50 protein-coding genes and 4 pseudogenes (1 of these 54 running past the window's edge) are annotated in these 57,671 nt (G+C 58.8%); 33 read left to right on the top strand and 21 right to left on the bottom strand.

Features of this window, described 5'->3' with window-relative positions:
• Positions 1 to 19: 19 nt before the first annotated feature.
• From trbB to V1279_RS32310, 11 genes and pseudogenes are all read left to right on the top strand, one after another.
• A complete protein-coding gene (gene trbB / locus V1279_RS32355) occupies positions 20 to 988 on the top strand; it encodes a P-type conjugative transfer ATPase TrbB (protein WP_334444446.1) in 969 nt (322 codons plus the stop codon).
• Positions 989 to 1,011: 23 nt separating this feature from the next.
• Positions 1,012 to 1,308 carry a TrbC/VirB2 family protein gene (locus tag V1279_RS32350; RefSeq protein WP_247786674.1) on the top strand — a complete coding sequence of 99 codons (297 nt, stop codon included), beginning with the start codon at positions 1,012 to 1,014 and terminating at the stop codon, positions 1,306 to 1,308.
• Positions 1,308 to 1,571 carry a VirB3 family type IV secretion system protein gene (locus tag V1279_RS32345; protein ID WP_247779094.1) on the top strand — a complete coding sequence of 88 codons (264 nt, stop codon included), beginning with the start codon at positions 1,308 to 1,310 and terminating at the stop codon, positions 1,569 to 1,571. Before V1279_RS32350 ends, V1279_RS32345 begins: the two co-directional genes overlap by 1 nt.
• A gap of 7 nt (positions 1,572 to 1,578) precedes the next feature.
• Positions 1,579 to 4,019 (top strand): annotated as a pseudogene (trbE, locus tag V1279_RS32340) (conjugal transfer protein TrbE).
• Complete coding sequence (gene trbJ, locus V1279_RS32335) at positions 4,016 to 4,753, top strand: P-type conjugative transfer protein TrbJ (protein WP_334444442.1); 738 nt, start codon at positions 4,016 to 4,018, stop codon at positions 4,751 to 4,753. The pseudogene trbE and the gene trbJ overlap by 4 nt, the downstream one beginning before the upstream one ends.
• Positions 4,750 to 5,133 carry a putative entry exclusion protein TrbK-alt gene (trbK-alt, locus tag V1279_RS38045; RefSeq protein ID WP_442894847.1) on the top strand — a complete coding sequence of 128 codons (384 nt, stop codon included), beginning with the start codon at positions 4,750 to 4,752 and terminating at the stop codon, positions 5,131 to 5,133. Before trbJ ends, trbK-alt begins: the two co-directional genes overlap by 4 nt.
• Before the next feature lie 4 nt (positions 5,134 to 5,137).
• On the top strand, positions 5,138 to 6,385 hold the full coding sequence (gene trbL / locus V1279_RS32330; RefSeq protein ID WP_334444440.1) for a P-type conjugative transfer protein TrbL: 1,248 nt from the start codon (positions 5,138 to 5,140) through the stop codon (positions 6,383 to 6,385).
• Positions 6,385 to 7,068 carry a conjugal transfer protein TrbF gene (trbF, locus tag V1279_RS32325; protein WP_334444438.1) on the top strand — a complete coding sequence of 228 codons (684 nt, stop codon included), beginning with the start codon at positions 6,385 to 6,387 and terminating at the stop codon, positions 7,066 to 7,068. The genes trbL and trbF overlap by 1 nt, the downstream gene beginning before the upstream one ends.
• Positions 7,069 to 7,112: 44 nt before the next feature.
• Positions 7,113 to 8,048, top strand: a complete 936-nt coding sequence (gene trbG / locus V1279_RS32320; protein ID WP_334446666.1) for a P-type conjugative transfer protein TrbG — start codon at positions 7,113 to 7,115, stop codon at positions 8,046 to 8,048.
• Complete coding sequence (locus tag V1279_RS32315) at positions 8,045 to 9,241, top strand: TrbI/VirB10 family protein (RefSeq protein WP_442894846.1); 1,197 nt, start codon at positions 8,045 to 8,047, stop codon at positions 9,239 to 9,241. The genes trbG and V1279_RS32315 overlap by 4 nt, the downstream gene beginning before the upstream one ends.
• A gap of 4 nt (positions 9,242 to 9,245) precedes the next feature.
• Positions 9,246 to 9,485, top strand: coding sequence for a DUF2274 domain-containing protein (locus V1279_RS32310; RefSeq protein ID WP_334444436.1), 240 nt, complete (start codon positions 9,246 to 9,248; stop codon positions 9,483 to 9,485).
• Here the strand turns inward: V1279_RS32310 and V1279_RS32305 are convergent.
• Together V1279_RS32305 and V1279_RS32300 are read right to left on the bottom strand one after the other, a co-directional pair.
• Complete coding sequence (locus V1279_RS32305) at positions 9,461 to 10,417, bottom strand: LysR family transcriptional regulator (RefSeq protein ID WP_334444434.1); 957 nt, start codon at positions 10,415 to 10,417, stop codon at positions 9,461 to 9,463. The genes V1279_RS32310 and V1279_RS32305 overlap by 25 nt on opposite strands.
• A 502-nt stretch (positions 10,418 to 10,919) precedes the next feature.
• Positions 10,920 to 13,799: a cation-translocating P-type ATPase gene (locus V1279_RS32300; RefSeq protein ID WP_334444432.1), complete on the bottom strand. Its 2,880-nt coding sequence runs from the start codon at positions 13,797 to 13,799 to the stop codon at positions 10,920 to 10,922.
• 253 nt (positions 13,800 to 14,052) lie between these two features.
• On the opposite strand from V1279_RS32300, the gene V1279_RS32295 reads away from it, so the two are divergent.
• The 5 genes and pseudogenes from V1279_RS32295 (at position 14,053) to V1279_RS32280 (ending at position 21,471) form a co-directional block, all read left to right on the top strand.
• A complete protein-coding gene (locus tag V1279_RS32295; RefSeq protein WP_334446662.1) occupies positions 14,053 to 14,679 on the top strand; it encodes a trimeric intracellular cation channel family protein in 627 nt (208 codons plus the stop codon).
• Positions 14,680 to 15,194: 515 nt separating this feature from the next.
• Positions 15,195 to 15,787 (top strand): annotated as a pseudogene (locus V1279_RS32290) (NADPH-dependent FMN reductase).
• A 757-nt stretch (positions 15,788 to 16,544) separates the two neighbouring features.
• The gene (locus V1279_RS38040; RefSeq protein WP_442894845.1) at positions 16,545 to 16,925 is read left to right on the top strand and encodes a GreA/GreB family elongation factor; all 381 of its coding nucleotides are present in this window, start codon (positions 16,545 to 16,547) and stop codon (positions 16,923 to 16,925) included.
• A gap of 147 nt (positions 16,926 to 17,072) precedes the next feature.
• Positions 17,073 to 20,015, top strand: coding sequence for an aconitate hydratase AcnA (gene acnA / locus V1279_RS32285; RefSeq protein WP_334444430.1), 2,943 nt, complete (start codon positions 17,073 to 17,075; stop codon positions 20,013 to 20,015).
• Between the two features lie 277 nt (positions 20,016 to 20,292).
• Complete coding sequence (locus V1279_RS32280) at positions 20,293 to 21,471, top strand: OpgC domain-containing protein (RefSeq protein ID WP_334444428.1); 1,179 nt, start codon at positions 20,293 to 20,295, stop codon at positions 21,469 to 21,471.
• 702 nt (positions 21,472 to 22,173) lie between these two features.
• On the opposite strand, the gene V1279_RS32275 is transcribed toward V1279_RS32280, so the two are convergent.
• The 7 genes from V1279_RS32275 to V1279_RS32245 form a co-directional block, all read right to left on the bottom strand.
• Positions 22,174 to 23,352, bottom strand: a complete 1,179-nt coding sequence (locus V1279_RS32275; protein WP_334444426.1) for an acetate/propionate family kinase — start codon at positions 23,350 to 23,352, stop codon at positions 22,174 to 22,176.
• A 44-nt stretch (positions 23,353 to 23,396) separates the two neighbouring features.
• Positions 23,397 to 25,808: a phosphoketolase family protein gene (locus tag V1279_RS32270; RefSeq protein WP_334444424.1), complete on the bottom strand. Its 2,412-nt coding sequence runs from the start codon at positions 25,806 to 25,808 to the stop codon at positions 23,397 to 23,399.
• Positions 25,809 to 25,957: 149 nt separating this feature from the next.
• A complete protein-coding gene (locus V1279_RS32265; protein ID WP_334444422.1) occupies positions 25,958 to 26,794 on the bottom strand; it encodes a Cof-type HAD-IIB family hydrolase in 837 nt (278 codons plus the stop codon).
• A 135-nt stretch (positions 26,795 to 26,929) separates the two neighbouring features.
• Positions 26,930 to 28,036 (bottom strand): ABC-type transport auxiliary lipoprotein family protein, encoded by a 1,107-nt coding sequence (locus V1279_RS32260; protein WP_334444420.1) that lies wholly within the window; start codon positions 28,034 to 28,036, stop codon positions 26,930 to 26,932.
• Between the two features lie 5 nt (positions 28,037 to 28,041).
• Positions 28,042 to 28,818: an ABC transporter ATP-binding protein gene (locus V1279_RS32255; protein WP_334444418.1), complete on the bottom strand. Its 777-nt coding sequence runs from the start codon at positions 28,816 to 28,818 to the stop codon at positions 28,042 to 28,044.
• 2 nt (positions 28,819 to 28,820) lie between these two features.
• Positions 28,821 to 29,990, bottom strand: coding sequence for an ABC transporter permease (locus tag V1279_RS32250; RefSeq protein WP_334444416.1), 1,170 nt, complete (start codon positions 29,988 to 29,990; stop codon positions 28,821 to 28,823).
• A 17-nt stretch (positions 29,991 to 30,007) separates the two neighbouring features.
• Entirely contained in the window at positions 30,008 to 30,493 is a 486-nt protein-coding gene (locus V1279_RS32245) for a PaaI family thioesterase (protein WP_334444414.1), read from the bottom strand.
• A 1,500-nt stretch (positions 30,494 to 31,993) separates the two neighbouring features.
• Between V1279_RS32245 and rnk the strand changes: the two genes are divergently transcribed.
• From rnk to V1279_RS32225, 4 genes are all read left to right on the top strand, one after another.
• Positions 31,994 to 32,386, top strand: coding sequence for a nucleoside diphosphate kinase regulator (gene rnk / locus V1279_RS32240; RefSeq protein WP_334444412.1), 393 nt, complete (start codon positions 31,994 to 31,996; stop codon positions 32,384 to 32,386).
• A gap of 256 nt (positions 32,387 to 32,642) precedes the next feature.
• Positions 32,643 to 33,284: a TfuA-like protein gene (locus V1279_RS32235; protein ID WP_334444410.1), complete on the top strand. Its 642-nt coding sequence runs from the start codon at positions 32,643 to 32,645 to the stop codon at positions 33,282 to 33,284.
• 321 nt (positions 33,285 to 33,605) lie between these two features.
• On the top strand, positions 33,606 to 34,148 hold the full coding sequence (locus V1279_RS32230) for a uracil-DNA glycosylase family protein (RefSeq protein WP_334444408.1): 543 nt from the start codon (positions 33,606 to 33,608) through the stop codon (positions 34,146 to 34,148).
• 207 nt (positions 34,149 to 34,355) lie between these two features.
• A complete protein-coding gene (locus V1279_RS32225) occupies positions 34,356 to 34,835 on the top strand; it encodes a hypothetical protein (RefSeq protein ID WP_334444406.1) in 480 nt (159 codons plus the stop codon).
• Positions 34,836 to 34,923: 88 nt separating this feature from the next.
• On the opposite strand, the gene V1279_RS32220 is transcribed toward V1279_RS32225, so the two are convergent.
• The gene (locus tag V1279_RS32220; RefSeq protein WP_442894844.1) at positions 34,924 to 36,957 is read right to left on the bottom strand and encodes a 4Fe-4S binding protein; all 2,034 of its coding nucleotides are present in this window, start codon (positions 36,955 to 36,957) and stop codon (positions 34,924 to 34,926) included.
• Between the two features lie 610 nt (positions 36,958 to 37,567).
• On the opposite strand from V1279_RS32220, the gene V1279_RS32215 reads away from it, so the two are divergent.
• From V1279_RS32215 to V1279_RS32180, 8 genes are all read left to right on the top strand, one after another.
• Entirely contained in the window at positions 37,568 to 37,915 is a 348-nt protein-coding gene (locus V1279_RS32215; protein WP_334444404.1) for a carboxymuconolactone decarboxylase family protein, read from the top strand.
• 311 nt (positions 37,916 to 38,226) lie between these two features.
• Entirely contained in the window at positions 38,227 to 38,748 is a 522-nt protein-coding gene (locus V1279_RS32210) for a DUF3305 domain-containing protein (RefSeq protein ID WP_334444402.1), read from the top strand.
• Entirely contained in the window at positions 38,738 to 39,451 is a 714-nt protein-coding gene (locus V1279_RS32205) for a DUF3306 domain-containing protein (RefSeq protein ID WP_334444400.1), read from the top strand. Before V1279_RS32210 ends, V1279_RS32205 begins: the two co-directional genes overlap by 11 nt.
• 456 nt (positions 39,452 to 39,907) lie before the next feature.
• Positions 39,908 to 40,735, top strand: coding sequence for a TorD/DmsD family molecular chaperone (locus V1279_RS32200; RefSeq protein ID WP_442894843.1), 828 nt, complete (start codon positions 39,908 to 39,910; stop codon positions 40,733 to 40,735).
• The gene (locus tag V1279_RS32195) at positions 40,735 to 40,935 is read left to right on the top strand and encodes a twin-arginine translocation signal domain-containing protein (protein WP_334444398.1); all 201 of its coding nucleotides are present in this window, start codon (positions 40,735 to 40,737) and stop codon (positions 40,933 to 40,935) included. Before V1279_RS32200 ends, V1279_RS32195 begins: the two co-directional genes overlap by 1 nt.
• Before the next feature lie 11 nt (positions 40,936 to 40,946).
• Entirely contained in the window at positions 40,947 to 43,865 is a 2,919-nt protein-coding gene (locus V1279_RS32190; protein ID WP_334444396.1) for a formate dehydrogenase subunit alpha, read from the top strand.
• Between the two features lie 12 nt (positions 43,866 to 43,877).
• Complete coding sequence (gene fdh3B / locus V1279_RS32185) at positions 43,878 to 44,474, top strand: formate dehydrogenase FDH3 subunit beta (RefSeq protein ID WP_334444394.1); 597 nt, start codon at positions 43,878 to 43,880, stop codon at positions 44,472 to 44,474.
• 85 nt (positions 44,475 to 44,559) lie between these two features.
• Positions 44,560 to 45,573 (top strand): formate dehydrogenase subunit gamma, encoded by a 1,014-nt coding sequence (locus V1279_RS32180; protein WP_334444392.1) that lies wholly within the window; start codon positions 44,560 to 44,562, stop codon positions 45,571 to 45,573.
• A 765-nt stretch (positions 45,574 to 46,338) separates the two neighbouring features.
• Here the strand turns inward: V1279_RS32180 and V1279_RS32175 are convergent.
• The 3 genes from V1279_RS32175 to V1279_RS32165 all read right to left on the bottom strand — a co-directional run bounded on the left by V1279_RS32175 (position 46,339) and on the right by V1279_RS32165 (position 49,015).
• The gene (locus V1279_RS32175; protein WP_334444390.1) at positions 46,339 to 47,913 is read right to left on the bottom strand and encodes an FAD-dependent oxidoreductase; all 1,575 of its coding nucleotides are present in this window, start codon (positions 47,911 to 47,913) and stop codon (positions 46,339 to 46,341) included.
• Between the two features lie 71 nt (positions 47,914 to 47,984).
• Complete coding sequence (locus V1279_RS32170; RefSeq protein WP_334444388.1) at positions 47,985 to 48,605, bottom strand: hypothetical protein; 621 nt, start codon at positions 48,603 to 48,605, stop codon at positions 47,985 to 47,987.
• Positions 48,602 to 49,015, bottom strand: a complete 414-nt coding sequence (locus tag V1279_RS32165) for a cytochrome c family protein (RefSeq protein WP_334444386.1) — start codon at positions 49,013 to 49,015, stop codon at positions 48,602 to 48,604. The genes V1279_RS32170 and V1279_RS32165 overlap by 4 nt, the downstream gene beginning before the upstream one ends.
• Before the next feature lie 206 nt (positions 49,016 to 49,221).
• Between V1279_RS32165 and V1279_RS32160 the strand changes: the two genes are divergently transcribed.
• Positions 49,222 to 50,070, top strand: coding sequence for a LysR family transcriptional regulator (locus V1279_RS32160; protein WP_334444384.1), 849 nt, complete (start codon positions 49,222 to 49,224; stop codon positions 50,068 to 50,070).
• Positions 50,071 to 50,264: 194 nt separating this feature from the next.
• Here the strand turns inward: V1279_RS32160 and V1279_RS32155 are convergent, their stop codons facing one another.
• Positions 50,265 to 50,480, bottom strand: coding sequence for a DUF2945 domain-containing protein (locus V1279_RS32155; RefSeq protein WP_334444382.1), 216 nt, complete (start codon positions 50,478 to 50,480; stop codon positions 50,265 to 50,267).
• Between the two features lie 234 nt (positions 50,481 to 50,714).
• Here V1279_RS32155 and V1279_RS38035 point away from each other — a divergent pair.
• From V1279_RS38035 to V1279_RS32140, 4 genes and pseudogenes are all read left to right on the top strand, one after another.
• Positions 50,715 to 50,870, top strand: a pseudogene (locus V1279_RS38035) (GTP cyclohydrolase I); the annotation flags it as partial.
• Positions 50,871 to 50,890: 20 nt separating this feature from the next.
• A complete protein-coding gene (locus tag V1279_RS32150; RefSeq protein WP_334444380.1) occupies positions 50,891 to 52,417 on the top strand; it encodes an FAD-dependent oxidoreductase in 1,527 nt (508 codons plus the stop codon).
• A gap of 173 nt (positions 52,418 to 52,590) precedes the next feature.
• Positions 52,591 to 52,833 carry a patatin-like phospholipase family protein gene (locus V1279_RS32145; RefSeq protein WP_334444378.1) on the top strand — a complete coding sequence of 81 codons (243 nt, stop codon included), beginning with the start codon at positions 52,591 to 52,593 and terminating at the stop codon, positions 52,831 to 52,833.
• A 14-nt stretch (positions 52,834 to 52,847) separates the two neighbouring features.
• Entirely contained in the window at positions 52,848 to 53,462 is a 615-nt protein-coding gene (locus tag V1279_RS32140) for a patatin-like phospholipase family protein (RefSeq protein WP_334444376.1), read from the top strand.
• Between the two features lie 277 nt (positions 53,463 to 53,739).
• Here V1279_RS32140 and V1279_RS32135 read toward each other — a convergent pair.
• The 7 genes and pseudogenes from V1279_RS32135 to V1279_RS32105 form a co-directional block, all read right to left on the bottom strand.
• Positions 53,740 to 54,394, bottom strand: a pseudogene (locus tag V1279_RS32135) (TerC family protein).
• A gap of 87 nt (positions 54,395 to 54,481) precedes the next feature.
• Positions 54,482 to 54,763, bottom strand: a complete 282-nt coding sequence (locus V1279_RS32130; RefSeq protein WP_334444374.1) for a hypothetical protein — start codon at positions 54,761 to 54,763, stop codon at positions 54,482 to 54,484.
• 94 nt (positions 54,764 to 54,857) lie between these two features.
• Entirely contained in the window at positions 54,858 to 55,430 is a 573-nt protein-coding gene (locus tag V1279_RS32125) for a DUF488 domain-containing protein (RefSeq protein WP_334444372.1), read from the bottom strand.
• 4 nt (positions 55,431 to 55,434) lie between these two features.
• Positions 55,435 to 55,929, bottom strand: a complete 495-nt coding sequence (locus V1279_RS32120; RefSeq protein ID WP_334444370.1) for a GreA/GreB family elongation factor — start codon at positions 55,927 to 55,929, stop codon at positions 55,435 to 55,437.
• Between the two features lie 150 nt (positions 55,930 to 56,079).
• Positions 56,080 to 56,511 carry a DUF488 domain-containing protein gene (locus tag V1279_RS32115; protein WP_334444368.1) on the bottom strand — a complete coding sequence of 144 codons (432 nt, stop codon included), beginning with the start codon at positions 56,509 to 56,511 and terminating at the stop codon, positions 56,080 to 56,082.
• A 22-nt stretch (positions 56,512 to 56,533) separates the two neighbouring features.
• Positions 56,534 to 57,016 (bottom strand): hypothetical protein, encoded by a 483-nt coding sequence (locus V1279_RS32110; RefSeq protein ID WP_334444366.1) that lies wholly within the window; start codon positions 57,014 to 57,016, stop codon positions 56,534 to 56,536.
• A gap of 449 nt (positions 57,017 to 57,465) precedes the next feature.
• On the bottom strand, positions 57,466 to 57,671 hold the 3' end of the coding sequence (locus tag V1279_RS32105) for a hypothetical protein (protein WP_334444364.1). Its footprint extends 307 nt past the window's final position; the window shows 206 of its 513 coding nt (coding positions 308–513); its start codon lies beyond the right edge, outside the window; its stop codon occupies positions 57,466 to 57,468.

The raw sequence follows: 57,671 nt of genomic DNA, 5'->3' as shown, positions 1-57,671 counted from the left end.
GGCGACCTTGGGGGCAAGCGTGGCAGTTCATTCCTTTCAGTCCGAGGCGGTCTCGCGTGGTGCACGCATGTTGCGCACGGCGCTCGGACCGGCGATAGCGGCCTGGCTCGAAGACGCTGGGATCGTCGAGGTCATGCTCAATCCCGATGGCCGGCTCTGGGTCGATCGGTTGTCGGGGGGCATGACAGATACCGGCGAGCGTCTCGCCGCAGCCGACGGCGAGCGCATCGTGCGGCTCGTTGCCCATCACGTCGGCGCTGAGGTTCATCCGGAAAGTCCCCGCGTCTCGGCCGAGTTGCCCGAGACGGGAGAGCGTTTTGAGGGGTTGCTGCCGCCCGTGGTGACCGCTCCAGCCTTTGCCATTCGCAAGCCGGCGGTGGCCGTCTTCACGCTCGACGACTATGTCGCCGCCGGCATCCTGACAGTCGCTCAGGCTGAAGGGCTGCGGAACGCTGTCCGGGACCGTCAAAACATCCTCGTGGCCGGCGGTACTTCGACCGGCAAGACCACGCTGACTAATGCGCTGCTGGCCGAGATTGCAAAAACTGCAGATCGTGTCGTGCTGATCGAGGATACGCGCGAACTCCAATGCAAGTCGGCTAACCTCGTGGCGCTGCGCACCAAGGATGGTGTCGCCTCGCTGTCCGACCTCGTGCGCTCCTCGCTCCGGCTACGCCCCGACCGAATCCCGATCGGTGAGGTGCGAGGGGCCGAGGCGCTCGACCTTCTCAAGGCCTGGGGCACCGGCCATCCCGGTGGCGTCGGCACCATTCACGCCGGCACGGCGCTTGGCGCGCTGCGCCGGCTTGAGCAGCTCATCCAGGAAGCCGTCGTCACCGTGCCGCGCGCGCTGATCGCGGAGACCATCGACGTGATTACGGTTCTCTCCGGCCGCGGCGCAGACCGTCGGCTGACAGAACTCGCGCGTGTCGATGGCCTGACGACCGAGGGCGACTACCTCATTTCACACGCAGGAGACCCATCATGAACGGCGTCACATTGAGAAGCGGGATGATAGCTGTTGCGGTAGCTCTCAGCTCCGTGGCGATCTCGCCCACTGCAGAGGCCGCTGGCTCCAACATGCCGTGGGAGCAGCCGCTTAACCAGATCCTGCAGTCGGTCGAGGGGCCCGTCGCCAAGATTCTGGCCGTGATCATCATCATCGTCACGGGCCTTACGCTCGCCTTCGGCGACACTTCGGGCGGTTTTCGGCGCCTGATCCAGATCGTTTTCGGTCTGTCGATCGCGTTCGCAGCCTCGAGCTTCTTCCTGGCATTTTTCTCATTCGGCGGCGGAGTGCTGATCTGATGGACGGGCCGGTTGAAGGTTTTGCAATTCCGGTGCACCGCGCGCTGACCGAACCGATCCTGCTCGGCGGCGCGCCGCGTGCGATCGCCATCGTCAACGGCACCGTTGCCGCTGCGCTCGGCCTCGGCCTGCGGCTGTGGATCGCGGGCCTCCTGATCTGGGCAATTGGTCATGCCGCTGCCGTCTGGGCCGCGAAGCGCGATCCGCTCTTTGTCGAGACTGCAAGACGCCATCTGCGCATCCCAACCCATCTGAATGTGTGAGCAACCAATGATGAACCTTGCCGAATACCGCCGCTCCACTACACATCTCGCGGATTTCCTGCCATGGGCCGCACTGGTCGATAAAGGCATCGTCCTCAACAAGGACGGATCGTTTCAGAGGTCCGCGCGCTTTCGCGGGCCCGATCTTGATTCCTCTGTTCCAGCAGAACTTGTTGCGGTTGTCGGGCGCCTCAATAACGCCTTGAGGCGCCTCGGATCCGGCTGGGCGGTGTTTGTTGAAGCGCAGAGGTATTCATCGAACGCCTATCCACCGAGCAGTTGTCCGGACGTGGCATCGGCCCTGGTCGATGCCGAGCGCCGGGCCCAATTCGAGGAAGAGGGAGCTCACTACGAGTCAGCCTATTTCCTCACCTTCCTGTATCTGCCGCCGGCCGAGGATGCGGCGCGCGCCGAGCGTCTCCTCTATGAGGGAAGGGAGCGCGGGGAAGCTGCCGGCGCTCACGAAGCGTTGCGCGGCTTTGTCGACCGGACCGACCGCGTGCTGCAACTGGTCGAAGGGTTTATGCCGGAGTGCCGATGGCTCGATGACGGCGAGACCCTGACGTACCTGCATGCTTGCGTGTCGACCAAGATACATCGCGTCCGCGTTCCCGAGATTCCCATGTATCTCGATGCCCTGTTGGCGGACGAGCCCCTGACGGGTGGGCTCGAGCCGATGCTGGGCGGCCAACACCTGCGGGTGCTCACGGTTGTTGGGTTCCCGACGGCAACCACGCCGGGGATCCTGGACGATCTCAATCGGTTTGCCTTCCCCTATCGTTGGTCGACCGGGCGATCATGCTCGATAAGGGAGACGCGACGAAGCTCCTGACCAGGATCAGGCGGCACTGGTTCGCCAAGCGGAAATCCGTCGCCGCAATCCTGAAGGAGGTAATGACCAACGAGGCTTCGTCGCTGATCGACACTGACGCAGCCAACAAGGCCATCGACGCCGATGCAGCGTTACAGGAACTCGGCTCCGATCTGATCGGAGAGGCCTTCGTCACCGCCACGATCACGGTCTGGGACGAGAATCCGCGCATCGCGGACGAACGGTTGCGCCTGGTCGAGAAAGTCATTCAGGGACGCGACTTCACTTGCATGGTGGAGACCATCAATGCCGTCGATGCCTGGCTGGGCTCGTTGCCCGGCCACGTCTATGCCAACGTCCGCCAGCCGCCGGTTTCGACCCTGAACATCGCCCATATGATCCCACTGTCCGCGGTTTGGGCGGGGCCGGTCAGGGACGCGCATCTCGGCGCGCCGCCGCTGTTCTTCGCCCGGACGGAAGGATCAACGCCGTTCCGCTTCTCCCTCCATGTCGGGGACGTCGGACATACGCTGGTGGTCGGTCCGACAGGAGCAGGCAAATCCGTATTGCTCGCGCTGATGGCGCTGCAGTTCCGCCGCTATCCAAGCTCCCAGATCTTTGCCTTCGATTTCGGCGGGTCGATCAGGGCCGCGGCGCTCGCCATGAAGGGCGATTGGCACGATCTTGGCGGTGCGCTGTCCAATGACGCGTCTGAGGCGGTCGCCCTGCAGCCGCTAGCCAGGATCGACGATGCGGCCGAGCGCGGCTGGGCGGCGGAATGGATTGTAGCCATTCTCGCCAGCGAAAAGATCGACATGACGCCTGAAGCCAAGGAGCATCTTTGGTCGGCGTTGTCTTCGTTGGCGTCGGCACCTATTGGCGAACGGACGCTGACCGGTTTGTCCGTGCTGCTGCAGTCCCAGGGCCTGAAAAGGGCCCTTCAACCCTACTGCCTCGGTGGCCCCTTCGGGCGCTTGCTCGATGCCGAGACCGAGCGGCTTGGAACAAGTTCGGTCCAGGTGTTCGAAACAGAGGGGTTGATCGGCACTGGCGCCGCACCGGCGGTCCTGTCCTATCTGTTTCATCGGATTGAGGGGCAGCTCGATGGGAGGCCAACGCTGCTCATTATCGACGAAGGTTGGCTCGCGCTCGATGACGAAGGGTTTGCCGGCCAGATCCGCGAATGGCTGAAGACGCTGCGCAAGAAGAATGCCTCCGTCGTCTTCGCCACGCAGTCGCTCTCGGATATCGACGGCTCCGCGATTGCGCCTGCCATCATCGAGAGTTGCCCGACGCGGCTGTTCCTTCCGAACGAGCGGGCGATCGAGCCACAGATCACGGCTATCTATCGGCGCTTCGGTCTCAACGATCGGCAGATCGAGATCCTGGCGCGCGCTACCCCCAAACGCGACTACTACTGCCAGTCCCGGCGCGGCAATCGCCTGTTCGAACTGGGCCTTGAGGAATTCGCGCTCGCCTTCACCGCGGCTTCATCAAAGTCCGATCAGGCCATGATCGAGCACGTGCTCGCCGAACACGGCCGCGATGGTTTTGTGACCGAATGGCTCGCCGCGCGTGGACTGGCTTGGGCCGCCGATCTCATTCCCGGTCTCGTCAGGCAGGAAGGTTTGTCATGATGCGTCGCCGCCACCTCTCAGCAGTGAGTGCGCTCGCCATTGCGATCGCAAGTGCCGCCTCACCAACAGCCGCGCAATTGATCGTGTTCGATCCCAACAACTATGCGCAGAACGTGCTCACGGCCGCACGTGAGCTGCAGCAGATCAACAACCAGATCACCTCGCTGCAGAACCAGGCGCAGATGTTGATCAACCAGGCCAAACATCTCACCAGCCTGCCGTATTCCTCGTTGCAGCAGCTCGATCAATCGATTCAACGAACCCAGCAGCTTCTCGGCCAGGCGCAGCGCATTGCCTACGACATCAAGCAGATCGATCGGGCCTTCTTGACGACCTATGCGCCGGCCTCGACCAACGAGTCAAATCAAGTGCTGATCGCGAATGCGCAAACACGCTGGCAGAATTCTGTGGCGGGCTTGCAAGATGCTTTACGCATCCAGGCGACCGTGGTTGGGAATCTCGACTCCCACCGCAAGGAGATGTCGGCCCTCGTCGGCTCAAGCCAAGGTGCGACCGGCGCGCTGCAGGCCAGTCAGGCCGGCAATCAGCTCCTTGGTTTGCAGGCGCAGCAGCTCGCCGACCTTACGGCAGCAGTTGCAGCACAGGGACGGGCACAAAATCTCGAAACCGCCCAGCGTACCACCGCCCAGGACCAGGGCAGGGAGCAGCTTCGTCGCTTCCTCGCGCCCGGTCGTGGCTATCAGCCTTCGATAGTTCGGATGTTTCACCAATGAGCGGACGTGGTGGACTTAAGCGGGTGATGCTTGTGACGACAGCGGCTGCCGTCCCCATCCTTGTCGCAGCATGCACAATCCAGCTCCGCGGCGACAGCGACGCTCCACCGGCTAGATCGTCGGCATCCCGGGCAACCAGTCCGGTTCGCGGCGAACTCGAACGCTGCCGGAAGGTCACCTCCGAGCAGGTTGCAGAACTCCAGGAGTGCCGGCTGATTTGGGCGGAGAACCGCCGTCGCTTCCTTGGCTCAAAGAAAACACCGGGCGTTACTTCCGCCGATGCTCAACCAGGCAGCTCGACACCGTCGTCGGCGCAGCCCAAGCATCCCGATCGTCTCCCCCAGGGCTGGGCGCCCGTTGCAACTCCCGAACGCGAGTGATTCCATGGGTGGCACCGGCGTCATCGACCGATTCCTGGAAACGTTTACCCGCTATATCGACTCTGGCTTTGGGTTGCTTGGCAACGAAGTCGCCTTTCTCGCAACCACGCTTGCCGCGATCGATGTCACGCTGGCCGCTCTGTTCTGGGCCTGGGGTACCGACGAGGACATCATCGCTCGCCTCGTGAGGAAGACGCTCTTTGTCGGCGTGTTCGCTTACCTGATCGGCAACTGGAACAACCTCGCCCGCATCGTTTTCGAGAGCTTTGCCGGTCTCGGCCTCAAGGCCTCTGGCACAGGACTGTCCTCGGCTGAATTCCTGCGCCCGGGGCGGATTGCACAGGTCGGTATCGATGCGGGGAGGCCGATCCTGGACTCGATCTCGGGCTTGATGGGCTATGTCAGTTTCTTCGAAAACTTCATCCAGATCGTGGTGTTGCTGTTCGCCTGGGTGATCGTGCTGCTCGCCTTCTTCATCCTGGCAATCCAGCTCTTTGTCACCCTGATTGAATTCAAGCTGACGACCCTCGCGGGCTTCGTCCTGATCCCCTTTGGGCTGTTCGGCAAGACGGCCTTCGCCGCCGAACGCGTGCTCGGCAACGTCATCTCGTCAGGCGTCAAAGTCATGGTGCTCGCCGTGATCGTCGGCATCGGCTCGTCGTTATTCTCACAGTTTACCGTTAGCTCGGCCGGCGCACAGGTCGGCATTGAAGATGCCATGGCCCTGGTGCTCGCCGCGTTAGCGCTGCTGGGCCTGGGAATCTTTGGGCCCGGCATCGCCAATGGCATCGTGTCCGGCGGTCCGCAACTTGGCGCCGGAGCCGCCGCGGGCACGGGGTTAGCTGCCGGCGGGGTCGTGGCGGCTGGAGCGGGCCTCGCTGCCGGAAGCGTCGGTGCACTCGCCGGCGCGGCGCGCGGGACTGCGGCGCTAGCGGGTAGCGCGAGCGGGGCGTTCAGGGCTGGTGGTTTGTCCGGCGTCGCGGATGCCGCCACGTCCGCGATGACGAGCCCGCTTCGTCGCGCCGCGGCTGCAAGCGGCTCGGCTTCAACTGGTGGCACTGCTGCCGGTGAAGCCGGCGCAGCTCAGCCGCCGGCAAGTTCCTCACCTCCGGACAGTCAGTCCAGCTCGGCCAGACGCATGAAGCGGATGCAGATCATGAGTCAGGGGGCGTCGGCCGCTACCAACGTCGTTCGCACTGCCGACCATGGTGGAGGAGGCGCCTCCGTCGATCTCTCCGAAGGAGGGAAGTGATGTTCAAACGACCATCCGTTCATTATGGCCGCACGCCCGCGCCCGTAACGCCCTATCAGAAAGCGGCGCAAGTGTGGGACGAGCGCATCGGCTCGGCGCGGGTGCAGGCCAAAAACTGGCGACTTATAGCCTTCGGTTCTCTGATCCTGTCGGCAGGACTTGCATCAGGTCTCGTCTGGCAATCCACACAGGGAAGCATTACGCCCTGGGTGATTGAGGTCGATCGTCTCGGCCAGGCAGAGGCGGTTAGCCCAGCCAATCCCTTCTATCAGCCAACCGATCCGCAAATTGCCTTTCATTTGGCACGCTTCATCGAGAATGTGCGCGGGCTGTCGGCTGATGCCATCGTGCTGCGTCAGGACTGGCTGCGCGCCTACGACTTTACGACCGATCGCGGCGCCGCCGCCCTCAATGACCACGCCCGCGTCAACGATCCCTTTGCCAAACTCGGCAAGCTGCAGATCGCTGTGGAAATATCCAGCGTCATCCGTGCCTCGCCGGAAAGCTTTCGGGTCGCCTGGATCGAGCGCCGCTACGACAATGGGCAGCTTACCGCCACCGAGCGCTGGACCGCCATCCTCACCATCGTGATCGAAACTCCGCGCGATGCCGATCGTCTGCGCAAAAATCCTCTCGGGGTCTATGTCAACGCCATCAACTGGTCGAAGGAGCTTGGGCAGTGAATATGCAGATTCCTGGAGTCGCAAGCCCGAGTGTGCGCAAGGTCATGCGCCCGTTTCTGTTTGCTTGCATGTTTGCACTCAGCGGCTGTGCCACCTCCAAACCGCCGCAGATCAGCTACGACGACGATATCCCGCCACTTCCCAGTCCGCCGTCGCTGGCAGAGGATCGTCCGCGATCCCTTCACGTTCCGCCGTCCTGGACGCCGGCGAAGGGAGGCAAGAAGGGAGTGCCGGAGGCCAAAGAGCCTGTTGCCCGGATCGAGACGGCGAATGATGCTGCGCGCGTCGAGCCGCGTAGCGCCGGCTACTTCAATGCTGTGCAGGTCTTCCCTTTTAGTCCCGGCGCCCTCTATCAGATCTACGCGAGCCCCGGACAGATCACCGATATCGCACTCGAGCCCGGCGAGCAGCTCACGGGTTCGGGGCCGGTATCGGCTGGCGACACCGTGCGCTGGGTCGTTGGCGACACCGAAAGCGGAAGCGGCGATACCAGACGTATCCACATCATGGTCAAGCCGACGCGGCCTTCGATTGAGACCAACCTCGTGGTCAACACCGACCGGCGCACCTATCTCATGGAGTTGCGCTCTCGTGAAAAAACCTACATGCCATCAGTCGCCTGGTTCTATCCCGAGGACAGGCCCGGCCGCGCCCGAGCTGTTTCCCCGACGCCAGTTCTTCCCGACCCTTCTCAGCGGCGCTATCGCTACACCGTCGAGGGCGACAATCCGCCTTGGCGGCCGGCCGGCGTCTATGACGATGGCCGCAAGGTCTATATCGAGTTCTCACCCGGCATCGTTCAGGGAGAAATGCCTCCGCTGTTTGTCATCGGTCCGGACGGCAATTCCGAGATCGTCAACTACCGAACCTATCGTAACGTGCTGATCGTCGATCGGCTGTTTGCCGCGGCCGAGCTGCGACTTGGTGGCGACTCTCAGCAAAAGGTCCGAATCATCAGAAGCGACGGGAGGCCGTCGTGACTGATAAGCAAACGACTGGCGCCGGTGGTCCTGGTTCTACCTCGCCGAAGAGTGCTGCGGAGATAGCCAGCTCACTGCGCCTGCGTCCGGAACGTTCGCCCGTGACCCGCCTGTCGCGTAAGGTATTGGCCGGGGGCACGGCACTCGCACTCGTTCTCGTTTCCGGAGCCGTGCTGTGGGCCCTGCAGCAGAATCGCACGCGTGGTCCAGCTTCCGAAGAGCTGTACAGCACCGATCACCACAATGTCGCCGACGGCCTTGCCGGGCTGCCGCGCGACTATGCGGGCATTCCGCGCGAGGTGCCGCGCCTCGGGCCGCCATTGCCGGGTGATCTCGGTCGCCCCATTGTTGCCGCCCAGGCCCAGTCCGGGCCGCTTGCGGTCGATCCCGAGCAACAGCGGATGAGCCAGGAAAGCGAGGCCGCGCGCACCAGCAAAGTATTTGCGTCAACGAATGTTCGGCCACCGGCGGCAGCGACTCCTGCCGAGACGACCTCAAATGCCGCATCACCGTCCGATGAGGCGTTTGCCCAGAATGGACAGGACCGCAAGCTCGCTTTTGTCGGCGCTGCCGTTGATCGGCGGACCACGAGCCCTGACCGTGTGGCGCAGCCGGCCTCGCGTTATGTCGTCCAGGCAGGGTCTGTGATTTCGGCGGCCCTTATAACGGGCATCAGATCTGATCTGCCCGGACAGATCATGGCGCACGTGACCGAACCGCTATTTGATACGCTGTCCGGTCAAACGTTGTTGGTGCCCCAAGGTGCGCGGCTGATAGGAATCTACGATAGCCACGTTACACATGGACAGTCACGCGTGCTCATGGTCTGGACACGCCTTATCATGCCGAACGGCCGATCGATTGTCCTTGAGCGCCAGCCGGGTGCCGATACCGCAGGCTATGCTGGGCTTCACGATGAGGTCGATCTCCACTGGGGCGAGCTGTTCAAGGCGGCGTTGCTGTCGACTTTGCTTGGTGTAGGAGCCGAACTTGGATCCGGCTCGGATGCTGGCAACGGAAACAGCGCCATTCTGCAGGCCCTTCGCCGTGGGGCAGGGGATTCCCTGAACCAGACCGGTCGGCAGGTCGTTCGGCGCAATCTCAACATCCAGCCGACCCTGACAATCCGGCCGGGTTTTCCGGTGCGGGTAATCGTCAATCGCGACCTCGTGCTCGAACCATACAGAGGCTGAAAAAATGGCAAAGCTGAAGCTCGGCGCCATCGCCGATGACAAGCCGGTAAAGATCACCGTGGAACTGCCGGCCGATGTCCATCGCGACCTCGCGGCCTACACCGACATGCTTGCCCGCGAAACCGGGCAGTCGATCTCGGATCCGGCAAAGCTGGTCGCACCAATGCTGGCGCGATTCATGGCAACCGACCGAGCCTTTGCAAAGACCCGCCGCAAGGGTCAGCCTGCGCAAGGCAAGGGATAGCGCTCGCTCAACAATTTGAGGAAGTTTGCCAGCGCCGGATTGTCATTGTCCTTGCGCCAATGTGCTGAATAATTGACCTGACTCGGCCCCGTGCCGTCTCGTACCTCTCGATAAGTCAGGCCCGCAAAAGTAACGCCGATGTCGGACTCGGCCACCAAACTGACACCGAATCCTATGGATATGAGGGTCTTGATGATACCTCTGCTAACGTCATGGCGTTCGATCTTGGGACGGTCTGCTGTCGAGATCAGCTTCGCCAACAAGAGATCCTCAAGTTCTCGTCCCGGGTCATAATGGCTGAGAAGGACCGTCTCATTCCGCAGGTCGGTCCAGTAGATCGCCCTCTTCACAGCCAGTTGATGTCCCTCAGGCAAGGCCACCAGGACGCGCTCGCTCCACAGCGGCAAGGCGTTGCTGTCAAAGACGTGTCCCCCGTCGGTCGCGATGACAACGTCGATTGCACCATTGCGTAAGGCGGTGACGAGGCGCATCCGCGACCTTTCGACCATGCCAAGTGCGACCTGTGGGCACCGCTGCCTGAAATCTACCAACGTCGCCCGTAAATTGCCGGCCGACAGCGACGTATAGAATCCCACAGACAGCCGCCCAGCCTCGCCGCGTCCGTTAGACTTGGCTGACGTAACCAGCGCATCCATTTGTTCGAGAATCGACCGCGCCGTTCGGAGAAAATCCCGGCCAGCCGACGTGGCGCAGACGCCGCCGCTCGATCGCTCGAACACAATCACGCCTATTGATTCCTCGAGTTCCCGAATGCAGCGGCTCAAAGTTGACTGCTGCGTCAACAACGCTTCTGCAGCCCGCCGGAAGCTTCCATACTCCGCGGAAACAACCGCATATCGGAGGTGTTGAAGGGGGATCGTTGCAGATTGATTGCGGAGAGATAAATATCTGTGGTCTTGTTCGTCGGCCATTCGCGACCATGGTGCTCTGAAAATGCAGGAGCATCGATAAGATATTTGGAATCGGGTGATTTCATCGGCAGGTTGTGTTTTTTATTGGGCCGATCCGTGCCCTGCCGTCGGCGTCCGGCAGGCGATGGGGCGCCATCAGGACCGCGTGTCGCCCGAGTAGCGCACGCTTCTCTCAGATCGTCGGATAAGCGACATCGCGTTACGCTACGCGTGGCGACTGCACCTCGTCGTGAACATCGCGCCCATTGCGAACATCCGGCGAAAGCGCTTTACAGACCGGCAAGCATCACGTGATCAGAGCAGGGCGCAGCTTGTGCTCTGCTGCGGCAGCCGGCGCTTATACCAACGAGGGCGTTCTAGTGAATGCTTGCACCTGAATTGAGCGAGAAAAATCGCTTTACCCGAACTAAGCTCTGCCTTTAGTCTAATCTTCAGGTCCGATGTTATGCCGCAAGTAAAACTGTCTTGTGCAAGGATTTGATGGGTTGCATTGCCTCTCCCGTCATCTGCGGTCGTATGCTCGCGCGTTGTCGGGTCGCTCCGTGGCGCTTGGGCGTGCCGACGCGGTGCCGCTTCGGTCACCGCCCATCGCGCGTGTGATGACTTTGCTCAGTTCGCGGAGCCACAGTACAGAACTTGCGACCGCCGCGCAGAGAAGCCAATCGCCGACGTCGAGGCCGCTAGTCGAGAACGCTTCCTGCAGGAAGGGTACGTAGACAACGGCCGCGTGCAGAAAAAGCGACAAGGCGATGGCCGCCCAGAGCCAGCGGTTCCGGAAAAGGCCGCAAAAGGCGCTTTCCTCGTCCGAACGGGCGTTCAAGGCATTGAAGAGCTGGAACATCATCAGGGTCGTAAAGGTCATCGTCTGGCCGTAGCGCATCGTGCCGGTCCCTTCAATGAGACCGCCCGGCAACGAAGCATCGAGGACGAGCAAGGTCCCGGCCGCCATCACAAGGCCGACGAAGAGGATGCCGACCCACATGCGACGTGTGATCACGCCTTCGCCGCGCGGCCGCGGCGGCTGATTCATGACGGCCGTATCAACTGGATCGACGCCAAGGGCGAGCGCTGGCGCGCCGTCGGTAACCAGGTTGATCCAAAGGATCTGCGTCGCCAAGAGCGGGAGCACGACCCCGCCACCCGCCTGCGACAGCCCGATCAGGTCGATCAGCAGCACGCCGAAGAACATGGTCATGACCTCGCCGATGTTCGACGACAGGAGATAGCGCAGGAACTTCCTGATATTGGCGAAGATCGCTCGCCCCTCCTCAACGGCCGCAACGATCGTGGCAAAGTTGTCGTCGGCAAGCACCATGTCGGCGGCCTCCTTCGAGACGTCGGTCCCGGTGATGCCCATGGCGATCCCAATGTCGGCGGTTTTGAGCGCGGGAGCGTCGTTGACGCCGTCCCCGGTCATGGCCACCGTCATGCCGTCGCGCTGTAGAGCTTTGACGATGCGCAGCTTGTGCTCGGGGTTGACGCGGGCGTAGACCGACACCTCGCGGACCGTCTGCTCCAGCGCCTCTTCTGACAGCTTCCCGATCTCCACACCCGTGACAGCTCGGTGGTCGGTCGCGATGCCGAGCTCGGCGGCGATGACCGAAGCGGTCTTCGGATGGTCGCCCGTAATCATGATGGGGCGAATGCCGGCGCCTTTCGCGCGCGCGACCGCATCCTTCGCTTCTTGCCGAGGCGGGTCGATCATGCCGATCAGTCCGAGAAAAACGAGATCCTGCTCGACTCCTTCATCGATCGCTTCCGGCCCGGCGGCCTCCTTAGGCAGCGAGCGGAAGGCGACGCCTAGCGTACGCAGCGCCTCGCCGGCCAGCGTCTCATTGGCCGCGAGGATCTCCGAGCGGCGGCTCTCCGTCAGCGGACGCGCTTCCTCTCCCGCGAACTCGTGCGAGCAACGCGCCAAAAGGACGTCGGGCGCGCCCTTGGTAAAGGCAAGCAGGCGCTCTTGGCGTTCGGCGTCGCTGTGGACCGTGCTCATCAGCTTGCGCTCGGAGGAGAACGGCACCTCGCCGAGACGCGTGAAGCGGGCGTCGAGCGCCTCCGCCTCCAAGCCCGCCTTACGGGCGGCGACGATCAGCGCGCCTTCCGTCGGATCGCCTTGAACCGCCCAGCGGCCCTCGCGTTCCTGCAGGACGGCGTTGTTGGCGCGGTCGGCGGCGGAGAGCGTCCGCACCAATTCCGAGCGCTGCGCGCCGACGATCTCTCCGCCGTCGTCCCGGCTGAGCGGCCCTTCCGGCGCATAGCCGGTGCCGCCGAGAGTCACGCGTCCGCTAGCGGTGGCGATCACGCGCACGGTCATCTCGTTCTTGGTGAGCGTTCCGGTCTTGTCGGAAGCGATCACGTTTGCGGAGCCGAGCGTCTCCACGGCCGCGAGATGGCGCACGATGGCGTTACGTTTGGCCATCCGCTGCACGCCGAGCGAGAGCACCGCTGTCACTATCGCGGGCAGGCCCTCCGGGACCGCGGCGACCGCGAGCGCGACGCCGAGGATGAGGACGTCGAAGATGGCCGAGATCCCAGTCACGTCCTCGACGAGAAGGATCGTGGCGATCATCACCATCGCGATGACGACAACGATAAGTCCGAGCAGCTTGCCGACGCGGTCAAGCTCCTTTTGCAGCGGCGTCGTCTCCTGCTGCGCCGCCTTCAGCATGCCGGCGATACGGCCCATCGCGGTCTGCATACCCGTGGCGGTGACAACCGCGCGCCCGCGCCCGTAGGTCGCCGTCGTACCGCTGAAAACCATGTTGCGCCGATCGCCAAGTCCCGCCTCTCCCGCGACCGGCGCGCTGTTTTTCGACGTCGGCAGGCTCTCGCCGGTGAGCGCCGCCTCCGCCGTTTGCAGGGCGACGGTTTGGAGCAGCCGGGCATCGGCCGGGACCGTGTCGCCTTCCTCGATGAGGACGATGTCGCCGGGCACGATCTCGGCTGCCGCAATGCTCTGCGGGGCGCGGTCTCTCACGACGTTAGCGTGTGCCGCCGAAATCTGCTGCAAGGCGGCTACAGCCTGCTCCGCCCGGGCCTGCTGGATATAGCCCATCACGCCATTGAGAAGCACGATCGCGGAGATTGCCATCGCCTCGTACGGCAAGGCGGATTCGCGCTCATAGAGCCAAAGCACAGCGGAGACGAGTGCCGCAATGAGCAATACGATGACGAGGACGTCGGCGAACTGAGCGAGAAATTTTCGCCACGCAGGCACGGGCTCTTCGGCGGTGAGCTCGTTCCTGCCGAAGCGGTCGAGCCGCGAACGGGCCTCGGCACTGGTCAGGCCGACATCAGCATCGGTGTCGAGCGCTGACAAGACCTGATCCGCAGTCTGCTGGTGAGGCTCCGCCCGGCCGGACTGGTCGACGTTGATGTCCATGGTTCGGGACCTTGTTTCTGCCTCGTTCTCTTGAAGGGACCTATGTCCGGGACGTTACGGGAGTACGGGCGTTGCGTCACGTTGTCAGATGTAGCTCAGCCAGCGCCAGTACGTCGCAATGCGTGGGAACATTGATCGCCGCTGTGCGGGCTCGGCTGGCAGCGGCTTAGGAGCGGCATTTGTTGTGTCTGATCGGCGCGGGGGGTGTAGACTATGGACTTCACCTCGCGTGGGGCGGCCGACCGCGATGAACATGCTGCTCTTGGTGCTCGACCTCATCGGGACCTTTGTCTTCGCGCTTAGCGGGGCCACCGCTGCCGTCAAGCGCCGGCTCGACTTGTTCGGTGTTCTGGTGCTGTCGTTCGTGGCGGGAAACTTCGGAGGTATCACGCGCGATCTGATGATTGGCGCTGTTCCGCCCGCAGCGATCAGTGACTGGCGATATCTTGCCGTCTCCCTTCTGGCGGGCGTGCTCACCTTCTGCTGGTTTTCCGGCGTCGACCGGTGGCACAACTCCGTCCTCTTGTTCGACGCTGCGGGACTGGCGCTGTTCGCCGTGTCCGGCACCCAAAAGGCGCTGGCCTTGGGTCTGAATCCGGTCATGGCGGCGCTGCTCGGCATGGTGACGGGAATAGGCGGAGGCATGGTGCGCGATGTGCTTGTCGCCGAGATTCCAACCGTGCTGCGCGCCGATCTTTATGCTGTCGCCGCTTTGGCCGGTGCGGCGGTGGTGGTTGCAGGCAGTCTGTTGCACATTCCCTCGACCGCGACAACGATTGCCGGGGCAGCACTGTGCTTTGGACTACGCCTGATGGCGATCCGTCGCGGGTGGCAACTCCCGATTGCCCGTCCGCGCAAACACTTCGAAAAAGACCCTTGAGTGGGAGAGGACCGGCCATTGCGCGGTCGTCCGCGGCGCTACCGACAACTCTGTTGGGAATGCTGTATGGCCGACCGCTCGACTTGTGCCAGGACGTGAAACAGATCAATCGACTGGAAAGCGAAGGCGGAATCGTGCGTTCAGACGACGCGCCCTGACATTGTGGTCGTGATGGATGATCGCACCGCGCTCTACGACGCCAGCGGTAGGTCCGACGGCATTCCGCGTACCGGCCGCTCGCACTAGGCGCTCGATTCGTCCAAAGTGGAAATGTTGTTGAACTGACGCCGAGACACCGTTTCGAATGCGTCCGAATCAAAAGCACCAGAAGGAAACAGCGCCGAAGATTGAGATCGAGCTCAAGTAATTGATGCTGTAATCTCGCAAGAGAAGGGACTTTTCTGAAAAGAACGTTGTGGTGAGGAGATAGATCACAAGGAACAAGTCGCGGCGGATTTGGACTTAAAGTTAGCCCGCCATTCCAATTATGGCCCTTGCTTCAGGAGGAGATGCAGATGACCAGCTACAAGGTGGGTTATTTCGTCGGAAGTCTTGCTGATCAATCGCAATCTGGCCAAGGCGCTCACCAAGCTTGCGCCGCCGAGTCTGGAATTTGTTGAAGTATCCTTTAAGGATCTCCCGCTTTTCAGTTATGATTATGACGCGGACTGTCCGCCAGTTACTCGTGCATTCAAGGATACCCTGAAGAAAGTTGACGCATTGCTGTTTGTAACTCCTGAATATAACCGATCGATCCCCGGGGGCCTGAAGCACGCCATTGACTGGGCAAACAGGCCATATGGCGCCAACTCATTCACGCACAAACCCTCGGCGGTTATCGGCGCGTCGCCAGGGGCAATCGGTACTGCTGTCGCCCAACAAAACCTTGCGTTTTTAGCTTCTGCAATTCACCGCAGATGAATGCGCCGGAAGCTTATATCCACTTCACGCCGGCCTCGTTACTGACGATGGCGAGGTGACCGTCAAAAGCGCGCGGCTTTTGCCCGGCGTTGTGACCGCCGATGCCGAATTGGAGCAGCGATCCAATTGTCTTTTCATGGTCCAATTCGGAAGTTCGTCCGCTTCGGATCGGGGAGAGGATTTGTGAATGTCGGATCCACCCCATCGGAGTGTTCTCACGGTCGCAACGTCGGTAAAATTTAACACCATGCGCGGCGCATGATTGTTCGCCGCATCGCGACTCCGCAAATTCCTCATCGCCGGTTTGGACGGTAGACCCCGATCGGAGTTCATGCGGGAGGGAAAATAACGCTCAAGAGCCGAAGCTGGTCTCTTCGCATCGAAAATCGCGCGCCTATGCAGGTGATTGGCGCTGTGAACACGATCCGGGCTTATAAAGCCGCGTGGTGTAGGGAACCCCCGCCGGGATAAAACACTTTCTCGACGCAACAGCGAATGCGCTCGTGAGCCCTTGCATCAACGTTACCTTCAGCGCGTTTTGAACTTGCGCAAGCTGCTATCGCAGATCGATCAAGGCCGACTAATAATCAGCGCATTCGCGTGTGCCGAGCGAGCAGCGCTGATGCGAGCCAGCTACGCTGCGCCATCGCAGGACCTTCCCCGGCCACGCCGACGCAGCGTCCAGTTGCGCATGACAGCGTCGCCAACGGTGCGTGCTTCCGTCGCAATGGTTTTGACGCAAGGAGCGCCTATGTTTGGTCTGTTATGATCTGCGCGACTGGAATGGATACGCTGCTTACCCGCTCGTTTCTGCACGGCGGACGCTTAATCAGGCGTCTAGCGGACGGTAGCGCTTGCTGCGGTCCGGTATCACTTCACATCAAAAAATCTGCTTCATGGTTCTTTCCTAGGTTCGCCTCGGTTGCCTTTAGAGGAGTGCGATAATGTCTCTACCTTCAATTACCTTAACGGCGTCCGACCATCCCCGACTTGAGAAGCTCGCGCTGCTCTCTGCGCAGCGAGGTGACAAGTGTGCGCCATTTTTGCTCGCCGAGATCAGGAGGGCGCAAGTCGTCTCGGACGGCGCTTACGATGTCACGTCACTTGTGACGGTGGGATCCTGGGTCGCGTACTGGACGAACCGAGGCATTCGCCGAAAAACAGCGCGACTGGTTTGGCCAGAAAATATCACGTCCGATCCGAGCGACGTCTCCGTTTTGTCGAGCTTAGGCGCAGCGCTCATCGGCCTACGAGTCGGAGATCGAATGCCATACGTCGTCGACAGAGATATGGACGTCATCAGAATCGAGGACGTGAATCCGTGATCGGACGAAACGCGTCAGCCTGATCAAGTGAGTCATCTTGGATTTCAGCCATCGTAACGTTGCAGCGGACGCGTGCATCAAGAATGCAAATGGGAATGCTCACACACAAGGCTGGAAAATGATGAATCGATTGGAACGGAGGAATACATGGACAGCTTCCGAACTGCCTCACAGCTGAAGGTCGGACATCGCGCCTACACGATCTACCGCCTCGACGCGCTCAAGCGACACGGTTTTGCCGTGGAGCGTCTACCGTATTCGCTTCGCATCCTGCTTGAAAACTTGCTGCGAACCGAAAATGGCTCTTCCGTGACACGCGCCGACATCGAGGCGCTGGCGGGTTGGCGACCGAATTCGCCCGAGCGCGCCGAGATCGCATTTCAGCCGGCCCGCGTCCTGCTGCAGGATTTCACGGGCGTTCCGGCAATCGTCGATCTCGCCGCGATGCGCGACGCCATGGTTCGCCTAGGCGGCGATCCCGCTAAAATCAATCCGCTGCAGCCGGTCGAACTTGTCATCGACCATTCCATCCAAGCCGACGCGTTCGGCGTTCCCGGCGCCATGGCGATCAACCAAAAGCTCGACTATATGCGCAACGGGGAGCGCTATGCGCTGCTCAAATGGGGCCAGCAGGCCTTCAAGAACTTCCGGGTCGCGCCGCCGAACAGCGGCATCTGCCATCAAGTCAACATCGAATATCTGGCGCGCGTGGTGTTCGGAGCGGACGAGGACTCGAAGGGAAATCCCGCAAGCGGTGATGTGCTCCCGCTCGCCTATCCGGATACGCTGGTCGGGACCGACTCTCACACGCCGATGGTGAACGGCCTCGGCATCCTTGGCTGGGGCGTCGGGGGTATCGAGGCCGAGGCGGCGATGCTCGGCCAGCCTATTTCGATGCTCATCCCAGAAGTCGTCGGCTTCAAGCTGACGGGCAAGCTCCGCGAAGGCGTGACCGCGACGGACCTCGTGCTCACCGTGACACAGATGCTGCGCAGGAAGGGAGTGGTGGGCCGGTTCGTGGAGTTCTATGGGCCGGGCGTGGGCAACGTTCCCGTGGTGGACCGCGCGACCATCGGTAACATGTCTCCAGAATACGGGTCGACATGCGCGATCTTTCCGATTGATGCCTTGACGTTGGACTATCTCCGGCTAACGGCTCGCTCGGAGGAGCGGGTGGCGCTCGTCGAGGCCTATATGAAGGAGCAGGGGCTTTTCCATGACAGCACCGCGCCCGGGCCGATGTTCAGCGACACGCTAGAGCTTGATCTCAGCGAGGTTGAGCCCAGCATTGCCGGTCCTGGTCGCCCTCAGGACCGTGTGTCTCTTAGGCGCGCCAAAGTGGCCTTCGAGGCTTGTTTGCCATCGCTCTTGCCGCCTAACTCTCCGCGCAGTCGAAAAGGCGCCGATGCTCGCACCTCGCACCATGAGCGACTGGATGTGTGGGGTGAATCGAGCGCAGGGGATTTTGGAGGCGGCCCGCTCCATCCCGTGGTGGGTGGCGCCGACGTCCTGGAGCACGGCTCGATCGTCATCGCTGCCATTACAAGCTGCACCAACACATCAAATCCGTCGGTCATGTTGGCCGCCGGCCTGCTTGCTAAGCGCGCGGTCGAACGTGGCCTGAGCCGGCAACGTTGGGTCAAGACCTCCCTCGCGCCAGGCTCGCGCGTGGTGACCGCTTACTACGAACGCGCAGGACTCACGCCCTATCTCGAACAACTCGGTTTCAACCTGGTCGGCTATGGTTGCACCACCTGCATCGGGAATTCCGGACCTCTTCCAACCGAGATATCGGAGGAGATCGAGCGCAGGAACCTCGTCGTCGCCGCGGCGCTGTCCGGGAACCGCAACTTTGAAGGTCGTATCCATTCGGAAGTACGTGCCAATTATTTGATGTCACCGCCGCTCGTCGTTGCATTCGCGCTCGCCGGACGGATCACAATCGATCTCGAAACCGAGCCGCTAGGGCATGATCGGGAGGGACGCCCCGTATTTCTGCGCGACATTTGGCCGAGTCAGGAGGAAATCCGGTCAACCATGCGTGAGGCGACCGGTTCGAAACTTTACCTCGAGAACTACCGCGAGATTTTCGCCGGCGATGACCAGTGGCGCACGCTGCAGGCACCCGCGGGAAACATTTACAATTGGGACCAGACTTCCACTTATGTCCGGAGTCCGCCATTCTTCGAGAAGATGCCCCGCAAAGCCCCTCTGGAAGTCGAGAACATCCGTGGTGCTCGCGCGCTCGCAGTGTTTGGGGACAGCATCACCACGGATCACATCTCGCCCGCGGGAACGATCCAGGTGCAGTCACCTGCCGGAGAGTACCTCGTTTCGGAAGCCGTCGCGCCGAAGGACTTCAACTCATACGGGTCACGACGCGGCAATCATGAGGTAATGGTCCGTGGGACTTTTGCGAATGTTCGCATTCGCAACCGGCTCGCTCCGGGGACAGAAGGCGGCTACACGACTTATCTGCCATCTCACGAAGAAGTAACTTCAATTTATGAGGCGAGCCAGCGTTATCTGGAGGAGGGCATTCCTCTTCTGGTACTCGCCGGCAAGGATTATGGATCCGGCTCCAGCCGGGACTGGGCGGCGAAAGGCCCCTACCTCCAGGGGGTGAGGGCCGTTATCGCCGAAAGCTTCGAGCGGATTCACCGGTCGAACCTTGTTGGCATGGGCATATTGCCCCTCCAGTTCGCGGACGGGTCCTCGGTAGCCAGCCTTGGACTCACCGGGTGGGAGATTTTCGATATTGACGGAGTCACCGCCGGCGTCGCGAGCGGCTTTGCGCAATCGCGCCGCTTGAAGGTGTGCGCCCGCCGCGAGGACGGTAGCGCAGTCGAGTTCGAGGTCAGTGCCCGCATCGAGACCCCGCAAGAAGTGCTCTACATCCGCCACGGGGGCATCCTGCAGTACGTCCTACGTCAACTCCTTGGAGATCTGTCGGAAGTCTCTGCGACCCCTGCCCGCAAACCGCACCCGCTCCCCGCTGAAGGAGCCCAAGATAGGACCGTGGACGAGGGCTCGATCCAGTCGTTCCCCGCAAGCGACCCGGCCTCGTACATGGGAAGCACGCGAGTTTAGCTCTGCGTTTGCACTTTATGCGACGTTTGTTGATTTCGGTGTGCCCAAGCCGGTTGATGCGCGCCTTTCGATCGCATTCAGGCGCGCTCGTCTTGGATGAACTTGAAGCCGGCGCCCACCCGCGGATCGGCGAAGGTGTGTTGGATGCCGTGGCGATCGCCGCTATGACTACGGAAAGACTTCCGGTGATAGACATGTTGACCGCATAGTAAGAGACATACCGACCGGCATCGATACCGCAGAAATCCGACGCTTTCCGCATGTGGGCGGGGAATAAATGAAGGTAGAGCTTGCGCTTCCACCGTCGAAGCGGGATCTCCGGTTGGACCTGTTTCGCGGCCTCGCCAACTGGACGATGTTTCTTGGCCATGTTTCCAGCAGCGTGCTGGCCTGGCTTTCGTTCCGAAATTACGGCTTTAGCGACGGCGCCGATCTGTTCGTATTCATATCCGGCTACACCTCGGCTCTCGTCTTCGGGAGAAGAATGATCGAGGGCGGCTTTATCTTAGGAACAACGAGACTTTTGAGGCGCGTTTGGCAAATCTACGCCGCTCACGTTTTGCTTTTCGTATTCTACCTGTCCGCCGTCCATTTCCTGTCCAATAGTGTCAATGCTCCCCATTTCATCGACCGGTTTAATGTCGCTCCCTTGTTGAACGCGCCGGTCGAAACCATCACGCAGGGCCTATTGCTCCGGTACAAGCCGCTGAATCTGGACGTGCTGCCGCTTTACGTCGTCTTGATGGGCTCGTTTCCGCCGGTGCTCTGGCTGATGCTCAGGCACCGAAACTGGGTCATACTGGGATCCATATTGCTCTATTTCAGCGCTCGGCAATTCGGCTGGAACCTGTCCTCCTATCCCTCCGGAGTTTGGTACTTCAACCCTTTCGCATGGCAGCTTCTTTTTGTGCTGGGCGCATGGCTGGCGCTGGGGGGAGCGAATACGCTGCGTTTCTTGGTGCGCTCGAGGATCGTTCTGGTCTTCGCGTTGACTTATTTGCTATTCGCGACCGTCATGACGTTAGCCGGGCAGATACCGGAACTTCAGCAATTGTTTCCGCGCGTTCTGTTCGAGGCATTTAACCCGAACGACAAGACCAATCTAGCGCCCTATCGCTTCCTGCATCTGGCGACTCTGATCATTCTCGGCGCGCGGTTCATACCAATCGATGCGCCGAGGCTGCAGGCAACCCTCTGGAAACCGGTGGTCAAATGCGGCCAGCAATCCCTCGAAGTGTTTTCCGTCGGAATTTACCTTTCGTTCATCGGTTATTTCGTGCTGGAGACGACGTCCAATGGGATTGTGGTCCAACTCCTGATTGGAGCCGCTGGCATCTCTGTCATGACGGCTGTCGCTTACTATCGGTCGTGGTCGAAGCGCATTGAAAAACTCGCTCACGATGCCATTCCAGTCAGCTTGCTGCCCAAAACCCTCAGGCATCCGCCGGTGAACTAGTCCAGCCGGGCGCGGGATCCCAAATCTCCGGTTGTGCCTATCGCGGTTTCGGCCACCTTGATCGTTCAGATCTGTTATCTTCTTTAAACTTGGGTAGCCTCATCATGTCCGCTCCGTAACATTAGCGCCATCACAGACCTCGAATTCCGCTCTAAAGGACCAAATTACATCGACAACGCGCCGCCAACGAAGCAATTGTAGCAGGTCGTGTAAGGCTCCATGCTTGCGGCGCAAATTCGCACCTTGGTGCGCGTGAACGCTAGGCCTATGGAAGCATGAGTGCCAGCTCCGATTCTGACGCTGTTGGAAGATCGTGTAAGCGATCTTCGCGGGCGCGGCCGATCGGGCAGGCCGCTTCAATCTATGCGAAGCAATATTACAAGGCGACTATCTCGACATCAGAGCGCAGCAGACCTCGCGCAGGAGGTTTATGCGAGCGACGGTTATGGCGCCTCGCAGAAGTTGGCGAGGGTTCGGGCGTCAGGCGGTGGGATTGCGTCGCTGGAATGGCAGCAACGCCGTTGCGCATCGGCCGCGCAACATCAGACATTTTCCAGACCGATCATTTCGAAATTGCAGTCCTAGCACGTCGCGCGAAATCGAAGTTCGTATGTCGACATCATAGCGGTCTTGGCGATGATATGAGTGAAAGCGACGAGCCGAGCCAATTGTCCACTTTAGGGACGGCTGGGTGACCTTTTCCTAGGATGAATAAATAAGGGAGAGAACGTGACGGGCGATAGTTGTTTCTTCGCTTGTGTGAATTACGCGGACTTCGGCGGAGCTAGAATCGAGGCTGACAAGGTCGGCAGCTTCGTCGTTTGCTTTTGGATCGAGTTCGAGACCCAGCCAATGGAGCCTTGTGCAGATCATGGCGCGCACTTTCGCAGCGTGTTCGCCGATGCCCCCGGTGAACACAAGGCACTCAATGCCCCCCAGTGTGAAGGCCATACCGCAAACGGCTTTCGCCACTTCGAACGTAAAGAGTTCGATGGCTTCGGCTGCTCGCGGATCGCTGCTCGACAGAAGCGAACGCATGTCGCCGGAAATACCCGAGATACCCAGTAAGCCGGACTTGTGGTAGAGAAGTTGTTCTAGATCATCCGTCGACATGCCCCGCTCGCGCTGAAGATAGAGCAGGATGCCGGGGTCGATTGCCCCGCAGCGGGTGCCCATCATCAGCCCGTCGAGCGGGGTGAAGCCCATAGTCGTGTCGACACTCTGGCCGCCGCGCATCGCACACAGGCTTGCGCCGCTGCCGAGATGTGCAACAACGGTGCGTTTGTTGACTAGGACCGGCGAGATTTCCTGGAGTTTTCCCGCAATGAATTCGTAGGAAAGCCCATGGAAACCGTAGCGACGAATACCGCTTGCCTCGTAGTTGCGGGGGATCGCGAAGCGGCTAACCGGAGGGGCGAGGGAAGCGTGAAAGGCCGTATCGAAGCATCCGACCTGCATCAGTTCTGGACGTAACGAGACCAATGTCCTGGCAGGCGACAGGCATGCTTCCTGATGCAGCGGCGCCATCGGTGTCAGGCGGGCAAGTTCGTCGATCGTCTCCCGGGTCAACCGGGTCGGGGCAACAAAATGCGAGCCACCGTGCACGATGCGATGTCCCACAGCCGATAGGCCGCCGCTTCCCGCATTCTTCTCTGTCCAACCTAGAATGTCTTTCAGAATATCTTCCTGCTTCCTAGGTGACGTCCAGCAGAGGTCCAGGACTACCTTGTCATGCATGTCCCTGACTGTGAGATAAGACTTACCGTTGATGTTCTCCACTTCACCTGCGAACAGTTGCCTGGGTTCGGTGCCGGCAGTACCGAACAGACCAAACTTGATGCTCGAAGATCCGGTATTCAAGACGAGTACTGTTTTTGACATCGCTTGCATCCCCGGCAGCTGTTAAAATTGGTGAAGCGAATATGCTAGTCGCCGGCTTCGGCAGCCGTCTTGTACGGCCAGCTCCACGCTCGAATCTCGGGCATATCCTCGCCGTGCTCCCGCACGTATGCGGTGTGCTCGAGCAGCTTGTCGCGAAACTGCTGCTTCACGTGTGCATTGGCCACCGCAAGGTCGGGGACGCGGTCGATGACGTCGATCGCGAGATGGTATCGGTCGAGCCTGTTGAGGACGACCATGTCGAAGGGCGTCGTGGTCGTACCTTCCTCCTGGAACCCATGAACATGCATCTCGGAGTGATTGGTGCGGTTATAGGTGAGCCGGTGGATCAGGTAGGGATAGCCGTGATAGGCAAAGATCACCGGTTTGTCCCGCGTAAATATGCCGTCGAAATCGCTATCGCTAATTCCATGCGGATGCTGATCTTTTGGCTGAAGTGTCATGAGGTCGACTACGTTGACCACGCGAATCTTGAGGTCTGGCAGCGCTTTTCGGAGAAGGTCGACCGCGGCAAGTGTTTCCAACGTCGGGACGTCGCCGGCGCAGGCCATCACGACGTCAGGCTCCGCACCGCTCGCCTCGCTGCCGGCCCACCTCCATATGCCGATGCCAGCGTCGCAATGAGTCGCTGCTTCCTGCATGGTCAACCATTGCGGTGAGGGCTGCTTGCCTGCAACGATGACGTTGATGCGGTCGTAGGTTCGCAGGCAATGGTCGGTGATCCAGAGCAGTGTGTTAACGTCAGGCGCGAAATATACGCGGACGATGTCGGCCTTCTTGTTGACGACGAGATCAACGAAACCGGGATCCTGATGACTGAAGCCGTTATGGTCCTGACGCCAAACGTGCGAGGTCAACAGGTAGTTGAGCGAAGCGATCGGCCTCCGCCACGGCAGACTTCGCGAGACTTTCAACCATTTTGCATGCTGGTTGAACATCGAATCGACGATGTGGACGAAAGCTTCGTAGCAACTGAAGAAACCGTGCCGCCCCGTGAGCAGGTAACCCTCGAGCCAGCCCTGGCAGAGGTGCTCGCTGAGAACTTCCATAACACGGCCGTCCTGAGCGAGATGGACATCGTAGGGTTCGATCGTTTCCATCCAGATCCGCTCAGTGACCTCGAACACTGCATCAAGCCGATTCGACGCCGTCTCGTCCGGCCCCATGATCCTGAAGTTACGGACCTCTTCGTTGAGCCTCACCACATCCCGGAGAAATTGGCCCATCACGCGTGTTGCTTCGCCGATGGCACCGCCAGCATGCGGCACCTCGATGGCGTAATCGCGATAGTCCGGCAACTTGAGTTCGCGCTTCAGAAGTCCCCCATTGGCGTGAGGATTGGCACCCATACGCCGCTCGCCTTTGGGTGTCAGTTCCTGCAATTCCGGCCGCAGACTTCCGGCTTCGTCAAAGAGTGTCTCGGGTCCATAACTGCGCATCCATCGCTCAAGCAATGCCAGATGATCGGGATTACCGCGCGGGTCTGTGATCGGGACTTGGTGCGCGCGCCAGAAACCTTCGACCTTGAGGCCATCAACTTCTTTCGGGCCGGTCCATCCCTTGGGACTGCGCAGCACGATCATTGGCCACACCGGCCGCGGTCCAATTGCATTACCTTCACGGGCAGTCTTCTGAATCGCGCGAATGCGGTCAAACGCCGTTTCCAGCGAGTCCGCCATCAGCCGATGCATCTTTTGTGGATCGTCGCCCTCAACGAAAAGCGGTTCGTGACCGTATCCAAGGAAAAGGTACTTGATCTCCTCGTCGCCCATTCGGCCCAGGATCGTGGGATTGGCAATCTTGTAGCCGTTCAGGTGAACGATCGGCAGAACGGCCCCATCGTGCGTCGGGTTCAGGAACTTATTGGAATGCCAGGATGCAGCAAGCGGCCCGGTCTCGGACTCGCCGTCGCCGACCACGCAGGCCGCGATGAGGTCCGGATTGTCAAAGACGGCGCCATACGCATGCACTAGCGCATAGCCCAGCTCGCCGCCCTCATTGATCGAACCTGGCGTTTCCGGAGCGGCATGGCTCGGAATTCCGCCAGGGAATGAAAATTGCCTGAAGAGCTTCCGCATACCGTCGGCGTCGCGGGAGATATTTGGATAGATCTCGCTATAGGTGCCTTCAAGATAGGTATTGGCGATCATCCCGGGCCCGCCATGACCTGGTCCGCATATGTAAATTACATTCAGATCACGCTTACGAATTGCGCAATTGAGATGCGCGTAGATGAAATTAAGACCTGGCGTTGTCCCCCAGTGACCCAGCAATCGCGGCTTGATGTGCTCCGGGCGAAGCGGCTCTCGGAGCAACGGATTGCCGAGAAGATAGATCTGACCGACCGACAGATAATTTGCCGCACACCAATATCGATCGAGCAGGCTGAATTCCTTCGCGTTTTCGTCTGAAAGAGGAGCGTTGGCAGTATCTGGCATAAGTCAGCTCCGTTTATGCGGTCAAGTTAGGGAACTAAACGCATGAGCGGGCCGAATGGCCACTTCGAGTCGGCTACAAAATGGCCTCGGTATCTCCATCGTGGGCGTGGACGAGATCTGCCCAGATGCCCGAATTCGAACGCGGAACTTTATCTACCACGTCCGATTATGGTGGACCTCAAAACGAACTTCCGCACCGCTTTAGCAAAACCCTCATTCTCATTGGTGTCCGTAACTGCGCTCGCTTGAGATTTCACTTCGTCGCTGGAATTTCCCATGGCAATGGAAAAACCGCTTTTACGAAACATGAACACGTCGTTCGGCATATCCCCAATCGTCGCAATCTGGTCCGGTCGAATATCGAAAAACTTGGATAAAGTGGTCACAACTGTTCCCTTATTGGCCTTGGGGTGAGTCACATCAAGATAGTAGGGTTGCGAGCGAGCGGCGCTTGCAATTTTACCTAGAATGCGTTGAGCCATTTTCTCGCAATCGGCCACTAGGTTAAGATCATCGGAGACACCGACTATCTTCACCGCCTGAGCCAAATGTTCGTCGGTGAAGGACGCTACGACTTTCGCGTCGAACTTTACCGTCGACGTCTCGCGCGCAACATGAGGCGCATTCTTGTAGCGAATGAACCAGTCATCCGCCGTGTAGATCCAAGCATCAAGCTCGCGGTCGAGCATCAATTCGAGGGTCTGCCTGGCGGTCGCGAGATCGAGCGTGTGGCTCTCGATGACAGAGAGATCGGGATTAACAAACACGCCGCCGTTGAAGCCGGCGATAGCTCCCTGCAAATTGAGTGGCTCGATAAGCATGCTCATGCCGCGTGGAGGGCGGCCGCTGGTGATGGCAAGCGCAAGGCCGGCGTCATGCAGTTCCGCAGCAGCTGCCTTTGTCGCTTCGGTGAGCACCTTGCCTCGGGTAACCAGTGTCCCGTCTACGTCGGCCAACAGGAGGCAGATGTCGCGCTGCCTGTTCACAACATCTGCTCCGACGGCTTCGGGTCTAGGTCGATAAGCTCGTAGCTGCCCAGAGGAGGTCGTTTGGTCTGCTGGAAAAACATATGACAGCGGGCTCCATTAGTCTTGAGGTTGCGCGTGCAATCACGAAGCGCGCTAAAGCGCATCAGCCGTCCAAGTAATCAGCTCGGTTGCGATGTTGTCGAATGCGTCATTAAAGGCCGCGACAGCAGAAAGCGGATCGACCTTGTCGAGCTTGCTGCTTTGCAGGAACAAGCGAGACGCGACCAGGCGTCCGTTTTTGGAGAGAATCCGTGCTGAAAATCCGATCACGGCGGAAGCATCCGGATCGCCTTTGACTTGAAAACTTCTGATATCGATGAGAAGTTGGTAATCGGCGTCGAGACCATCTACTGAACGCAGTGGTGCATGCGCAATGTCGTAGTTTTCGAAGCTCTGAATCAGCTTTGTCTGAAGAAGCTTCGGAATACTGTCAGCCCATTGGACGTCAGCGAATCCTTTGACATCCCTGTTCGGCGAAAACAGAATACGCTGGGTTTCCAACATGACGACTGTCGTTGGATCTGGAATCGTAACCTGTCCCTTGAGAGCCTTTTTTGGCGATACAAAGCTCTGCAGAGGAGTTAAATCGTAGATAATTTTTTGTGGCGGTGCCGCGCCACCCCCGGTCATTCGTTCAAGACCCGCCACGATCCCGTCGAGCCCACTGGTGTTCCGGGCGAGCCCTTCGGAAAATATCGTTAAGTTGGCGATCGTACTCTTCAGGGGCTCTGCATTTTCAGCCAGCACGGAATCCACTCGTCCGAGCGCGTTCCGCGCAGCCTGCGTCATGCTTTGACCGGCAGTTGGGTCGGCGACGAGCGTTTGCGTACCGGTTGACGCGCCAAACGTTCTGCCACCTTCAAGCGCGATGACTGGAACACCCGTCAGGCCCTGGAAATCGAGACCGACCTTGGTGTCGGTGTGTACCGGGGTGCCCGATGTTACGGCGATGGTCGCATCGACTTGTCGCGGATTGGCGGCGGCCAGGCCCAGATGGGTGACCTCTCCGACGCGGATTCCGTTGAACAGTACCGCCGCACCAACCAGGAGTCCCGAGACCGACCCATCGAACTGAATATGGTGCACGGTTCGTGCCCCAGTTCCACCAGTATTGTGGAGCCAATACACGAATCCAAAGACTGCGCCAATCGTTGCCAAGACCAAGGCGCCAACAATGATAAATGGAGCACGGGTTTCCATTGTATTCAACTCGCCTCGAGTTGCAGCATCAGAGAACGCTTGCCGTGGAAGTACGCCTTGACCCATGGGTGATCGGAACGAAGCAACTCAGCCATCGAACCGTTGACGACAATTTTTCCGTCAGCGAGCGCTGCAACACGGTCGCAAACGGTGTTCAGGCTGGCAAGGTCGTGGGTGACCATGAAGACCGTCAACCCAAGAGTTTCCTGTAGCGTCTTGATCAGATCATCGAAGTCGCCAGCAGCGATCGGATCAAGCCCCGATGTCGGCTCATCGAGGAACACGATTGCGGGGTCAAGCGCGAGCGCGCGCGCGAGGGCAACGCGCTTCGTCATTCCGCCGGAAAGTTCGTTCGGAAACTTGTCGCCATCCTCCAGCGTCAAACCAACCATCTCGAGTTTGGCCCTTGCAATCTCATTCATCAGCGCTTCGGAGAGGACAAGGTTTTCCCGCAGCGAAAATTGAACATTCTGGAGCGCCGTCAAAGAAGAAAATAGCGCGCCCTCTTGGAACAGGATGCCCCACATGGCAGCGGTGCGAGTGTCGCGATCGTGGTTGTTGTCAATGTCGACACCCATGACCTCGATGTGGCCGCTCCGTTTTGGAATGAGCCCGATAATCGTTCGCATCAGCACGGATTTACCACCGCCGGATGCGCCGACCAGACCAAGGATTTCGCCCTTGCGAACATCCAGCGACAGGTGGTCGATCACAGTCTGTTGGCGAAATCCCACCACGAGGTCGCTCACTTGGATCGCAAATTGGTCTCCTGATCCGTTCATCGTCACATTCCTATCGACGCAAAAAACACGGCGAATACGCCGTCGAGCACAATAACCAGAAAGATTGACTTGACGACCGAGATTGTCGTCTGCTTACCGAGAGATTCCGCGCTTCCCTTGACTCTAAGACCTTCGCTGCTTGCGACGATGCCGATCACCAGCGCCATGAAGGGCGCCTTGATCATTCCGACCTGGAAATGCGTCACTGATACGGCTTCATGAAGCCGCGCAATGAATGTCGCCGGGCTCATCCCGCCATAGGTCCACGCGACCAGACCGCCGCCATAGAGAGCAGCCATCGCACCTATGAAGGCTAAGATAGGAAGTGCGCAGACGAGCGCTACGATGCGCGGCAAGATCAGCACTTCGACCGGATCGAGTCCCATTGTGGACAAAGCGTCGATTTCCTCACGCATCTTCATAGAGCCGAGCTCGGCGGTGTAGGCGCTGCCCGACCGGCCGGCGACCATGATGGCGACGATGAGAACACCAATCTCACGGAGAACGAGGATGCCGACGAGGTCGACGACATAGGAATCCGCACCGAACTTGCGGAAATGAAAGATGCCTTGCTGAGCGATGATTGCGCCGATCAGAAAAGTGACCAGAGCGATGATGGGTATCGCCTTCCAACCGACCTGATGGAGGTGGTAAATCAAGGACTTCAAACGAAGTGAACGCGGCGTTCGCAAGACGCCGAAACCGGCGGAAGCCAGCGCACCCAGCATCTGCAGAAAAACCGATATCTCCTCCACGGCGCTGAATGTGGCCCGGCCAACGCTTTCCAGCCGCGCAAGGATAGCATTTTGAGTTGTCCGGTTCGCGGGTTTGCGGCGGTTGACCTTTCGAACATCTTCGATCAAACCTGCGTAGCGGCCTGCCACGCCGACAAGGGTTGCGGGATGGCCGGACTCCGATGCGCGCCGTAACAGTTTTTCAAGCAACCACGCGCCGAGGGTGTCGAGCTCACGCACCTCCGTCATGTCGATCTTCAGGGTTGTCGCCTGTTGAAGCTTCGGCAAGGCCACGTCGAAGAGACCCTCCAGCTCATTTGCGTGAATAGTTGTCCAGGATCCACTGGGACGGAGTTCCAGTGTTTCGCCCCGGCTTGCTGTAGCCAGGAAAGGTGCAAGGCTCGGGATATTCGCCGACCAGGAACCAATCTTCGTCATGACGTTGAGCTCCGACCCTACCGATCGAAGATGAGGCAGGTGGTTGTTCCGTGCGCAAGAAGACGACCCTCGCTGTCGGTCAAACGCCCTTCAGCGGTACCGATGCGCTTACCACTGGTAATGACGATCCCCTCAGCTCTTATCGGGCCCGTCTCTGGCATCAGAGATCGCAAAAGTGAGATCTTGAATTCCAGTGTCGTTGAGCTTAAGCCCGTTCCAATCGTAGTAAGAACTGCGAGTCCCATGCAGGTATCGAGCAATGTTGCTGCGAAGCCTCCATGCACGGTTCCCGCAGGATTGAGATGATCTGCCGAGGGGGCAGCGGTTACGATAACCCGTCCTGCCGTCGCTTCAACGATATCGTAGCCTAGCGTTCGGGCCATGGTGTTTAGTGGCAATGCGCCGGTAACGAGCCGTTGCACGAACTCAAGCCCACCCAAGGCGCGTCGCTCGTCAGCAGACACAACTCCGTAACGTCTTTCTATTGAAACATCCGGCGACATATGGTCCTCCAATTCGCTTTGACCGTTCGATCTGACCTCAGCCTAACGCGAGACTAGTTTCGTTGTCAGCCAATCTATCTAAAAGTGGACGGCCTCTTTGCCGATGTGGCCGGACAATTTGTGCGGCTGCCAAACTTTGAGCGTGGTTCTCCAATCGCTCGGAGCTGAAAATCGCTTCCCGAATAACCTTCGGATTGTCCCAAGGCGATTCCGGCATCCTGCGTCCGAACTTGCTTAGAGAGAGCACCATTCAATACCTCTCGACGTCATTACCGGCCATTCGATCAGCCAGATAATCCTCGATCGTTAGCGACGGCTATTATCCACTGGCTCCGCCGACTCTAACGACGCTCAAAGTCAGGGAGACCAGCTGTGCGCTCGTTTGTGCATAAATCTCAATAATGCTTCCGTAACCTGTAGTTTGACCACAGAGGTAAGGACGGTTCTTTCGACCAATCACCCCTCACCTTATCGTTGCGCGTCACTCAGCGACGATCTGAAGATCCATCTCGCAAGAACGTTAGACAAACGAATTCTATTGTTACTTAAATGCACTTTTGCGGATGCATCAGAACTGGCATCGAGTTTGCTAGAACCCTCTCCCGCGATTCTCTCAGTACGGAGTGTCGTTAACTGCGCAGACCGATTGATTGCCGACCAAACGACGGTCGGCGCACAGGCTCGCTCCTTGAGCAACAGCTCGGGATAGCTGTGAGCTGGGAGTCATAAGCCCAGAGAAAAGTCGGATTGATCTGAGTTTAATGAAGGCCAGACAGTTGCCGGAGTTTGCGTCGGGGTCGCGACACGGCTGCGCGACCGCGAAGTTGCCAAGCGCCTGCACGCTGAAACCAGCGCGGAGGCAGCGCATGTCATCCTGACTGCAGAGTCCTGGCGCGGACACGACCCGCCACCGGATTGAAGGCACACGGTCTGATCGTCGCCGCGAATGCCGCCGTTGACTTTCCGCAGCGAATGCCTAAGTCTAGGCTCATCATGTGGAGCTTTGCGACATTTCGTCGAGGCCTGTGTCACGCAGGCGAATTGATCGCGGGCATTTAGCCCCGAGCTCAGCGGCGCCTTCGTATCCCGAGCTCGGGGCATCACACTAAGCTGACTGAAGCGCGTCGCCACTTTGGTGGTCGGCCGCCCAATAGTCGTTGGCGCATTCATCAAAAGCTTGTTCACCCGCGTCAGGCCGAACAGCCTGCCGGCGCGTGCGCTATGAACAGCAAATCGGACGAAACGCTCTCCAAAAAGAAGGACGGACGAGCAGCTGCGTCAAACAAACATTTGGCTCATTCGCGTAAGGGGCGACGGCCAGAGCGATGCGACGGGAGAGACCGCGCGGAAACTCCAGAGGCCGCGAGCCAATCATGCAAGCCAGCTCCACTGGGGCGGACAACGATGACGATCCGGGTCCGACGGTCGCCTGGACGGCAGATTTCGAACAGGAATAGGAGATGATCATGATAATCCATCACAAGGCGATAACTATTAGCGGTGAGATCAAGTCCGCGCATAACGCTCACGGCCAAGGATTACGAGGGAATCTCGCGACTCGCGCGAGCGGCAGCGACCAGGATGCCGGATCTAGTGTCAGTCCTTACCGAGGAGCTTGAGCGGGCGCACGTTCTTGCGGATGGCCTTCCAGAGCAGACCGCGTGCATGGGTAGCGAAGTCGAGTTCCGGGATGACACGACAGGAAAGGTCCAGACCGTGATTCTCGTCTATCCGGGCGATGCGGACATTTCGCAGGCAAGGATATCTGTTCTCACCCCCGTCGGGGCCGCGCTGATCGGCCTCAGCGCCGAAGAGTCTATCACTTGGGAAACACGGACGGGAGAAATTCGGCAATTGACCGTCCTTAAGGTCCGCGAGCCCCAGTTTGCCTGAGGCTCGCGGGAACGCTGTCGGGGTCGAAGTCCTCTATGATATCAAGAAGGTCTTTCCCGGCGAGGGACCGTGTGTCGATACGGAGTATCTGTGTTGACGCCAATCGGCGCGGCGCGTGTCAGCTTGTCGGAAGCCGCCACAATCGAGTGAGCACACGTGCGAGGGATAGGAGGAGTTTTACGGTGCGCCGGGTGCGCCGTCGAACTTTAAAAAACGGACCAGTGTCCAAGGATCAGAAATGAAAGAGTAGACAAGCATGTCGGCGCCAATTGTGTTCACGGGCCTTAGCCTCTCTCAAGAAGAAGCTATGACGCTACTCGCAGCCGAAGTCCGGCCTCCGGTGAAGCGAGGCGATCTCGATCAATTGAGCGATGGGACAGTCGCTGCGATCATCGATGGAGAACTCAGTGGAGGTTCCGTCGTCCCGCTTGATGAGATCCGTCGAGCTCTGCGTCGCGGGGTAAAGATCAGCGGCGCCGCAAGCGTCGGCGCTTTGCGCGCGTACGAAGCACGCGAGGACGGTATGGTGGGGCTTGGATGGGTATACCAGGCCTACTGCACCGGGCGTATTAGGGGCATCGATGAGATCGCGGCCATATACGATCCCGTTTCCTATCGCTCCCTCACGATCCCTTTAGTGAATGTTCGCTTCTGCCTGGAGCGTCTGACTACCCTGCGTGGCATCAGCGCGGAAGAGGCCCACCACGCCATGGTTTCATTGAAGCAATTGAGCATCGGAAAGCGTGATCGCCGAACTATAGTACTTCGCCTTTCTGCGCTATTGGGTCGAGACCGAGTAAGGAAGATGTTAAGGCTGGTCAGGCCTGCAGGGGACGACGTGAAGAAAAGCGACGCATACGAGTTGCTGCGCATCTTAGCCAAAGGTTCGAACAACTAGGCCACAATACCTATCGCGGTGAGCTGCAAAGAATGAGAATTGATTCCATGGTCGCGACGGTCTTGGCAAGCGCGCGGCGTGAGGGCAATTTCGTACTCTGTCATTCTCTGACCGACATGCGGTCTCCTGGACCCTGATCAGCGGCACTGTTCCCACACTGCCGATGCACTGATCACTCGCTCGCATGGAACCAGCGAACCTTCTGCCGCCGGTTGTTTGCCACTTGTAGTGCTCGTTTGATCCACCATATCAAAATAGCAAAATTGAAGTGCTCCTTGAGTGTCTTTATCTCGCATCTTGTACGAAATTAGTGCATGTCGGATGTGCGAAGCCGAGCTTCCGCACGGCGCCCGACCGATTTTGCGCGCTTCAAAAAGCGCACGACTCTTGATCATCAGTCAGGCGCCAGGCAGCAGGGTCCATGAGACGGGTATCCCGTGGAACGACGCAAGCGGCGATCGCCTGAGGGATTGGATGGATTTGAACCGCTCGATCTTTTACGACCAGAGAAAAATTGCGATCCTTCCCATTGGCTTTTGTTACCCCGGCGCGGCCGCGAACGGCGGTGATAGGCCGCCTCGTCCGGAATGCGCTCCCCTCTGGCACGGGCGCGTACTTGATCACCTGCCAAATCTTCAGTTGACACTGTTAGTCGGTCAATATTCCCAAAAGCGTTATCTGGGATCAGGTCGGAAGAGCTCGATGACGGAGACGGTAAAGGCATTTCCTGAATATGGGCCGAAGTTCTTCCCGCTTCCACATCCAAGTTGGCGAAGCGGAATCTGGATGCAAAGAGAACCATGGTTTGAACAGAAGGTTATACCTCAGCTGCGACGGGCTGTACGGCGCGTAATCGAGGATTGAGGCAGTCAAGTTGGCAGTCTGCGCTGAAATCGGGCCTGGACTCGAAGGTCGGTTCTTCGTTGATCCTTGATATCGCGGTTATGAGTTTCTCTGCTTCTGTTCACAACGAGGTAACAATGCTCGCTTACATTTTTTTGGCACGCACCCTACGTCGATATTGATGTATCCGAGTATGAGAAGGCGCTGCTACGTTTCCACGAAGATCTGATGGCAGATCCGCCTGCGGGACTCGAGGCGTCCGCGACCTATCAAATCTCCGAAGTGCCTTGGTTAAGCGGCCTTCCAGGTTATGAAGATTGGTGCTTCATGACGTCATCGGCCGCTTTGGATACGCTGAACAATGCAGCGGTCAGACCGGAGCGCTGGAATGTGCATGCTGCAGTTTCCTGCAAAACAGATTTCGGGCATGGTGGTCTTTACTACCACTTGCACGGGGCCGAGAAGCCAATTGCCGGCTCGCGGGTAACTTGGTTGAAGCGGCCTCGAGGTATACGATATGAACAAACTTTACGCGACATTGTCGGTGAGTCGAAAGGCTTCTTGAGCTGCTGGCGAAAGCAAATGGTCCTAGGTCCCGGTGACGAGTTTGTCATCATTGGAAATTCTTCGCTTGAAGTTCCGGTGCCGCAAGGCTGGCAAACCAATGTTGTGAAAAGAAGATTATTAGGTCCGCTACGTGACGGGTGATCTTTATACTAGGACATGGACGACTGGCTGCAAGCGCTGAAAGGTCGCCCGTGCCGTCTTGCTGCAGCGCGTTTGATGTCCTTTGTGACTACCTGCTCGGATCGCCTTTGTTCGCCTCGCGGGTGCGGAAGTAGTCCTCGGTGGTCTTGGTCGGTGGACGCGGCACCGCATGAGGATCGAAGCTTTCATTGACGACCGCCTCAACGCGGCAGTCTTCACACATCTTTACGACATCAATGCGCCGGGCATTAGCACCGGTAAACATCCAGTGCTTTTCCTCGAGTGTGGCGACGACGCGTTCGATTGTGCTTTTCGTGCCGAACGGCTTGCCACATCCGATGCAATGGAAGGGATCCTCTTCCTTCAACACCCGCTGCCGCGCGTTCCACGCGTGGAAATCGAGCCGCGATTGCAGCGTAATGGCGCCTTCAGGACACGTCTCTTCGCACAGCCCGCACTGTACACAGATGCTTTCAGTGAAGCGCAGCATTGCGCGGTCTGGATTGTCCGACAGCGCGCCCGTCGGACAAGCGTTCACGCAGGAGTGACAGAGCGTGCAACTATCGGCATTCAACAACACGCCACCGAATGGCGCCCCGGGCGCAAGCGCCACGACATCGACGGGCGCTGGCGCAGCGAGGTGCAGTTCGCGAAAAGCGGTTTCGAGCAAGCCGCGCTTGGCGCCGCGCGGAACGAATGTCGCGGGTTTCCGGGTTGCAACGCCAGCCGGCGCTGTGTCCAGCATGGCACGGAGCTGATCAGGGTCGTCGGTCTCGATGACGCGCACCAGCCCATCGCCGAAGCCGAGCGCTGCGACGATGGTTTCCGACGTCTCAACAACCCGTCGCAGGCCGAGAAGATCGTGACTGGCTTTTGCACGCGTCAGCAACGCGGCACCGGCTGCGCCGTAAGCGAACAGCGCAGCAATCGCCTCGGGTCCAACCTGCGTGACTTCGTTGACCTCGACCGGGAGCACATTTGCCGGCAGACCGTCGCCGAACCGCGCCAACGCGTCGATGAGCGGCGCGCCATGGTCGCCGTCATGAAACAGCACGACCGCATTGGTACCGCCAGCCTTGCGATAGACCTGCACAAGCGTGCGTAACCGTCGCATCAGCACATCCGCGGCCGGCAGCGCATAGGATGCGGCTCCGGTCGGGCAGGCCGCGGCGCAGGAGCCGCAGCCTGCGCAGATGGCAGGGTCGATTGCCACCGCGTTGCCGTTCGGCGTGATCGCGCCAGTCGGACAAAGGTCAAGACAACGCGTGCAGCCGATGATTCCCGAGCGCGAATGGGCACAGAGCGATTCGTCGAACTGGATAAAGCGCGGCTTGTCGAACGTGCCGACCAGATGCCCGGCGTCCGCGATCATTTTTTCGACTGCGGCGCGGTCGCGGGGATCGGCGCATAAATAGCCGGGCCGCAATTCATGTGCGGGAAATAGCGGCTGGCCGCCGCTGATATCCAGCACGATATCGCAGGTCGAGACCGCGCCATTGCGCGGGACTCCGAACTCCAGCCGGCGGCGCGACGAAGGCGCGGGAAATGCATAATCGTCGATCGTGAGTTCAAACTGGCCGAGATGCCCACGAGCATTGCGCACGCTGCCCTTCAGGACCGGAAACCCGTTTGAGTGGCGAGGGGTCACGTCGCCAGGCTTGGTCAGAAGCACCGTGATGTCGAGACGGTCGGTAAGTCGGCGACCGACCTCGATCGCTGCCTCGTCGCGGCCATAGATCAGGGCGACGCCGCGGCTCTCGAGCGTCACCAGCGCCATGGGCGGCGCATCCTCGCCTGCTGCCGCGATCAGCGCTGCGGCATTTGGGCCAGCCACGGCCGCATCCTTCGACCATCCCGCGGTTTCTCGAATGTTGACGAATGTGAGCGCTGAGGAGGGGACCAGATCTTCCGCTACCTCCCGGAACAAGGGTGCTTCCTGGATACAGGCGACGGTAATAGGTACGCCATCGGCGAGTGCCGCCTTGAACCGGTCGATTTCGAGCCCGCAGAGCTGGTTGGCCTGGGTAATCCGCCCTGAACAGGCGCGACCTATCGCCCGCGCGTCAAGCTGCATGGATTCCTCGCAGGTGCAGATCATCAGATGAGGTGCGGTATCACCCATCATTTCTCACCCATCACCTCGTACGGCGACGCTCATCCTCACAGTCGCATGGCCAGACTTCCGCGCTTAGATGAAGCCGAAACTGGGAGACGTCGTCGGTGCGCCTAATATCGACTTCAGCTGAACATGCGAACGCGTAAGCCGACATCGAAGAGCATCCACCGTATGACCACGGCTGATTTTGACAAACGATAAAAGTCGTCAATTGATATCAAATTTATTGATAGAACGGCGTCATCCCGCACCCGACCGAAAACCGCAGGCGCTTTATCTTGCTTTACGCAGTGTCCGTCTTACTTGTTGGAGGCATCATTTCAAGAGGTGGCGTTCATGAGAGCTTTTATTGCAGCGGTAGTTTGCACGGCGGCGATCGGGGTCGGAGCGTCCTACCTGCTCCAACTGCAACAGGAGACTGTCGCGGTTGCGTTTTCATCGACTAGCGCGCACGTCGGAGATCCCGGACACAATCTGGTCGGGATGAATTAAGAAGGGGCGAGCATGGCAGACAGCTCGTAAGCATTCGAATGGAGCGTGATCTCAAGGGCTTTAAAGCCCGTGGAGATCGGAATGATGATCTGAAAGCGGCTTAACACCAGAAGGGAAGGCTTAAATGCCGGACATCGTATCTCAGTCGCACACAAAAGGGCTTGCGCAGAAGCGCAGAGACTTATCACCTAACACTGAGGCGGCTTTTCAAAGCTTCAGCCAGGCAGTCTTCGCCGACGGCGCGCTACCTACCAAGGTTAAGCAGATCATCGCCGTCGCGGTGGCACATGTAACCCAATGCCCTTACTGCATTAAGGGACATACGAAGGCGGCGTTACGGCACGGCGCCTCGCAAGAAGAGCTGATGGAGGCGATCTGGGTCGCAGCCGAAATGCGAGCAGGAGGGGCTTACGCTCATTCTGTTCTCGCGATTGAGGAAATGGAAAAAGCTGCGACGGCAAAGAATGAGTGAGGCGACGACACGTTGCCGTGGACCTCAGACCTCTCGTCACCGACGAATACCTGGCAGTCCATGTGGCGCTGTGTGGAACTGAGCCTATCGTCCGCAGCCGATGCTGCGGAATACCGATGGCCGCCGCTCTGGTCTCAGCGAGCCAGTCCAGCGTCATCAAACTCCATTGGTTGACATTCGGGGATGCAAGCGTAAAGCCAGGGATGCAAGCGTAAAGCGGTCTTTCTCATCTTGGCCGTCCCGCCCGAGAAGAAGCTGCGCACGAAACCGCAATTGATCAGGCTTTCGACCGAGCATTTGGAGGCAGTCGCGTGAACGTGATAGCACCACTCGTGCGGATTCCCATTGGCGTCATTGTCGAACGATGCAAGGCCAATTCGCCATGGTCTGAATTTACCTGGCGCCCGACCGGCGTGCTTGGCGGCTTCCCGGACGCGGATCCGTGGACGCGGCTTTCAGGCGAAGAAGAAACCGTGACCTTTTACGCCGGTGTGGCGGAGATCGAGCTTTATCGCACCGAAACGGAAAACTACCGCGACAATCTCGTCTCGGCCGCTCCCTCGGTGTGGATCGCACTGCTATCAACCGCAGGCGATCCCCCGTATAGGATTGCCGCCGTCACGGCGGACCCAGCAGAAGCGGAGGCTTTGACGGAGCCGGGCCAAGGAATTGTTGAAGCCGTGCCGATGCCCACCTCGGTGCGTGATACCATTGCCTCGTTTATCTCCGAACACCATGTCGAGCGGACCTTCGAGAAGCGTAAGCGCAATCGTGCGGATCCGGAAGCGCTGGCGCGGCGTGGCCCGCAATACAGGAGCGGCGATGAGCAATGACACGGATTTTCTCGCGCGATGGTCCCGTCGCAAGCATCACGCGGCGACAGACAAAATCAGGCAATCGAAATCGGAGAGTACCTCTGATGACATTGTCTCCGGAACTTCGGCTGCTCTCGCGCAGGGAGAAAGTAGACTGCAATTCGACCCTGCGAGTTTGCCTACAATCGAATCCGTCGGTGCCGAAACTAATATCAGCGCCTTCCTCGAAGCCGGAGTGCCTGGCGATCTGGCGCGTGCGGCGCTTCGCCGCGTGTGGTCGTTAGACCCTGCGATCCGCGACTTTGTCGGTCTTTCGGAGAACTCCTGGGACTTCAACGCGCCTGGTGCGATGGCGGGCTTCGGATCAATCGATGGGGAGGAAGTCGGGCGGCTTTTGACGCGGCTGTTAGGGGAACCGGACACAATAGCCGCTGCGGTGCATCCGCGTGTCATATCGCCGCTGGCAGAAGACTCTCAGAAGCCAGCAGGCGAATTCGATCCGGTCGAGAATCAAGCAACTAACGCGGAATCGGGGGCGCGCGGTCAGCAATTGGACGTCGATGAGATCGACATCGGCGGTGACGTGGCGCAACAGGGCAGAGCCACTGCTCCGCAATCTGAACTCACGCCGCCAGAATGTCTTTCGCTAGCTTTGCGCCATCGTCACGGCGGCGCTTTGCCCCAACTCCCTTCGAGAAAAACGGCGGACAATAGCGAGTGAGTTCCCGCTCCTTGGGCATAGAAAACAAGACGAGATAGCCGATCGGCGCGGCAATCACCTCAACTGAAAGTCTTGGTGGATGCGACGCGGAGACCTCGCGAGCATTTGCAGGATTCGCGCTCAAGCCCTGCCGTTGAGTCGAACCGGCTGCCCGAATTGACGAAATGCACTGAGCAGGCTGGATACGGGAACCGCGCTGATCTGAGCGCCGCGGTTGGTCCGCTGCACGCACCAAGCTCCAGTAGGGCGATCTCAAAGAAATACTTCTAGTCAGTGCCTAGATGATTGCCAGCAAGAGAACTGCACTCAATCCTCAACAAAATTCAATTGTCTCATCTATGCCTTGATGAGACGCTCGCGAGGTCCTGTCGGCGCGTGGTCCATCAGGCGCGGAATGTTACACAGACGGCAACAGGACGGGCGCACAATCTGCGCACTTGGTGAGAGGCAAACGGGATGACCGTGCTTACCCATACCGGGGCGCTAAAAAAGAAAGCTGAAAACGGCGACCGGAGACCTCAGGAAGCTGTTCGGGCGATTGGTGGTGTTCTCGATGCGCCTCAGCTTCCCGCGTCGAGGTTGTCTAATGTTCCGGCGCGTCCGCTGTCGGTTGAAGCCGTGATGGATCTCGCGGGCGAGATATTGTGGCCGGAGTCTGGCCATGAGCAGCCCCTCGAGATCGACGGCGTCGATGCGCACCGCGCCCAAGAATATTCACTTCTCGCCATGCTGCTTAGCCGTTCGCCAGATGCAACCACGCTCAAACGAATCGTTAAGCTCCGTGGTGATGCGACCCCGCTTGGCCTCGCGCATTTAGCTCTTGCGCAGGCAGCCGCTACTGCGAGTGCGGAAAGGGTCGCGCGGGAGTACTTCACCCTTTTCATTGGAGTTGGACGCGGCGAGTTGCTTCCCTACGGATCATACTATCTCACCGGCTTTCTCAACGAGCGGCCGCTGGCGCGATTGCGTGAAGACCTTCGCGCGCACGGTATTGAACGAGCCGAAGGTCAGGTGGAACCGGAGGATCACGCTGCTACTCTTTGCGAGATCATGGCCGGGATGGCCAGTGGTCAATTCCCGATACCCGACATAATGCAGCGGCGGTTTTTCGAGAAACATCTCGTCCCTTGGATTGGTCGTTTCTTCGTTGATTTGGAGCGAGCTGAGGCCGCCGAATTTTATCGTCCGGTCGGATCGCTCGGCCGGCTCTTCGTGGAGACCGAGACAGAAGCGTTCATGCTACCCCCAAGGGCCGAAGCGCGTAACCACCGGGAGGAGACGTGATGCATACGGTAGACAAGACATCGCTCGGACGCCGTCAGTTCCTTCATGCACTAGGCGCAGGAGCGGCGCTCGCCGCCGCGTCTCCGCTAGCTCTGGAGGCGAAAGCCGATAGCGAGAACAACGATGAAAAGCGCAAGTCTCGCTACAAGGAAACCGACCATGTGAAAGCCTACTACCGCGTCAACCGTTATCCGAGCTGAAGGAGGCGACTGTGCTGATCAAGAGAACTGAACGCGAGAAGCAGCGCGGCTCGTTCGCTGCCTTCGCCAATGGCTCGAACAAGCATCTCGATCGTCGTGCGTTCTTGCGCCGTTCGGGCCTTGTCGCAAGCGGCCTAGCCGCCCTGGGAACCATGCCGCTCACGAGCGTGCGAAAGGCGAAGGCCGGCCCGCCGGCCGCGCCGGGCGCTGCGGTCACCATCCACAAGAACATCTGCACGCATTGCGCCGTTGGCTGCACGGTTACTGCGGAAGTATCCAATGGCGTATGGATCGGCCAGGAGCCGAGTTGGGACAGCCCGATCAATAGGGGCTCGCATTGCGCCAAGGGAGCTTCGGTGCGTGAGCTGGTGCACAGCGAGCGCCGGCTAAAGTATCCGATGAAACTCGTCAATGGTGAGTGGACTCGCATCAAATGGGATCAGGCCATTGATGAGATCGGCAATAAGATGCTGGAGATCCGTCAAAAGTCTGGGCCGGAATCGCTCTATTGGATGGGATCGGCGAAATTCTCCAACGAGGGCGCTTATCTCTTTCGCAAAATTGCGGCGTTCTGGGGCACCAACAACAACGACCACCAGGCGCGTATCTGTCATTCGACCACCGTCACCGGTGTAGCCAACACCTGGGGTTACGGAGCGATGACCAACAGCTTCAATGACGTTCGCAACTCCAAAACCATGGTTTTCATGGGCTGCAATCCGGCCGAGGCACACCCAGTCTCGCTGCAGCACATGCTTGAAGGAAAGGAGCTCAACAGGGCGAACTTCATCGTCATCGATCCCCGGCTGACGCGCACCGCCGCCCATGCGAACGAGTATGTCCGCATCCGTCCCGGCACCGACATTCCGGTGCTGATGGGAATGATGTGGCACATCTTCAAGAATGGCTGGGAGGACAAGGAGTTTATCAAGCAGCGCGTCCACGGTTTCGAAGAGGCGCGCAAGGAAATCGACAAGTGGAATCCGGAAGAGGTTGAGCGCGTCAGCGGGGTTCCCGGCGCGCAGCTCGAGCGCGTCGCCAAATTGTTCGCGACCGAGAAGCCCTCGACCCTGCTCTGGTCCATGGGCCAGACCCATCACACGGTCGGCACCGCGAACGTTCGCGCCAGCTGCATGTTGTTGTTGGCGACGGGTAACGTCGGCAAGCCGGGGACCGGCGCCAACATCATCCGCGGTCATGACAATGTGCAGGGCGCGACCGACATTGGCGTCGATACCGTGACGACGCCGTTCTATTACGGGCTCAGCGAAGGTGCATGGAAACATTGGGGTCGTGTTTGGGAGGTCGACTACGATTATCTGGTCTCCCGATTCGATTCCAAAAAGATGATGGAAACTGCGGGCATTCCCCTGACGCGCTGGTTCGATGCCGTTCTTCTGCCCAGGGATCAGGTTGATCAGAAGGACAACGTGCGAGGCATGTTCGTACAAGGACACGCGAGCAACAGCATCACGCGTATCCCGGAATCAATGAAGGCGTTGCCGCAGCTTGATCTGCTGGTCGTCGCCGATCCGCATCCCACCACCTGGGCCTCGCTCGCCGTGGCGGCCGGGCGCAAGGACAACATGTACCTGCTGCCGATTTGCACGCAGTTCGAAACCTCCGGCTCGCGCGTTGCGTCCAATCGCTCGCTGCAGTGGGGCGAACCGATCGTCAAGCCAACCTTCGAGTCCAAGGACGATTATCAAGTTCTGTACTTGATAGCGAAGAAGCTCGGCTTCGCCGACCAAATGTTCAAGAACATCAAGGTTGAAGGTGACCGGCCGGTCCCCGAGGACGTCCTGCGTGAAATGAATCGGGGAAGCTGGAGCACAGGCTACACCGGCCAGTCGCCGGAGCGGCTGAAGGCACACATGAGGAACCAGCACAAGTTCGATCTGGTGACGCTGCGCGCGCCTAAGGACGATCCGGAGGTCGGTGGCGACTTCTACGGTCTGCCCTGGCCATGCTGGGGCACGCCGGAGCTCAGGCATCCCGGCTCCCCCATCCTCTACAACAGCGACGCTGCTGTCATGGACGGTGGAAATGGATTCCGTGCGCGCTTTGGAGTGGAGCGCAACGGCCAGACGCTGCTGGCCGAAGGTTCATATTTGCCGGGTTCGGAAATCAAGGACGGCTATCCTGAATTCACGATGGGTGTTTTCAAAAAACTGGGCTGGGACAAGGATCTTACGGCCGCAGAACTCGCGACTATCGAGAAAGTCGCAGGCAACTCTGGCAATATTGACACGGTGTCGTGGTCGACCGATCTTTCCGGCGGTATCCAGCGCGTCGCGATGAAGCACGGTTGTTCGCCCTACGGCAACGGAAAGGCGCGGACGGTTGCCTGGAATTTGCCTGACCCGATCCCGGTGCACCGCGAGCCGATTTATTCGCCGCGCGTCGATCTGATCGCGCAATATCCGACGTTGCCCGACGCGAAGCAGTTCAGACTGCCGAATATCGGCTTCTCGGTACAAAAGAGCGCTGTCGACAGAGGCATTGCCAGGGCGTTCCCGCTGATCGTGTCATCGGGTCGCCTTGTCGAGTACGAAGGCGGCGGCGAGGAGACCCGCTCTAACAGGTGGCTTGCTGAGTTGCAGCAGGACATGTTCATCGAGATCAGTCCGGCGGATGCGGCCGAGCGCGGAATCAAGGATGGCGGTTGGGTCTGGGTCACAGGAGCTGAGAACAGCGCCAAGGCGAAAATGAAAGCGCTCGTGACCGAACGTGTCGGAAAAGGCGTGACCTGGATGCCCTTCCATTTTGGTGGCTGGTTCGCCGGCGAGGATCTGCGGTCCAGATATCCACAGGGCTCCGATCCGATAGTGCTGGGCGAAAGCGCCAACACGATCATGACTTACGGCTACGACCCGGCAACCGGCATGCAGGAGCCCAAGGTCAGTCTGTGTCAGATCAGTGCGGCATAAGGAGGCGATACGATGGCTCGTATGAAATTCCTCTGCGACGCCGACCGTTGCATCGAGTGCAACGCTTGCGTCACCGCCTGCAAGAACGAGCACGACGTCCCATGGGGGATCAACCGTCGTCGCGTCGTAACCATCAATGACGGCAAGCCGGGCGAGAGATCGGTCTCGATGGCCTGCATGCATTGCACGGATGCACCGTGCCAGGCGGTGTGCCCGGTGAACTGCTTTATCACCACTGCCGACGGCGTCGTGCTGCACTCTAAGGATCTTTGCATCGGCTGTGGCTATTGCTTCTATGCCTGCCCGTTCGGCGCGCCGCAATATCCCCGCGTCGGAAACTTCGGCTCGCGCGGAAAGATGGACAAGTGCACCTACTGCGCCGGAGGTCCGGAAGCGGATGGCTCAAAGGAAGAGTATGCGAAATACGGCGCCAACCGGCTGGCCGAAGGCAAGCTGCCGCTATGCGCGGAGATGTGCTCGACCAAATCGCTGCTCGCCGGTGACGGCGAGATCATCGCGCAGATCTACAAGGAACGCGTGATGAAACGCGGCTACGGATCTGGAGCCTGGGGCTGGAAGACTGCGTATCAAGAGACCATCGCAACTTAGTACGAGCCCGCGGCCGTCAAGGCTCGACTACGCTCGAAACGAGTCTCACAGGGGTTCGAGAAGAGCCTCACCAGGAGGATACGGCATGATAATTGTTATCGCCAAATTCCGCGTCATCGTCGGGGCGCTGGCGTTCCTCGTAATGGCGCTAGGTGTACAGCCAGCGAGTGCTCAGCAGCCTACGATGGTCAACCCCCAGGCGAGCGCCGTGAAGGAAGGTCAGCTCTTCGATGAGCTGAATCGCATCTCCGGTCGCTGCACTGTACCCGATCAGAAAGCCTGCACGATCGAGCAGCCCGCCGGCCGTGATTGGCGACATTTCCACCAGGTAACGCTCCGTTGGATCGGTGGCCTCGTCATCATCGGTACCTTGGCCGTGCTCATGGTCTTCTATCTCTGGCGCGGAATGGTAAAAATCGAAAGTGGACGGTCAGGACGCGCCATCGTGCGTTTCAACGGCTTCGAACGGTTCGTGCATTGGATGACAGCGACTTGTTTCATCATTCTTGCTCTTTCTGGGCTCAACATAACCTTCGGCAAGCCTCTACTGTTGCCTCTTATCGGTCCCGAGTCGTTTACAGCCTGGTCGCAATTGGCAAAATATGCCCATAACTATCTGAGCTTCCCATTCACGATCGGTGTGTTTTTGATATTTCTCATATGGATCGCGGGAAATATCCCCAATCGGGTCGATGTGGAATGGCTGAAGAGGGGCGGCGGCATCGTCGGTCATGATCATCCGCCGGCGTACCGGTTCAACGCCGGGCAGAAGATGATCTATTGGATTGTCGTTCTCGGCGGCACCGCTGTTGCGGTTAGTGGCTATGTGTTGATGTTCCCCTTCTATGGCACGGATATCGGCAGCATGCAGGTCGCTCAGATCGCACATGCTATCGTCGCGGTGCTGTTCGTCGCTGCCATGATCGGACACATCTATATCGGTACCGTAGGTATGGAAGGTGCGTTCGAAGCCATGGGGACCGGAACTGTCGATCTTAATTGGGCCAAGGAACATCATAATCTGTGGCTTGAAGAGGAGCAGGCGCGAACCGGGCCGAACGAGACGCAGCGGCAGCCGGCGATCACCCCAGCGGAATAACTTCGTTCGCGGCGAGAAGGTGGGGTTGATCGGGCCGCCGTTGGGGGTGGGCGCCCAGCGTAAGGCCGGCGGTTACCACGGCCGTCGACTACTCAGGCTAGAACCACGAGGACATCGACGCAACGGGCTGGGACGTTTGCAGGTCCGCCTGAATCAGCTGTAGCGTCCATTTCAAGGCTGAGGAATATCGCAGTTGCTACTACTTCTGCCGCAGCGGTTCAGTTAATCGGCTGCCTACGATCATTTCTTCGGAGTGGCGTGCTCTTTACGATCATTGGGGTGGGGTTGCATTCCGGGCGGCGAATCCCCCTGGGGGCTCGATGCGGGCGTACCGCCGGACGTCGTATCAATCGGCCCGGGATGACCTTGTGGCTGAGGTTGGGTGGGTGCTGCTGTGGTCGGACTACTAGCGGCTGAGTTAGCAGCTGGATTGTTGGTAGGATCCGAATTGGGAGACGCGGTTTGTGCAAGCGCGGCACCTCCAATTAGCGCAGTGCCGAGCACCAATATCAAAGTTACGCGCATATCGTTTCCTCCCTCTCGCCCTTCATTATGATAACCGTTGCGACAGCCTGACGTTCCACGCCTCGTACCTCTCTGGCCGTGGTTGCTTGACTAATGCTGGAAACGCCTTTGGTGAGTTTGATTGAGCTGTAGCCCAGCACGCGTGCGGAAGTGGTGCAGTCGCGGCTCAGCCGCGGCCCTTCCAAACGTTCAAGGGTACCGAGATTGAAATGGTGGTGAGGGAACTTGAAAGTAAAATTGTCACGCCTGGCCGGATCCGGAGCGGTCGGTGCTTACGAGTGCGGTCTGCGCGATCTCCCTCTCCATCGAGAGCTCGGCCTGAAGGCTTTCGTGATCTCTAAAGATCGAGGCTATTGCCAGCGTGCGTCCGTTGCGCTTGAATCGTAAAACGCAATCCTTGCCAGCGATGTCACCTTCAATTGCAATTTTATCCCAATGTTCTGCATGGCCGACATAATTGATCGGAACGTCGTAATGCTGATTCCAAAAGACAGGAACAGTGTCAAATTTCTCGCGATGTCCCATCATGTTAAGTGCCGCGGTTTGTCCTTGACGCTCCGCCACAATCCAGTGTTCGACTCGAATGCTTCGGCCAGAATGCGGATCAGGCCAACGCGCGATGTCACCGGCGGCAAATACACCCTTCGCGTTCGTTTCCATACAGGCATTCACGACCACGCCCCGCTGGACGGCAATGCCCGCTTTTGCAGCAAGATCAATTCGGGGACGGACACCGATAGCGGCAACTACGAAGTCTCCTTCGAGGATGCCACCGCCCTTTAGGGTCATTTGATTTCCTGTGATTGACAGGGCCGTTTCATTGAGGTGGAAAATGACACCGTGTTCTTCATGAAGTGATTGTACAAATTTTCCCATTTCCTGACCGAGGATGCGTTCCAAGGGCCGCTTTTCCGGCGCCACCACATGAACCTCGATACCGCGGCTACGCAAAGCAGCCGCAACTTCAAGCCCGATAAAGCTTGCACCAAGTATGATTGCCCTGCGCGCCGTTTGTGCGCGTGCGATGATGGCGCGACAATCGGCAAGCGAGCGAAGAGAATGAACGTGTCCCTGGTCGCCCCCCGGGATCCAGAGACGAACCGGCTCAGTCCCGGTGGCAAGCAGCAATCGATCATACCGAATATTCTGTCCGTCGGAGAGCGCGACTTCGCGCGAACCCGGATCAAGGCGGACAACCTCCGTCGCGACCCGCAGGTCGATGGCATTATCTGAATAAAACGATTCCGGCCGGAGCGGCACCCGTTCCTCGGAGGCGTTGCCGGCGAGATACTCCTTTGACAGAGCAGGGCGGTCCACGGGCGCGGCAACGTCGCTACTCAACATCACGATACTGCCTGCAAAGTCTTCTCGCCGCAGCATTTCAGCGGCGGCAAAGCCAGCTGCACCCCCTCCAACAATTACAATTCGCTTGGGCGTGTCGCAAGTGGACTTCCCGACCTTGATGGCTTTGGCCTTGTTACGCTTGCCCCGAACGAATACGCGGTTGTTCCGTAGCTCAACTACCCAACATGACAACGGATCAAAGGCGGGCGCCCGAAGAGCCTCACCCGACCTCAAGTCAAAACAAGCATGATGCCACGGACATCGTATCGTTTGGCCAACTACTAGCCCCGCAACCAGTGGACCATGGTAATGAGTGCAGTGAGCTCCGACCGCAAAAAAGTCGTTGCCGATCCGAACTAACAAGACCGCTTTTTCGCCCACGCGGCCGAGCAGCTTGGCTCCGTCAGCAAGTGCGTCTTGCGCAATACCGAGGGTAAGATCAGGACTACGGGGATCGCGACGACGCTGCATCTCTCCCTTTCGACGATGCGGGGGCGCATTGGTGGGCAGATTACATCGCCTCAAACTAACTCCGCGTAGCCCTACGGCAACGTATGCACGTGAACATCTCGTGACGAATGTCTCTTCAAGACGTCTACTGCGCGATCCTCGGCCTTAACGTCCCGGGTTCGCACCCATAGCAGCAGACCCCCATGATCGATTTGCGTCTGCAGATACTGCGCGTGGTTGTCGCCCAGCCACTTAGCTAGGAGCGCACCGACGATGCCTCCGGTCGCGCCGACTAATGCTCCCACGACGACGGCAACAACGATTGCCCCGCCCGAAATAAGGACCGTTCCGGCCGCAGCCGTTGCCCCTGCATACACAAGACCGCTCACTATGCCACCTTGAGCGTCCCCGATGGCCTCAGGCGAGACATATGCCGTTCGCGGAACAACGGGATCATCCGCCACAACGCGCAAGCTCGCAGAGCCACTGCCGAGCTTTTCATTCACCACTTCTTGACTGGCGAGTAAGCTCAGTTCGGCCCGATGGAAGCCGGAACTCAGGAGCTCGTCTATTGCAGCCTGAAGATCGTTCTCGCTGGCAAAGACGCCAACTGCTTCGCGTACGGTGTCTGGCTGATCGTCCATGTCAATTCTTTCATTAATACTCAGCAGGGGAAATGGCGCACCCATCTCCTTCATCCCGGCGTCCATCATGGCGTATTCTGTTTGCCATCTGCGTCGAATTGTTTCAGGTAAGCGATCACGTCTGATATTTCCTGACTTTTCGTCAGGCCGGAAAAGATCATCTTTGTGCCAGGTACAATCTTGGCCGGCGCGCGAAGATAAGCGGATAACGTCCGCTCGTCCCACACCAAACCAGAGTTCTTGTTTGCTGAGGAGTAGCTATAGTTTGGATACTGACCGGCTGGCCGGCCAACGACGCCGTTTAGCGCCGGTGCGATTCCATTTTGAGCGTTAGGGCCGATTTGATGACAGGCCATGCATTTCTTAAAGACCAGAGCCCCGGCATCAGGGCTCCCCGCAGGGATGGCAGCATCCTGGCCTCGAGCTGAGCCGACCGCGATAAGCATTAGCGTAAGCACTAGCATCGAGATTTGGTTCAATCTTTTCTTCCTGGGCAGAGCTCGCGGCTAACCATTGATGCGCTTGTTTTGATGACGAGGGGAAGCTCGTACTACCTGGTTGTCGAAGCCGCGACTTGAGCATCAGTTTTCTTGTCCCCGTTGGTCAATGCTACCCTCTCATCGAGCAACAGCGCAGACAAACGAATTTCATTGACATTTGTCCTTATTGATTATGCTATGAAAACATGGACATCGAGCTCGCCAGGACTTTTATAGAGATCGTTTCCACCGGGAGCTTCATCAAAGCCGCCGACCGTTTGCATGTCGCACAAACGACGGTTAGCGCACGGGTGCGTCTCCTTGAGCAGCAGCTCGGACGACCGCTTTTCGTTCGCAATAAAGCCGGCGCGAGCCTCACTCCAGCGGGTGAACAATTCCTTCGTTACGCTCCGACATTCGTACAACTGTGGCAGCGCGCAAAACAGCAGGTCGCGGTGCCTGAAGGACACCGCGCAGTTTTGACGGTTGGAAGCGAGGTCAGCTTGTGGCAGCCGCTTCTGCTCGAGTGGGTCAGGATGATGCGGCGCTCGCATCCGGACATAGCGCTTCGCGTACATGTCGACGTTCCTCAAGATCTAATCACGCACGTAGCGGCCGGACTCGTGGATATCGCGATCATGTACGCGCCCCACCATCGACCTGGTTTAGAGATAGACTTGCTGATTGAGGAAGAGCTCGTGCTGGTAACAACCGACCTCAAGACGTATCGCGCAAATGATCCAAAATACGTTCACGTCGAATGGGGACCGGAGTTTTCCCTTCATCATGCGGTAAGTTTTCCGGACACAACCCCGAGCTTGGTGGCCAATCTTGGTCCGCTGGCGCTCAATTATGTTCTGTCGGAGGGGGGGTCTGGTTACTTCCGAATGCATGCGGTTCAGTCCCATCTGGCATCAGGAAAACTCCATCTGGTCCCGGGCGCGCCTCATTTCTCTTTCCCGGTCTATGCCACGCACTCGGCGAACGTAGATGCCGGTACATTGGGTGCAGCGCTCACCGTGTTGCGCGCTGTCGCAAAGGTAGAAGTAGAATAATCGACGGCAAGCCTTGACGGCCAACCTTCAAAGCTCGTCGATAAAGGACGGCGTCATCTGTGCGATCGTTGCGCAGTCGAGAGACATTCGTATCGTGACTCCACAATGCGCCACCCATTTTCTTCATTCGTCAGGAGAGTGTCCCGTCGAAATTTGTGGCCGGCGCGTTAGCCATTCGGCGATCGGTGCGGCTCTCAGCCATTAGTCTTATTCAGAGCCGCGCCTTTATGCATCGCGATGTGGTCGGCCTTATCGCTCTGGATTTCATACTGCGGTTCATCCTTGCTGGCGCGGTGCATATGTCCTTTGTAGTTAACATCCTTGAGGTGGACCCTGATAATCGTGCCGCTCACGTATCCTGCTTCCGAATTCCACGTCACATGATTGCCAACTGCGAACCGCTTTTCCATGAAGTACTCTCCGTACGGTTTTAGGTGTGAGATTCGCAACGCGCCGGATTCCGTAGAGTTCCAGGCTCCCTAACGCCGCGCCACACAGAACGCGTCCAAAATAGCTCGGGGCGCACTTCGGGCCGCCCGTTATCAACCACGCAGCATGAAGTGTGTTATTAAATCTCAACTAAATTCGTTTGTCTGAAGTATGCGCTAGGCTCACGATGCTAGCGGCCGACGATGTGCTTGCAGCAGGGCGTTGGCGTAATTGTCAAGACAACTCGTCACTGCATGACCACCCCGCGGCGTGCACAAGCCCGGCACAGATCTGATCACTAGCCGGATGTTGGGCTGCTTGCGCACAGCGTGCTGACCCGACAGGAGTTTCTCTGCATGGCCGTTCGATAGCGGCCCCTGAAGGAGGAAACATGGTGGAAAAAAGAGCCAAGTCCAGTGGTCCGGACCTTACGCAAGGCATCGCGCTGAGCGTGTTCACGAGCGAGACCCTACTTGGGCATGTCGGCGATCAGGATGTTCTGCTGGTACGCTTCGGCCCGGAGATCTTCGCCGTCGACGCGCATTGCAGTCACTATCACGGACCGCTCGCCGAAGGGCTCGTGGTCGGCGACGGCATCCGCTGCCCCTGGCACCACGCCTGTTTTGATTTGCGCACCGGGGAAGCAACCCGCGCACCGGCGCTCACCCCGCTCGCGGTCTGGCAGATCGAGTACGAGGGCGATTACATCTTCGTTCGGCAAAAGCGCGAACAGCCGAAGCCGCGTGGCAAGAGACCCGTTGATGCGCCCGGCAAGATCGTGATCGTCGGCGGCGGAGCAGCGGGATTCGCTGCGGCGGAGATGTTGAGGCGGCAGGAGTTTCGCGGCAGCATTGTCTTGCTGAGCAACGATACCGTGTCGCCAGTCGATCGGCCGAACCTGTCAAAGGAATATCTCGCTGGCACCGCGCCGGAAGAATGGTTGCCGTTGGGTCTAGGTAGCTTCTACGCTGAAGCCGGTATCGATCTGCGGCTCAACACAGAGGTCCTCTCGATCGACACCAAGGCACGCAACGTCGTCATCGCAGGTGGCGGCGATATCCCCTTCGACCGCTTACTGCTGGCGACAGGTGCGGAGCCGGTGAAGTTGCCGATCCCGGGCGCGGACCAGCCGCACTTCCACACGCTGCGCTCGCTTGGGGATTGTCGGGCGATCATCTGGTCTCTGAACGGCGCACGCCGCGCTCTCGTGATCGGTGCCAGCTTCATCGGCCTCGAGGCCGCGGCGGCATTGCGTGCACGAGACATCGAAGTCCACGTCGTCGCGCCGGAGCAACGGCCGATGGAGCGCGTGCTTGGCCCCGATATGGGAGAATTCGTACGCGCGCTGCACGAAGAGCAGGGCGTTATCTTTCATCTCGGTGATACCGTGGCCGAGATCGATGGCAAACGCGTGATACTGAAAAGCGGTGGCGTGTTGGAGACCGACGTTGTGGTCGTCGGCGTCGGCGTGCGTCCGCGGCTCGGCCTCGCCGAACGGGCTCGTCTATCGCTGGAGCGCGGAGTTACCGTGAATGCCTATCTTGAAACCAGCGTCGCCGGGATCTATGCGGCGGGTGATATCGCGCGCTGGCCCGATCCGCATTCAGGCGAAAATATCCGGGTCGAGCATTGGGTGGTGGCGGAGCGTCAGGGACAAACCGCCGCTCGGAACATGCTGGGACAGCGTGAGGCGTTCGATGCGGTGCCATTTTTTTGGAGTAAGCATTACGACGTAAGGATCAACTACGTCGGTCACGCGGAGACGTGGGATGAGATTGCTCTCGACAGTAGCATCGCGGCCAGGGACTGCCTGCTGAAGTACAAAAGCAAGGGTCGCGTGCTTGCGGTCGCCTCGATCTACCGCGACCTTGCCAGCCTGCAGGCCGAACTAGCCATGGAGCGAAACGCGATGCGGTGATGTCGCCTGACTGTTGTCGCGGCGTGTCCGCGCTATGACGCCGCGTTTCAGAATCGTTCCGAGCAGTTCAGCATGAGGAGTGTGCGCAGATGTCGCTCTCTACTGCCAATTCGCGGGTTCGCGTCCGCACAACCTTGGAGTGAAGCCCTTCCAAACGCAGGAGCCAGCATCCCGTGTCCAGCTACGACGAGCGATCGAGAACCGCTTTTGTGTTCGCAGGTGGTGGCAGCTTGGGTGCCATTCACGTCGGCATGCTGCATTCGCTGACGAGCCGCGGGATTGTCGCCGACATGGTCGTCGGATCAAGCGTCGGCGCGCTCAATGGCGCCTACTACGCGGGAAACCCACGGTTGAAGGGATCCAACGGCTGGACACGATCTGGCGCGGATTGCGCCGGAGCGACGTGTTTCCATTGACGTGGCGGACGGTAATGGGCTTTCTGTATCGGCGGGACTTTCTTGTTACGTCGGATGCACTGCGCCAGCTCGTCGATGACAATCTCGGCTACTGCAATCTGGAGGATGCAAAACTTCCGGTGCATATCGTTGCGACCGACATTTTGACCGGCGGTACCGTCGTAATGTCGGAAGGTCCGGCGGCGCGAGCCATCATCGCGAGCGCTGCCGTTCCGGCGGCGTTCGAGCCAGTGCACTTCAACGATCTTTATCTTGCGGATGGAGCGGTATCGAGCAGCACCCCGGTCACCGTAGCGGTTGCCCGTGGCGCGCGGCGCCTGTTTGTTCTCCCTACCGGTTACGCCTGCGCTCTCGAGAAGCCGCCGGCCGGGGCCGTCGCTAATGCCCTGCACGCGCTGACTTTGCTGATCGCGCGTCAACTAGTAAACGAGTTGCGGGGCCTTGATCATAACATCGACTATTTTGTTGTGCCGCCGCTCTGTCCGCTGACCGAATCGCCGTATGATTTCCCGAGGACCAGCGAGTTGATCGAACGGGCAGCGAGGAGCACGGACGCGTGGCTTTCGGAAGGAGGTCTCGATCATCCCCGCGGTCATGCACTATTGAGCACGCACAAGCACAGGCATTAACTCGCGTGGCAGATCGTTCTCGGACGAATTAAGAGGCGCGAACGTCTCAAAGATCACCGTACCTTCTCAGTCGAGAAATGATAGAACGGTGTCGAAGCAAGTTGGTGACAAAACGGCACCCGCCTTCGACCGTCTTGATTAAACGGTTATCACCCCAAGTATCTATAATTGCGCTCGATCAGAATATCACGCCGCCGCCGGCTCTTCCAAGTCTGCACGTACCCCGTGGGCTCGCGTCACGCAAAGGCAGCAAGGCCGGGCTGATACCCATCAGCAATCATGATTGCCCTATCAGCGGCCAAACCTCGCTCATCCCGCGCCAGATCATATCTACGGCGACATACAGGATTACAAGCAATCCCGCATATGCGATCCACCGGTGCCTGTGCAATAGGCGAGCGATATAGCCCGCCGCTATCCCCATCAGAGCAACTGATAAGCCAAGCCCAATAATCAGAACAGAAAGATGCTCTCGCGCGGCTCCTGCAATAAGCCAGCACGTTGTCGAGGGACATTGAGACGTCGGCCACAATGATCTGACTTGCAGCCTGAGCAAAGGACTTCCGCGGCGCATGAGTTACAATTGTCCCGTCATCATTGATGTCCATATTGCTCATTGCTTCGATAGCGTCGTCCTGCCCCTCAGCGGAGAGCCGCAACTCTCGGAACATCTTCCAGCTCACCCAAAGCAAAAGAACGCCACCCGCAAGCACTAGGCCGACGACCTGTAACAACTGGGAAGTGGCTGCAGCGAACGTTATGCGCAGGACGGTCGCTGCGACTATACCTACCAGCACAGCTTTCGTGCGTTGCTGCAGCGGTAATCCTGCCGCGGCCAAGCCGATGACAATGGCGTTGTCACCGGCCAAGACCAAGTCGATCATAACGACTTGAAGTAGTGCCATGACTTCGTTTGAAATGAAATGGAGCATGGTCGAGACGGCTGACTTCCCGAGGGGCGATCCGGTCTGTTGGACGATTTGTCAGATCCATTATCGAACTGGCGCCGATGACACAGATCAGAGCTCTAGCACTTGTTGCGGATCGCTAAGCATTCCCGCTGCAAATCCAATGAATGCATACGCGCCCGAAACATCCCACAAGGTAATGCCGGCGCCGTGACGATCGGACGACAAGCACCACGCGGCCAGTGCCACGATGGCTGAGAACGCTAGTGCGATCACACTCATCGATTCCAGCAGAAGAGGTGTACGAGTCAGAAGCAAAAGGCCGGTAGGGGGGATCGCGACGGCCAACAAAAGGACCGCCGAGATCAGATACGGGCGTTTCCGGGTAAACATGATGCCTCCATAACGCTCTCTTTGCCTGCGGTTCCAAATCGAAGGGATGCGTTAAGGAAGAAGTAGGCGTGACCTTCGGTTCAGACAAACGAATTCAATTAGCGCTTTGCTGCAAGCATTTTGTTCTAGGAAAAGGAGGGCCCGGGTAGGACAGCGAGCCGTCTGGCAACAGCACAGCCTCTCGAGTGAGAGATGCTGGCACGACCTGATTGGTCCCCAAGATGTGGAATACCGTCTCGCCCGCCGTGATGAGATAGTCAGTAATTATCCTTCGATGGCATCGCCACCAGACGGCCTCGGCACACATTATTGCAGATGTGGTCCCGTGCCCAAGTTTGCGCAGCCTGGCGAGGCCGGACCGAAACTCATCGCTCATTGCGTAGTCCGCATAATTGTGAAAGCTCCGATTCTCCCAGAATGCATTTACGTTCGCCGGAACGTCTCGCCCCCTGCCGCGGAGTCCCCCTAGCTCGGGGATATGTTCATAGCCGATTTCACACTCGGACAGTGCGTTAGCGAACCGGGTCGCATTGTACTGGGGATTGGTCAGGGAGCGCGGAATGCTTCGAACATCGACGACAAGCTTAACCTCTTGCGGCCGCAGCAAGTTCACGAACTCACTGAAGGAGCGGGTGGAATGCCCGATTGTAAAGGATCGAAGCGTCATGTCTCTAAGCTTCCGTTCGACTAGGATGCTCCTTCGTAACTTTCATTAGCCGCCGCATTGCCGACGTTTTCCTCGATCCCACTTCAAGAACCGCGAGGCTACGCTCTCTACCTTGCTCGATCCAACGAATCGATTGCCCCGGCCCAAGACCGATCAACGCACTTCCGATTGGACTGAGCACTGAGATGCAGTGGCAGCGCTGAGCCTCTCCCGGGAAGACAAGTTGAGCTTGATGAATTCGTGCATCTGCGTGATCCACGAATTTTACGTCACAATCGAGCCTTACGACCGAATTAGGCGCGACATCATCTGGCGCAACAACCGCACGCTCGATCTCCTCGCGAAGAAAACAAGCAACCTCCGTGTTCGATGCCGCCGGCGTGGCGCCAAGCAACGCGAACAACCTTTCACGGTCCGATGCCGTCAAGACGATAGGCGGCCTTTGTTCAACGCGATTTCGCTCGAAGTCGTTCATGATTGTTTCTTTCGCAACGATCATTAGTGATCACCGAGTTCACTGAGGGCGATCGACTGGGCGAACTGCCTCCTCACACATGTAATCTCGGCCAGCCTGTTTGCAAATGTCTTGCGAACCTACGAACGCGACGAAGCCGCTTCAGCGAAAAAGTATCCGATCGATGACGTTCGGCTAGCGAAACCCCGATCGGCTACGGTGGGGCGAAGTCGAGCGAGAATGAGGCCCTCGTGTGATACTCCGGCCAAGCAAGATCTCTCTCAGAACGACCGCGTCGTTATGAGTCTTATCATGCGCTGCAAAAACGAGTGTAATCCGTCCTCCTTGCGCGAGAGCACGTAGTTCGTCGAGCCGGTCGCCGTGCTGATGGATCTCTTCCGAGTAGCGGCGTCGAAACTCGTCCCAGCGAGCGGGATCATGCCCGAACCACCTCCGCAGCGCAGTGCTGGGTGCAATGTCCTTGGCCCACAGGTCAATCGCAGCATCTACTTTCCTGACCCCGCGAGGCCAAAGACGGTCGATCAGTATTCGAGTCCCGTCACCGGAGCGAGCGGCATCGTATGCCCGTCTTAGCTTGACGTTCTTAGCAACAATCCTTCTGCCCATCGATACTGCTCCCGTATCTCGATTAATCTGTTCCAATTCCGCGCGATGATCGTGTGACGGTATGCTCCGGTGCAGCTCTGCTGACCACGTGGGTCGGATCGCCGGAGTCCTTGGTTAAGCTCTGCATGCTGTTTCCCGAAATAGCGATCGACATAAATAGCATCCCGGCGACCACCCAAAACGTCAACCTGCCGTTACCATCGCCCGCCCAGAGCGGAGTAGAGCGGGGACAACCATGTGACGGCAGAAGATCGATCAAACGAACCGCCACTATGCTCGCCTCCGACGGCGACCACTGGTCGTTATTCGATTTCCAGATCTTTGTAGCAAGGCTGTTTATCGCCTGAGCCTTAGAAAGCTGAGTCAGGCGAGCCGCCTCTTGCCAGGGATCGACGTCCTGACGTGCGAGTAGGGACAAGACGCTCAATGTCGACTCATCTGTCTCGCAAACCGAAGCGAATAGGAAAGCATCATACTGGGATTCGAGACCAGATAGTTCGGTCATATTACGCTCCCACTCTCGAAGGAAATGTCCGATTGGCAAACGGTGCGGCGTCGTTGCGCTATCGGGGGCTGTGGTATCCTGCGCGATTCATAATCACGAAACTGATAGGTGCCTCCGTTGGACCTTTGGTACGCTAGTGGTTCTCCGTGTTCGGACCACGACGCTGGGGGATTTTGCTGAAGAGCGGGTAATCTTCGGGGGATCGCTTGCTGGAAATGTGCCCTCCAGCTCCTCATCCAACCGACGGTCGATTTCTCTCTTTTCTCGTTGCGTAACACTGTCTTTTGCGCTCATGACGAACTCCATCCATCTTTATACATGCGGTGCAGCACAATGTTGGTTCGGCTCCGATCATTCGACTCAACGCTCGACTTGAAGCAATTGTCCCCGTCAATCCTACCATCTCGCGCAAGAATGGACGGAAATCATGAAGGTCGGACCCGAGCGAGCTAGGTAACAAACGTTTCAAGCTGCTCGACCTGTTTACGGTGCAACAGCAGCAAGTACATAAGCTTCGCATTCAGTTTTGAATCGAAGATGTTCAAGACGGCTTCCTCAATCATATCGGCCAGCCTAGCCTGGTTGCGGCTTGCGAATCCGATTGTCCGTCCGAGGCTGCAATCGCTGTTAGGAACAGGGGGTGCCCTCTTGCGAC

Origin of the sequence: Bradyrhizobium sp. AZCC 1610, assembly GCF_036924515.1 — a bacterium.
GTDB lineage: Bacteria > Pseudomonadota > Alphaproteobacteria > Rhizobiales > Xanthobacteraceae > Bradyrhizobium.
This window is presented reverse-complemented; position numbering and strand designations above follow the sequence as displayed.

Excerpts from the sequence above, each read along its gene's own strand:
- V1279_RS32350 (WP_247786674.1), top strand. The coding sequence starts at position 1,012 with ATGATAGCTGTTGCGGTAGCTCTCAGCTCCGTGGCGATCTCGCCCACT.
- V1279_RS32345 (WP_247779094.1), top strand. The coding sequence starts at position 1,308 with ATGGACGGGCCGGTTGAAGGTTTTGCAATTCCGGTGCACCGCGCGCTG.
- trbJ (WP_334444442.1), top strand. The coding sequence starts at position 4,016 with ATGATGCGTCGCCGCCACCTCTCAGCAGTGAGTGCGCTCGCCATTGCG.
- trbK-alt (WP_442894847.1), top strand. The coding sequence starts at position 4,750 with ATGAGCGGACGTGGTGGACTTAAGCGGGTGATGCTTGTGACGACAGCG.
- trbL (WP_334444440.1), top strand. The coding sequence starts at position 5,138 with ATGGGTGGCACCGGCGTCATCGACCGATTCCTGGAAACGTTTACCCGC.
- trbF (WP_334444438.1), top strand. The coding sequence starts at position 6,385 with ATGTTCAAACGACCATCCGTTCATTATGGCCGCACGCCCGCGCCCGTA.
- trbG (WP_334446666.1), top strand. The coding sequence starts at position 7,113 with ATGCGCCCGTTTCTGTTTGCTTGCATGTTTGCACTCAGCGGCTGTGCC.
- V1279_RS32310 (WP_334444436.1), top strand. The coding sequence starts at position 9,246 with ATGGCAAAGCTGAAGCTCGGCGCCATCGCCGATGACAAGCCGGTAAAG.
- V1279_RS32305 (WP_334444434.1), bottom strand. The coding sequence starts at position 10,417 with ATGGCCGACGAACAAGACCACAGATATTTATCTCTCCGCAATCAATCT.
- V1279_RS32300 (WP_334444432.1), bottom strand. The coding sequence starts at position 13,799 with ATGGACATCAACGTCGACCAGTCCGGCCGGGCGGAGCCTCACCAGCAG.
- V1279_RS32295 (WP_334446662.1), top strand. The coding sequence starts at position 14,053 with ATGCTGCTCTTGGTGCTCGACCTCATCGGGACCTTTGTCTTCGCGCTT.
- V1279_RS38040 (WP_442894845.1), top strand. The coding sequence starts at position 16,545 with ATGTCTCTACCTTCAATTACCTTAACGGCGTCCGACCATCCCCGACTT.
- acnA (WP_334444430.1), top strand. The coding sequence starts at position 17,073 with ATGGACAGCTTCCGAACTGCCTCACAGCTGAAGGTCGGACATCGCGCC.
- V1279_RS32280 (WP_334444428.1), top strand. The coding sequence starts at position 20,293 with ATGAAGGTAGAGCTTGCGCTTCCACCGTCGAAGCGGGATCTCCGGTTG.
- V1279_RS32275 (WP_334444426.1), bottom strand. The coding sequence starts at position 23,352 with ATGTCAAAAACAGTACTCGTCTTGAATACCGGATCTTCGAGCATCAAG.
- V1279_RS32270 (WP_334444424.1), bottom strand. The coding sequence starts at position 25,808 with ATGCCAGATACTGCCAACGCTCCTCTTTCAGACGAAAACGCGAAGGAA.
- V1279_RS32260 (WP_334444420.1), bottom strand. The coding sequence starts at position 28,036 with ATGGAAACCCGTGCTCCATTTATCATTGTTGGCGCCTTGGTCTTGGCA.
- V1279_RS32255 (WP_334444418.1), bottom strand. The coding sequence starts at position 28,818 with ATGAACGGATCAGGAGACCAATTTGCGATCCAAGTGAGCGACCTCGTG.
- V1279_RS32250 (WP_334444416.1), bottom strand. The coding sequence starts at position 29,990 with ATGACGAAGATTGGTTCCTGGTCGGCGAATATCCCGAGCCTTGCACCT.
- V1279_RS32245 (WP_334444414.1), bottom strand. The coding sequence starts at position 30,493 with ATGTCGCCGGATGTTTCAATAGAAAGACGTTACGGAGTTGTGTCTGCT.
- V1279_RS32235 (WP_334444410.1), top strand. The coding sequence starts at position 32,643 with ATGTCGGCGCCAATTGTGTTCACGGGCCTTAGCCTCTCTCAAGAAGAA.
- V1279_RS32230 (WP_334444408.1), top strand. The coding sequence starts at position 33,606 with ATGTGCGAAGCCGAGCTTCCGCACGGCGCCCGACCGATTTTGCGCGCT.
- V1279_RS32225 (WP_334444406.1), top strand. The coding sequence starts at position 34,356 with ATGGCAGATCCGCCTGCGGGACTCGAGGCGTCCGCGACCTATCAAATC.
- V1279_RS32220 (WP_442894844.1), bottom strand. The coding sequence starts at position 36,957 with ATGGGTGATACCGCACCTCATCTGATGATCTGCACCTGCGAGGAATCC.
- V1279_RS32215 (WP_334444404.1), top strand. The coding sequence starts at position 37,568 with ATGCCGGACATCGTATCTCAGTCGCACACAAAAGGGCTTGCGCAGAAG.
- V1279_RS32205 (WP_334444400.1), top strand. The coding sequence starts at position 38,738 with ATGAGCAATGACACGGATTTTCTCGCGCGATGGTCCCGTCGCAAGCAT.
- V1279_RS32200 (WP_442894843.1), top strand. The coding sequence starts at position 39,908 with ATGACCGTGCTTACCCATACCGGGGCGCTAAAAAAGAAAGCTGAAAAC.
- V1279_RS32195 (WP_334444398.1), top strand. The coding sequence starts at position 40,735 with ATGCATACGGTAGACAAGACATCGCTCGGACGCCGTCAGTTCCTTCAT.
- fdh3B (WP_334444394.1), top strand. The coding sequence starts at position 43,878 with ATGGCTCGTATGAAATTCCTCTGCGACGCCGACCGTTGCATCGAGTGC.
- V1279_RS32180 (WP_334444392.1), top strand. The coding sequence starts at position 44,560 with ATGATAATTGTTATCGCCAAATTCCGCGTCATCGTCGGGGCGCTGGCG.
- V1279_RS32175 (WP_334444390.1), bottom strand. The coding sequence starts at position 47,913 with ATGCAGCGTCGTCGCGATCCCCGTAGTCCTGATCTTACCCTCGGTATT.
- V1279_RS32170 (WP_334444388.1), bottom strand. The coding sequence starts at position 48,605 with ATGATGGACGCCGGGATGAAGGAGATGGGTGCGCCATTTCCCCTGCTG.
- V1279_RS32160 (WP_334444384.1), top strand. The coding sequence starts at position 49,222 with ATGGACATCGAGCTCGCCAGGACTTTTATAGAGATCGTTTCCACCGGG.
- V1279_RS32155 (WP_334444382.1), bottom strand. The coding sequence starts at position 50,480 with ATGGAAAAGCGGTTCGCAGTTGGCAATCATGTGACGTGGAATTCGGAA.
- V1279_RS32150 (WP_334444380.1), top strand. The coding sequence starts at position 50,891 with ATGGTGGAAAAAAGAGCCAAGTCCAGTGGTCCGGACCTTACGCAAGGC.
- V1279_RS32140 (WP_334444376.1), top strand. The coding sequence starts at position 52,848 with ATGGGCTTTCTGTATCGGCGGGACTTTCTTGTTACGTCGGATGCACTG.
- V1279_RS32130 (WP_334444374.1), bottom strand. The coding sequence starts at position 54,763 with ATGTTTACCCGGAAACGCCCGTATCTGATCTCGGCGGTCCTTTTGTTG.
- V1279_RS32125 (WP_334444372.1), bottom strand. The coding sequence starts at position 55,430 with ATGACGCTTCGATCCTTTACAATCGGGCATTCCACCCGCTCCTTCAGT.
- V1279_RS32120 (WP_334444370.1), bottom strand. The coding sequence starts at position 55,929 with ATGATCGTTGCGAAAGAAACAATCATGAACGACTTCGAGCGAAATCGC.
- V1279_RS32115 (WP_334444368.1), bottom strand. The coding sequence starts at position 56,511 with ATGGGCAGAAGGATTGTTGCTAAGAACGTCAAGCTAAGACGGGCATAC.
- V1279_RS32110 (WP_334444366.1), bottom strand. The coding sequence starts at position 57,016 with ATGACCGAACTATCTGGTCTCGAATCCCAGTATGATGCTTTCCTATTC.